The sequence below is a fragment of the Verrucosispora sp. WMMD1129 genome (assembly GCF_029581255.1).
Classification (GTDB): Bacteria; Actinomycetota; Actinomycetes; order Mycobacteriales; family Micromonosporaceae; genus Micromonospora; species Micromonospora sediminimaris.
In genome coordinates, this window is record NZ_CP120741.1 from 2,232,334 (window position 1) to 2,289,230 (window position 56,897).

General features: G+C 71.5%; 53 protein-coding genes (2 of these 53 only partly in view). 26 read left to right on the forward strand and 27 right to left on the reverse strand.

Annotated features, from left to right (window positions below):
* The 5 genes from O7624_RS10220 to O7624_RS10240 form a co-directional block, all read left to right on the forward strand.
* Positions 1-3, forward strand: partial view of a glycosyltransferase gene (locus O7624_RS10220; RefSeq protein ID WP_282239821.1) — the final stretch only. Its footprint begins 960 nt before the window's first position; only the last 3 of its 963 coding nucleotides appear in the window; its start codon lies beyond the left edge, outside the window; it ends in the stop codon at positions 1-3.
* Positions 3-1,067: a glycosyltransferase gene (locus tag O7624_RS10225; protein WP_282239822.1), complete on the forward strand. Its 1,065-nt coding sequence runs from the start codon at positions 3-5 to the stop codon at positions 1,065-1,067. Before O7624_RS10220 ends, O7624_RS10225 begins: the two co-directional genes overlap by 1 nt.
* Entirely contained in the window at positions 1,064-2,413 is a 1,350-nt protein-coding gene (locus O7624_RS10230) for an oligosaccharide flippase family protein (RefSeq protein WP_282239823.1), read from the forward strand. Before O7624_RS10225 ends, O7624_RS10230 begins: the two co-directional genes overlap by 4 nt.
* Before the next feature lies 1 nt (position 2,414).
* Positions 2,415-3,758 (forward strand): O-antigen ligase family protein, encoded by a 1,344-nt coding sequence (locus O7624_RS10235; RefSeq protein WP_282239824.1) that lies wholly within the window; start codon positions 2,415-2,417, stop codon positions 3,756-3,758.
* 71 nt (positions 3,759-3,829) lie between these two features.
* Positions 3,830-5,941: an acyltransferase family protein gene (locus tag O7624_RS10240; protein WP_282239825.1), complete on the forward strand. Its 2,112-nt coding sequence runs from the start codon at positions 3,830-3,832 to the stop codon at positions 5,939-5,941.
* Between the two features lie 12 nt (positions 5,942-5,953).
* On the opposite strand, the gene O7624_RS10245 is transcribed toward O7624_RS10240, so the two are convergent.
* Positions 5,954-7,858 (reverse strand): trypsin-like peptidase domain-containing protein, encoded by a 1,905-nt coding sequence (locus tag O7624_RS10245; protein WP_282239826.1) that lies wholly within the window; start codon positions 7,856-7,858, stop codon positions 5,954-5,956.
* A 191-nt stretch (positions 7,859-8,049) separates the two neighbouring features.
* Here O7624_RS10245 and O7624_RS10250 point away from each other — a divergent pair, with 191 nt between their 5' ends.
* Genes O7624_RS10250 through hutH form a run of 6 tightly spaced genes read left to right on the forward strand, consistent with a single transcriptional unit; the run spans position 8,050 to position 15,858 of the window.
* Complete coding sequence (locus O7624_RS10250) at positions 8,050-8,880, forward strand: MurR/RpiR family transcriptional regulator (RefSeq protein WP_210941389.1); 831 nt, start codon at positions 8,050-8,052, stop codon at positions 8,878-8,880.
* Between the two features lie 12 nt (positions 8,881-8,892).
* Entirely contained in the window at positions 8,893-10,560 is a 1,668-nt protein-coding gene (gene hutU, locus O7624_RS10255; protein ID WP_282239827.1) for a urocanate hydratase, read from the forward strand.
* A gap of 9 nt (positions 10,561-10,569) precedes the next feature.
* Positions 10,570-11,787 carry an allantoate amidohydrolase gene (locus O7624_RS10260; protein ID WP_282239828.1) on the forward strand — a complete coding sequence of 406 codons (1,218 nt, stop codon included), beginning with the start codon at positions 10,570-10,572 and terminating at the stop codon, positions 11,785-11,787.
* On the forward strand, positions 11,784-13,145 hold the full coding sequence (locus O7624_RS10265; protein ID WP_282239829.1) for a formimidoylglutamate deiminase: 1,362 nt from the start codon (positions 11,784-11,786) through the stop codon (positions 13,143-13,145). Before O7624_RS10260 ends, O7624_RS10265 begins: the two co-directional genes overlap by 4 nt.
* Positions 13,142-14,326, forward strand: coding sequence for an imidazolonepropionase (gene hutI / locus O7624_RS10270; RefSeq protein WP_282239830.1), 1,185 nt, complete (start codon positions 13,142-13,144; stop codon positions 14,324-14,326). Before O7624_RS10265 ends, hutI begins: the two co-directional genes overlap by 4 nt.
* On the forward strand, positions 14,323-15,858 hold the full coding sequence (gene hutH / locus O7624_RS10275) for a histidine ammonia-lyase (RefSeq protein WP_282239831.1): 1,536 nt from the start codon (positions 14,323-14,325) through the stop codon (positions 15,856-15,858). Before hutI ends, hutH begins: the two co-directional genes overlap by 4 nt.
* Positions 15,859-15,886: 28 nt before the next feature.
* Here the strand turns inward: hutH and rdgB are convergent, their stop codons facing one another.
* The 11 genes from rdgB to O7624_RS10330 all read right to left on the reverse strand — a co-directional run bounded on the left by rdgB (position 15,887) and on the right by O7624_RS10330 (position 25,073).
* On the reverse strand, positions 15,887-16,504 hold the full coding sequence (gene rdgB, locus O7624_RS10280; protein ID WP_282239832.1) for an RdgB/HAM1 family non-canonical purine NTP pyrophosphatase: 618 nt from the start codon (positions 16,502-16,504) through the stop codon (positions 15,887-15,889).
* On the reverse strand, positions 16,501-17,229 hold the full coding sequence (gene rph, locus O7624_RS10285; protein ID WP_093401913.1) for a ribonuclease PH: 729 nt from the start codon (positions 17,227-17,229) through the stop codon (positions 16,501-16,503). The genes rdgB and rph overlap by 4 nt, the downstream gene beginning before the upstream one ends.
* 72 nt (positions 17,230-17,301) lie before the next feature.
* Entirely contained in the window at positions 17,302-18,417 is a 1,116-nt protein-coding gene (locus O7624_RS10290) for a glycosyltransferase (RefSeq protein WP_282240598.1), read from the reverse strand.
* An 80-nt stretch (positions 18,418-18,497) separates the two neighbouring features.
* Positions 18,498-19,643, reverse strand: a complete 1,146-nt coding sequence (locus O7624_RS10295; protein WP_282239833.1) for a glycosyltransferase family 1 protein — start codon at positions 19,641-19,643, stop codon at positions 18,498-18,500.
* An 89-nt stretch (positions 19,644-19,732) separates the two neighbouring features.
* Positions 19,733-20,479 (reverse strand): MBL fold metallo-hydrolase, encoded by a 747-nt coding sequence (locus O7624_RS10300; RefSeq protein WP_093401915.1) that lies wholly within the window; start codon positions 20,477-20,479, stop codon positions 19,733-19,735.
* Positions 20,480-20,748: 269 nt separating this feature from the next.
* The gene (locus tag O7624_RS10305; protein ID WP_093401916.1) at positions 20,749-21,714 is read right to left on the reverse strand and encodes a pyridoxal-phosphate dependent enzyme; all 966 of its coding nucleotides are present in this window, start codon (positions 21,712-21,714) and stop codon (positions 20,749-20,751) included.
* A 10-nt stretch (positions 21,715-21,724) separates the two neighbouring features.
* Positions 21,725-22,084 (reverse strand): MoaD family protein, encoded by a 360-nt coding sequence (locus O7624_RS10310; RefSeq protein WP_282239834.1) that lies wholly within the window; start codon positions 22,082-22,084, stop codon positions 21,725-21,727.
* A gap of 70 nt (positions 22,085-22,154) precedes the next feature.
* Positions 22,155-22,643, reverse strand: a complete 489-nt coding sequence (locus tag O7624_RS10315; RefSeq protein WP_093401918.1) for a M67 family metallopeptidase — start codon at positions 22,641-22,643, stop codon at positions 22,155-22,157.
* 54 nt (positions 22,644-22,697) lie between these two features.
* Positions 22,698-23,192 carry a DUF2017 domain-containing protein gene (locus O7624_RS10320; protein WP_210940216.1) on the reverse strand — a complete coding sequence of 165 codons (495 nt, stop codon included), beginning with the start codon at positions 23,190-23,192 and terminating at the stop codon, positions 22,698-22,700.
* A 2-nt stretch (positions 23,193-23,194) separates the two neighbouring features.
* Positions 23,195-23,485, reverse strand: coding sequence for an ATP-dependent Clp protease adapter ClpS (gene clpS / locus O7624_RS10325; RefSeq protein WP_093401920.1), 291 nt, complete (start codon positions 23,483-23,485; stop codon positions 23,195-23,197).
* 157 nt (positions 23,486-23,642) lie between these two features.
* Positions 23,643-25,073 (reverse strand): hypothetical protein, encoded by a 1,431-nt coding sequence (locus O7624_RS10330; RefSeq protein WP_282239835.1) that lies wholly within the window; start codon positions 25,071-25,073, stop codon positions 23,643-23,645.
* A 286-nt stretch (positions 25,074-25,359) separates the two neighbouring features.
* Between O7624_RS10330 and O7624_RS10335 the strand changes: the two genes are divergently transcribed.
* The 4 genes from O7624_RS10335 to O7624_RS10350 all read left to right on the forward strand — a co-directional run bounded on the left by O7624_RS10335 (position 25,360) and on the right by O7624_RS10350 (position 31,238).
* Positions 25,360-28,035, forward strand: a complete 2,676-nt coding sequence (locus tag O7624_RS10335) for a LuxR family transcriptional regulator (protein ID WP_282239836.1) — start codon at positions 25,360-25,362, stop codon at positions 28,033-28,035.
* Between the two features lie 16 nt (positions 28,036-28,051).
* Entirely contained in the window at positions 28,052-29,338 is a 1,287-nt protein-coding gene (locus tag O7624_RS10340; protein WP_282239837.1) for a nicotinate phosphoribosyltransferase, read from the forward strand.
* 14 nt (positions 29,339-29,352) lie between these two features.
* Entirely contained in the window at positions 29,353-29,934 is a 582-nt protein-coding gene (locus tag O7624_RS10345) for an isochorismatase family protein (RefSeq protein ID WP_093402052.1), read from the forward strand.
* A gap of 71 nt (positions 29,935-30,005) precedes the next feature.
* Positions 30,006-31,238 carry an MFS transporter gene (locus O7624_RS10350; RefSeq protein WP_282240599.1) on the forward strand — a complete coding sequence of 411 codons (1,233 nt, stop codon included), beginning with the start codon at positions 30,006-30,008 and terminating at the stop codon, positions 31,236-31,238.
* Between the two features lie 538 nt (positions 31,239-31,776).
* On the opposite strand, the gene ctaD is transcribed toward O7624_RS10350, so the two are convergent.
* Positions 31,777-33,534, reverse strand: a complete 1,758-nt coding sequence (gene ctaD, locus O7624_RS10355; protein WP_093401924.1) for a cytochrome c oxidase subunit I — start codon at positions 33,532-33,534, stop codon at positions 31,777-31,779.
* A gap of 118 nt (positions 33,535-33,652) precedes the next feature.
* Entirely contained in the window at positions 33,653-34,759 is a 1,107-nt protein-coding gene (locus O7624_RS10360) for an FAD-dependent monooxygenase (protein ID WP_282239838.1), read from the reverse strand.
* 351 nt (positions 34,760-35,110) lie between these two features.
* Between O7624_RS10360 and O7624_RS10365 the strand changes: the two genes are divergently transcribed.
* A complete protein-coding gene (locus O7624_RS10365; protein ID WP_282239839.1) occupies positions 35,111-36,235 on the forward strand; it encodes a cellulose binding domain-containing protein in 1,125 nt (374 codons plus the stop codon).
* Between the two features lie 148 nt (positions 36,236-36,383).
* Positions 36,384-36,911: a GNAT family N-acetyltransferase gene (locus O7624_RS10370; RefSeq protein WP_282239840.1), complete on the forward strand. Its 528-nt coding sequence runs from the start codon at positions 36,384-36,386 to the stop codon at positions 36,909-36,911.
* Positions 36,912-37,055: 144 nt separating this feature from the next.
* Here the strand turns inward: O7624_RS10370 and O7624_RS10375 are convergent, their stop codons facing one another.
* Entirely contained in the window at positions 37,056-37,841 is a 786-nt protein-coding gene (locus O7624_RS10375) for an aldo/keto reductase (protein WP_093401927.1), read from the reverse strand.
* A gap of 101 nt (positions 37,842-37,942) precedes the next feature.
* Between O7624_RS10375 and O7624_RS10380 the strand changes: the two genes are divergently transcribed.
* Together O7624_RS10380 and O7624_RS10385 are read left to right on the forward strand one after the other, a co-directional pair.
* Complete coding sequence (locus O7624_RS10380) at positions 37,943-38,989, forward strand: DNA polymerase ligase N-terminal domain-containing protein (RefSeq protein ID WP_282239841.1); 1,047 nt, start codon at positions 37,943-37,945, stop codon at positions 38,987-38,989.
* A 16-nt stretch (positions 38,990-39,005) separates the two neighbouring features.
* On the forward strand, positions 39,006-40,199 hold the full coding sequence (locus O7624_RS10385) for a threonine synthase (RefSeq protein WP_282239842.1): 1,194 nt from the start codon (positions 39,006-39,008) through the stop codon (positions 40,197-40,199).
* A 42-nt stretch (positions 40,200-40,241) separates the two neighbouring features.
* Here the strand turns inward: O7624_RS10385 and O7624_RS10390 are convergent, their stop codons facing one another.
* From O7624_RS10390 to O7624_RS10410, 5 genes are all read right to left on the reverse strand, one after another.
* On the reverse strand, positions 40,242-42,038 hold the full coding sequence (locus O7624_RS10390; protein WP_282240600.1) for a glycoside hydrolase family 15 protein: 1,797 nt from the start codon (positions 42,036-42,038) through the stop codon (positions 40,242-40,244).
* A gap of 89 nt (positions 42,039-42,127) precedes the next feature.
* Positions 42,128-42,532 carry a cupin domain-containing protein gene (locus O7624_RS10395; protein WP_170863296.1) on the reverse strand — a complete coding sequence of 135 codons (405 nt, stop codon included), beginning with the start codon at positions 42,530-42,532 and terminating at the stop codon, positions 42,128-42,130.
* Positions 42,533-42,767: 235 nt separating this feature from the next.
* Complete coding sequence (locus tag O7624_RS10400; RefSeq protein WP_093401931.1) at positions 42,768-43,175, reverse strand: hypothetical protein; 408 nt, start codon at positions 43,173-43,175, stop codon at positions 42,768-42,770.
* Between the two features lie 199 nt (positions 43,176-43,374).
* Positions 43,375-43,896, reverse strand: coding sequence for a septum formation initiator (locus tag O7624_RS10405; protein ID WP_282239843.1), 522 nt, complete (start codon positions 43,894-43,896; stop codon positions 43,375-43,377).
* Between the two features lie 59 nt (positions 43,897-43,955).
* Positions 43,956-45,404 carry an NF041680 family putative transposase gene (locus O7624_RS10410; protein WP_282236745.1) on the reverse strand — a complete coding sequence of 483 codons (1,449 nt, stop codon included), beginning with the start codon at positions 45,402-45,404 and terminating at the stop codon, positions 43,956-43,958.
* A 169-nt stretch (positions 45,405-45,573) separates the two neighbouring features.
* Here O7624_RS10410 and O7624_RS10415 point away from each other — a divergent pair, with 169 nt between their 5' ends.
* From O7624_RS10415 to O7624_RS10425, 3 genes are all read left to right on the forward strand, one after another.
* On the forward strand, positions 45,574-46,266 hold the full coding sequence (locus O7624_RS10415; RefSeq protein ID WP_282239844.1) for a response regulator transcription factor: 693 nt from the start codon (positions 45,574-45,576) through the stop codon (positions 46,264-46,266).
* Positions 46,263-47,531 carry a HAMP domain-containing sensor histidine kinase gene (locus O7624_RS10420; protein ID WP_282239845.1) on the forward strand — a complete coding sequence of 423 codons (1,269 nt, stop codon included), beginning with the start codon at positions 46,263-46,265 and terminating at the stop codon, positions 47,529-47,531. The genes O7624_RS10415 and O7624_RS10420 overlap by 4 nt, the downstream gene beginning before the upstream one ends.
* Positions 47,532-47,667: 136 nt before the next feature.
* On the forward strand, positions 47,668-48,219 hold the full coding sequence (locus O7624_RS10425; protein ID WP_282239846.1) for a PepSY domain-containing protein: 552 nt from the start codon (positions 47,668-47,670) through the stop codon (positions 48,217-48,219).
* A gap of 71 nt (positions 48,220-48,290) precedes the next feature.
* Here the strand turns inward: O7624_RS10425 and O7624_RS10430 are convergent, their stop codons facing one another.
* A complete protein-coding gene (locus tag O7624_RS10430; RefSeq protein ID WP_282239847.1) occupies positions 48,291-49,178 on the reverse strand; it encodes a sulfotransferase domain-containing protein in 888 nt (295 codons plus the stop codon).
* A gap of 94 nt (positions 49,179-49,272) precedes the next feature.
* Here O7624_RS10430 and O7624_RS10435 point away from each other — a divergent pair, with 94 nt between their 5' ends.
* A complete protein-coding gene (locus O7624_RS10435) occupies positions 49,273-50,280 on the forward strand; it encodes a beta family protein (protein ID WP_282239848.1) in 1,008 nt (335 codons plus the stop codon).
* Here O7624_RS10435 and O7624_RS10440 read toward each other — a convergent pair.
* The 5 genes from O7624_RS10440 to O7624_RS10460 form a co-directional block, all read right to left on the reverse strand.
* On the reverse strand, positions 50,264-50,545 hold the full coding sequence (locus tag O7624_RS10440; protein ID WP_093401937.1) for an adhesin: 282 nt from the start codon (positions 50,543-50,545) through the stop codon (positions 50,264-50,266). The two genes, O7624_RS10435 and O7624_RS10440, sit on opposite strands and share 17 nt — an antisense overlap.
* 173 nt (positions 50,546-50,718) lie before the next feature.
* Positions 50,719-51,057: a hypothetical protein gene (locus O7624_RS10445; protein WP_282239849.1), complete on the reverse strand. Its 339-nt coding sequence runs from the start codon at positions 51,055-51,057 to the stop codon at positions 50,719-50,721.
* Between the two features lie 91 nt (positions 51,058-51,148).
* The gene (locus tag O7624_RS10450; RefSeq protein ID WP_282239850.1) at positions 51,149-51,496 is read right to left on the reverse strand and encodes a DUF1330 domain-containing protein; all 348 of its coding nucleotides are present in this window, start codon (positions 51,494-51,496) and stop codon (positions 51,149-51,151) included.
* Between the two features lie 169 nt (positions 51,497-51,665).
* Positions 51,666-52,205, reverse strand: coding sequence for a hypothetical protein (locus tag O7624_RS10455; RefSeq protein WP_282239851.1), 540 nt, complete (start codon positions 52,203-52,205; stop codon positions 51,666-51,668).
* A gap of 145 nt (positions 52,206-52,350) precedes the next feature.
* Positions 52,351-52,947: a pentapeptide repeat-containing protein gene (locus O7624_RS10460; RefSeq protein WP_282239852.1), complete on the reverse strand. Its 597-nt coding sequence runs from the start codon at positions 52,945-52,947 to the stop codon at positions 52,351-52,353.
* Between the two features lie 72 nt (positions 52,948-53,019).
* Here O7624_RS10460 and O7624_RS10465 point away from each other — a divergent pair, with 72 nt between their 5' ends.
* The 3 genes from O7624_RS10465 (at position 53,020) to O7624_RS10475 (ending at position 56,493) form a co-directional block, all read left to right on the forward strand.
* Positions 53,020-54,252 (forward strand): serine hydrolase domain-containing protein, encoded by a 1,233-nt coding sequence (locus tag O7624_RS10465; protein ID WP_093401941.1) that lies wholly within the window; start codon positions 53,020-53,022, stop codon positions 54,250-54,252.
* A 46-nt stretch (positions 54,253-54,298) separates the two neighbouring features.
* A complete protein-coding gene (locus tag O7624_RS10470) occupies positions 54,299-54,943 on the forward strand; it encodes an NAD(P)H-binding protein (RefSeq protein ID WP_093401942.1) in 645 nt (214 codons plus the stop codon).
* 188 nt (positions 54,944-55,131) lie between these two features.
* On the forward strand, positions 55,132-56,493 hold the full coding sequence (locus O7624_RS10475) for a M20/M25/M40 family metallo-hydrolase (protein WP_282239853.1): 1,362 nt from the start codon (positions 55,132-55,134) through the stop codon (positions 56,491-56,493).
* A 40-nt stretch (positions 56,494-56,533) separates the two neighbouring features.
* On the opposite strand, the gene O7624_RS10480 is transcribed toward O7624_RS10475, so the two are convergent.
* Positions 56,534-56,897: the 3' portion of a PPOX class F420-dependent oxidoreductase gene (locus O7624_RS10480; RefSeq protein ID WP_282239854.1), read on the reverse strand. Its footprint extends 101 nt past the window's final position; the window shows 364 of its 465 coding nt (coding positions 102-465); the start codon falls outside the window, past its right edge; it ends in the stop codon at positions 56,534-56,536.

The window sequence follows — 56,897 nt, forward strand, 5'->3', positions numbered from 1 at the left end:
TGATGCGTCTACACTTCGTTCTCCCCCAGGTGGAACCGCTGTACGGCATGGAACTCGCAGCGGCGCTGCTGATGCGCAACCTGCTCGCCGAGGGCGTCGAGGTCTCGGCGACGGTCGTGTCCGGGTCGGTTCCCCCGGCGTTGCAGGATCTGGCAGTCGACACGCTCGGCCTGGGCACCCGGATCACCCGCCTGGTGGAGGCGGTTCCGCCGCTACGGCGCCGACTCAGGGGTCTTCCACCGGACGTGCAGATCGTGGCGAGCGGGCTCTGGGGAAGCGTTCCGGTCGGTGCGGCCCTGGCCGGCTCGGGTCGCACCTACGTCGCCTGGGAGCACTCACTGCTCCCGGAACGGCTGCGCATCGACGGCCGCGTCCGTACGCTGTCCCGCCTGGTCCGAATCCGGGGCGTGCGGCCCCGACTCGTCGTCGCCGTCTCCGAGGGGGTGGCACGGACCGTCCGGCAACTCGCCCCCGGGCAGCCGGTGACGACGATCGCCAACCCGGTACCGACCCGGCCGTTCGTCGCGCCCCGCGCCGTTGCGCATCCGGCCCGGACGAGGCTGCTCACCACGGCCGCGTTCCGTCCGTACAAGAACCATTCCTGCGCACTCGACGCGTTGGCGCTGCTGCCCGCGACGTACCACCTGACTCTCGCCGGCGACGGGGAGGAGCGTCAGCTCCTGCACGACAAGGCACGCGACCTGGGGCTGTCGGATCGGGTGACGTTCCTGGGCCGGGTGCCCGGGGTGGCGAGGCTCCTTGCCGAAGCTGACGTGCTGGTGCACCCGTCCCGCGCCGAGACGTTCGGATTCAGCCTGGTGGAGGCCGCCGAGGCCGGGCTACCCGTTGCTGCCCTGCCGGTGCCGGCACTGGACGAGATGATCCCGACGTTCGTGCCGGGCATCCTGGCGACGGACACCACGCCACCGGCGCTCGCCGCCGCGATCGTGCGCTTGACCGGGGACGAACGTCCCACCGTCGCCGACTTCGAGAAGGCCTGGCACGCGCGGAACACGACCCTGGACCCGGCCGAGGTGAGCAGGCGGTGGGTGGTGGCGTTGTCATGACGCCCGTTCCCGGTGGAACGGGACGCCCCGCGCCCGGCCACCCCGATCCGCAGCCGCGCCCACCTGACGCCCGGCGCGGCGACGGATTCCTGCGCAAGTCCGGCACGTTCTTCACCGGGACCCTGCTGCGTACCCTCGCCCAAGGCGCTCTCTTCGTGCTGCTGGCGCGGGAGATGGCCCTTGACACGTATGGGCTGTTCGTCGGCGCCACGGCGCTCATCGCGGTGGTGTCCCCGTTCGCCTCGGCCGGCGCGCCCAGCCTCATCATGCAGAACCACGCGGATTCACCGGCCGAATGGGACCGACACCTGGTACGTGGCCTGTTCGTGTCCACGGTGTTCGGCTGCGCCGCCACTGTGCTGGTGACCGCTGCGGGTCTCGCCATCTGGGGCACCGACGTCGGTCTCGTCGATCTGCTCTGCCTCGCCTCCGCGGACTTGATCGCCTGGCGTCTCATCGAGGCCGTGGCCGCATCGATCCAGGTCCGTGGTCGAATTCTGCTCGCCGCGCTGGTTCCTGCCCTGCTGCACCTGTGCCGGCTGGCCGCAGCGGTGGTGCTGGCCGCGTCGCCGGGACCGATCGCGCTGCACGACTGGGCGGTGGCGTCGGCGGTGATCTCCGCCGTCGTGTGCGTACCCGTCCTCCTGGGCGGACTGCGCGGCGCACAACCAGCGGCGATGAGGTTCGCGGGGTCGCTCGCGCAGGCGCGGACCGGGATGCTGTTCGCCGTCGGACTGTCGGCTCAGTCCGTCTACAACGACAGCGACAAGGTCATGCTGTCCCGTCTGAGTACCCCGGAGAACGCCGCCATCTACGCGGCGGCCTACCGGGTCGTCGACCTCGCGTACACGCCGGCCCGGTCGATGAGCGCCATCGCCTACCCCAGGTTCTTCCAGGCCGGGCGGAACGGCCCACGGGAGACCCTACGGATGGCCCGCCGGCTGCTGCCGCGTTTCCTGGTGTTCAGCGTGCCGATGAGCCTGCTGCTGGTCGCCTTCGCCTGGTTGATGCCGCTGGTGTTCGGCCCCGATTTCGCGGCAGCCATTCCGGCGTTGCAGTGGCTAAGCGCGCTGCTCGTGCTGAAGTCACTGCATTACCTCGCCGCCGACGCGCTGTCGGGTGCTCGGATGCAGGGCCGGCGGACGGTGTGCCAGATCGGCATCGGCGTGGTCAACGCCCTGCTGAACCTCTGGCTCATCCCGGCCTACGGATGGCAGGGCGCTATCGTCTCAAGCCTGGTGTGCGACGCGCTGCTCGCCATACTGCTCTGGGGATGCCTCGCCGTCTCAGTCCGCCGCGACCCGGCCGGCACATCCGCTTCGGCACGTCCCATGGAAAGGGTCTGAGGTGACCACACTCTTCGGTGTCCTGCTGAGCCTGGGCGGCCTCGCGGCGGCCGGATGGCTGATCCACGGCCGGCGATCGGTCGCGGCCGCATTCGGCAGCGGTAGGTACGCCGTCGCGCTGATCGGATTCGCGGTACTGGCGAACGCAGCGCCCGTCATCGCCGGCGACCACTCGTCCGCACTCATCGGTGTGCTGGTCTTCGCTCTCGTCGGCTGGCTACTCGTCGCCGGTCGCGGCCGCCTCACGGGCCCACCGGGAATCTGGCGCCGGGTCTGCCTGGCACTGGCCGCTGCAGTGCTCGTCTGGTGTGTCGGCGTCGACGCATTCACCGGCGACGGTGTGTACGGCTCACGGCTGCCCGCGTACGCCGCCGCGGCGCTCCTGCTGCTCGCGGTATGGCTGGCCGCAGGCGCCGCCCGGGTGAGCCTCGGGGCCACGGCGTACACCGGGTTGGCCGTGCTGTCGCTGCTGACGATCCCGACCGTTCTCTACGAACGGTCCTGGCGGGCCTGCACCTCCGGACAGCTCGAGAAGTGCTCCTTGGCGGGGGGACTTTTCAAGAGCTTCTACGAGTCCGAGAACTACATCGCGTTGATCACCTCGTTCACGCTGGTCGCCATCGTCTGCGCGCTGCGGGGCGCGGAACGGCTGGCCACCGCCGCGTTCTGCGTTCTGGTCATCGTTGCCACCGGCTCCCGTACCAGCTATCTGGCCCTCGTTGCGGTGGGGGTATGGGTGGTCGGGGCCCTGCTGATCGAGCGGCGACGGCAGTACTCGCAAATCCACCTCGCGCTCTGCGCGGGGCTCGTCGCCGCAGCCGCAGCCACCGCTGCCTACCTGACCTGGAGCGCGTCCCGGACGACGCTGAGCAACCGTGGCAACATCTGGATACACGCCCGGGAACACATCGCAGGGACGGAGATCACCGGTGTCGGTGTCTCGAAGTGGTACCTGCTGCGGGACCTCGGTGAGGCGCCGCACCACTTCTTCCATTCGGGCTATGTCCTGGCCATCTTCTCCGGTGGATTCGTGGCGCTGGCACTGTGGGGGCTCGTTCTCGTCACTCTGCTGCGGGCCCCCATCGTCGACGGCCGGGTGCTTTCCGCCAAGGCACCAGTGGCGCTCTTCGTGATCTACTCCTTCACCGAGGTCGTCTGGAACCCGCTCTCCGTCGACGGTCTAACCTGGATCTTCGCCCTGATGGTGCTGACCACGTCAGCACTGACCCCGACCGACGCGAACGGCCGAGCAATGGAGAGTGCCGACCGACCGGACGCGCTGGCCGGGCTGCGCCGGCTGATCGGACAGGGCACCCGTCGGGGTGCCGTGGGAACGCCAGACTGAGTGCAAGGACCGCCGAGAACACCGAGCGCGGTCCGCGCGTGCGCGGATCCGCTGGCATGAGGAAGGACCCGATGTCGTCAGGCCCCCTCGCGACGCCGGTTCATGATGCCGCCCCTGAAGAGTCGGGGAGACACCGCTCGGGCTTCCGCCCGGACATTCAGGGACTACGCGCCTTCGCGGTCGTGGTGGTGATCCTCGAACATGTGCTGCGCTGGCCTGCGGGCGGATTCGTCGGCGTTGACGTCTTCTTTGTCATCTCCGGCTTCCTGATCACCGGTCTGCTGATGAAAGAACACGACCGGACCGGGCGCATCTCCTTCGCGAACTTCTACCGGCGGCGTATCCGGCGCATCCTGCCCCTCGCGGTACTGGTGCTAGTGACCACGTACCTGGCATCCACGCTGCTGTTTCTCGGTGAGCGGGTCCGCTCGACAGCCTGGGACGCCCTGTGCGCGGCGCTCTTTGCAGCCAACTGGCGGTTCGCGTCCGTCGGCACCGACTACTGGGAGACCGATGGACCGGTCTCGCCGCTGCGGCATTACTGGTCGTTGGCCGTGGAGGAGCAATTCTATCTGGTATGGCCGGTTCTACTCGTGTTGATCCTGGGTTACGCGGCTCGACGCGGCCGGTACCGGACCGCAACCCGGTGGGTGGTGGGCGTAGCTCTGGCCATGATCGTTCTCGGCTCGATCGGGTTCGCACTCTGGGAGGTCGAGCACCGACCGGCGGTCGCGTACTTCTCGACTGTGTCCCGCGCTTGGGAACTGGGAATCGGCGCGCTACTGGCGGTGGCCACACCGCTGCTGGCCCGCATACCGGCCGTGGTTCGTCCCGCCTATCAGTGGTCGGGGCTGGTCGGCTTGATGGTGTCGGTCTTTGCCATCACCGCAGAGACCCCGTTTCCCGTACCGGGCGCGTTCCTCGCAGTGATCTCGGCCGCCCTGGTGATCGCTGGCGGCGTAGGTGGACAACGTCTGATGGCCCCGCTGACGAACCGCGTCGTGCGCTACGTCGGGGACATTTCCTACTCCCTATACCTGTGGCACTTCCCGCTACTGATCCTGATCGGCGCGGCGCTCCCCGGCACCGAGACCGCCGCGGTGGTGCTCACGCTCGGCGGTACCGCACTGCTCTCAGTGCTCTCCTACCACCTGGTCGAGAATCCGATCCGCCGGTCGTCGTGGTTGGAGCGGCAGCGCATCGGAAGCACCCGTCACCGGAGCGGCCCGGCGCTGGCTCTGCGGAGTGCCGGGCTGGGGGCCCTGGCCGTAACAATAGCCGTGGTCACCACGGTCAGCGTCCGTACGCCGTCGTCACCGGCACCGGCCGACGCGTGGGTGGTCACTTCCCGGTCCGAACTGGCGGCGCAGGTCCGGGTGGCGCTGGACGCACGCGAGTGGCCGGTGCTGACACCTCCGCTGGGTGAGCTAGGGACGGTCAGCTTCGCCTCGGGGGACGGGCGAGGGTGCCGACCGGCGGTCGCGGACGGCAACGACTGCGCCGTGACGACTCCACGTCCTCGACGACTGGCCGTCGTTGTCGGAGATTCAATCGGCACCGCCTGGCTGCCGCTGGTGCGATCCGCTCTGGAGCCGGCCGGCTGGGCGGTGCAGGACCTGACCTACGCCGGCTGCCCGTTTCTCGCCTCGGACACCGCCTCCCCGATCGAGAGCATCACCCGATCGTGCCCAGGTCACCGACGGACGGTACGCACCATCATCGAGAACCGGCGACCCGATCTGGTCATCGTGAGCAACGCCTACCGGCAACGGTTCATCAGGACCGGCGGCAGCCCGTCCCCGGTGGAATGGGAGCAGGCCGCCCGTACGGCCAGAGAGCAATGGCTCGCGGCCGCCGGAAAGGTCGTGGCCCTGCAACCGCCCCCTCTCGGCCCGGATCCCAAGACCTGCATCACCCGGCTCTCCAGCCCGCGCGACTGCATCTCGACGCTCTCCGCGGAGCACCACGAATACGCCGAGGTCGACCGGAGGGCCTGGGTCGGCGGAAACTCGTGGCACGTATCGACAAGCGACTGGTTCTGCGCCGCCGGACGGTGTCCGGTCTTCGTGGGCGGGGTCATCGTCCGGCGCGACGGAAACCACATCACCGCCGAGTACGCCCGCAAGCTCACCCCGCTGCTCAGCGAGGCTCTGGCACCGGTGCTGACCGGCGCGACGGACTAGAAGCCCTAGGGATCACCGGGTATTTTGACGCAGCCGCAGCCAGACCAACGCTGCGACGCCGCCGATCAGGGCGACGCCTGCGGCGATGAGCAGCGGCACCGCCCAGCCAGGACGGGACGGCTCATCACCACCCGCAGCGACGGCAGCTTCCCGGTAGGCCTCCGCCAAAGCGTTTGTGGGTGACTCGGCGGCGACCTCTGCGAATCGTGCGGCCGCCCTCGAATCCTCACCGTCGAAATAGGCGTCCAGCCCTTCCCGGTAGAGCTGGTCCGGCCCACCGAGGGTGTTCCCGACCCCGGCGGCGCTGAGCAGTCCGTTGACCCGCGACACCGGCACCACCAGGCGGTTCGGCCGGTCGGGCTGGAGCACGTCGTTGTCGAGGATGCCGACCACCTGCCCCTGTGGGTCGACGACGATCCCGCCGCGGGAGGAGACCCCGACGTCATCACTGATGCGGTAGGTGGAGGACTCCAAATCCACTTCGGTCACCTGCACCTGCTTGGACTCGACACTGTAGGTGGCGGACCGGTAGTCGGTGTCAGCGGTGGCGTACCCGAGGGCGTGCAACGCCGTCCCTGCGGCGATCGTCGCCGAGGCATTCACCTCGACAGCGGGGAGGTTCCCCTGGTCGAGCTTGACCAGCGCCAGGTTGCCCTCCTCGAGAGTGAGCGCCCGCACGACGCTGCCGGAGATCGCGGCCCCACTGGTCAGGTCACCCGTAGCCACATTCAGCTGCCCGTACAGGCTGGCCTCTGGTTCGGTACCGGGCTCGGAGCCGGTGAACACCGTGGTCGCCATTCGGGTGCGGACGTAGTTGTCGACGTCTGCGGTCTTGACGTCGCCATTGGCGACCTGGACCTTCGCCAGCTCACCGAGTGCATGCTCGACCAGGATGTCCGGGGTCGGCTGGACGCACTGGGCGTTGGTGACGACGTGCCCATCGTGATTGACCACGACGCCGGTGCAGCGGCGGCTGAAGGTGAACGGATCAGGATGCAGGAGTTCGTTTCGCTGCTTACCGCGCACATAACCGGTGACGATGGCCTCCAGGAACACAATCGACGGCGCGGCGGTGGCGAGCGCCCGCTCCTCGTCGCTTCGGGGCGGAGCCACCGCCCACGGCTTCAGACCGGGAGCGAGCGGGGAAGCCGTCGGTGCCGGGACTGGCGGCGCTTCGGGTCCGCTCGCCGAGATGGCCCAGACGCCCGCTCCTCCACCGATGGCGGCCACCAGAAGCAGCGCGGCGATCGCGGCCCAGAGGCCGGTCTGGCGCTTGGGTGGGGCGGAGGGTTGGATCCGGCGTACCGGAGCAGTGAACGGATCGTGCTGCGGCGTGTCGTCGAAGGGCGTTCCGAAGCCGGGCGATGCCGGGGCACCCGAGACCGGACCGGGAGCGCCACTGACGGGCTGCGACGTGCCAGAGACCGGACCGAAAGCACCGAGGATCGGCTGCGGCCTATCTAGGCCTGGCTGTGGTGAGCCGGAGACGGGCTGCGGTGAGCCGGAGGTGGGCTGCGGCGCACCCGACACCGGGTCGGGTGGGGAGGAGACCGACTGGGGCGCGCCGGACACCGGCTGCGGCAAGCCGGAGAGGTTCGGCGGGGTGGCCGGCACCGGTTGGTACTCCACGCCGAGGGCCCGGAAGAGACGCTCCGCGCCTGGTCCGGCCTCTGCCGGGTAGGCCACCCAGGGGGCGGCGGCCGAGAAGTCCGCGTAGACGAAGGGCATGCCGCCGGTCTGGGCGAGATTGTTGGTGATCGCCGCGAACGCCTCGCGCCAGCCTGCGGTGGCGGCCACGGTGGCGTCCAGCACGGCCACCGTGACGAAGCGACCCTGCCCGTCCACGGCCGCCCACGCCTTACCGACCGGTGACCCGCCCAGCAGGTGGGTGTACCGGTAGGGGCCGTCCGGCTGCATGGCAACTCCTCTACTCGACCGCGGTGCGGATCCTATCCACCTGCCGCACCCCTATCTGCCCGCTGGTCGCCCCACTTCCGAGGGTGGTCTCGAAACCGCAGACCAGATGCCGTCCACATTGGAATAGGCAGATCAGCTTGCCGAATGAAAGTTTTCATGCATAGAGTCACGGGGTGAATGATGGAGTTGCCATGGCGTCGGCGGAGCGGGTCGTCGGCCTGTTCGACGGGGTCCGGCTCACCCCGACGCAGCGACGCATCGCGCACTGTCTGGTGCAGCACGCTCCGGCCATCGGCTACCTCTCCGCCGCCGAGGTCGCCGAGTTGGCCGGGGTCAGCCAGCCGTCGGTCACCCGGTTCGCGGTGGCGCTGGGCCACGACGGCTACCCGGCCCTGCGTCGCCGGCTGCGCGAGCTGACCGCCGCCGCGCCCGGTCCGGCCCCCGCCGGCAACGAACTTCAACAGGCGGTACGCGCCGAGATCGGCAACCTGGACCGGCTGGCCGGTCAGTTGGCCGACCGGGAGCGGATCGCCGAGACCGGACGCCTGCTGGCGGCCAGCCGGCCGCTGCCGGTGCTCGGCCTGCGCTCCGCCGCGCCGCTTGCCGCGTACTTCGCGTACTTCGCCGCCAAGGTGCATCCGGACGTGCGGGTGCTCGACGACGGCGGCAGCCTGCTCACCGACCGCCTCGAACAGGCCGCCGAGGCGGGCGCGCGGGCACTGCTGGCGTTCGTGCTGCCGCGCTACCCCCGGGAGACCCTGGACGCGCTGCGCGAGGCCCGCGCGGCGGGGCTGACGGTCGTCGCGATCACCGACTCACCGGTGAGTCCGGCGACCGAGCACGCCGACGTGGTGCTCTCCGCCGCGGTCGGCGCGCAACTCGTGTTCGACCTGCACACCGCTCCGATGACCCTGGCCATGGTGCTGCTCCAGGCGATCTGCGACGCCGCCCCGGCCGAGACCCAGCGGCGGCTGGAGGCGTTCGAAGCCTCGGCGGCCCGTCGACAGTTGTTCCTCGGTTAGGAGGAGTCCGCCATGACCCACGCCGACCAGACAGCCCCCGGACCCGTCCGGTCCCCACGCGGCCCGGAGCGCAGCGCCCGAGGGTGGCCGCAGGAGGCCGCCCTGCGGATGTTGATGAACAACCTCGATCCCGAGGTCGCCGAGCGCCCCGACGACCTGGTCGTGTACGGCGGCACCGGCAAGGCCGCCCGGGACTGGCCGTCGTACCACGCCCTGGTGCGGACGCTGACCGAGCTGCGTGACGACGAGACGATGCTGGTGCAGTCGGGTCGCCCGGTCGGCGTGCTGCGTACCCACGAGTGGGCGCCCCGGGTGCTGCTGGCCAACTCGAACCTGGTCGGCGACTGGGCGACCTGGCCGGAGTTCCGCCGCCTTGAGCAGCTCGGCCTGACCATGTACGGGCAGATGACCGCCGGCTCGTGGATCTACATCGGCACCCAGGGCATCCTCCAGGGCACCTACGAGACGTTCGCCGCCGTCGCCGCCAAGAAGTTCGACGGCAGCCTCGCCGGCACGTTGACGCTCACCGCCGGCTGCGGCGGCATGGGCGGGGCCCAGCCGCTCGCGGTCACCATGAACGGCGGTGCCTGCCTGATCGTGGACGTGGACCGCAGCCGGCTGGCCCGCCGGGCGCACGACCGCTACCTGGACGAGATCGCCGACGACCTGGACGACGCGGTGCGGCGGGTGCTCGCCGCCAAACGGGAGCGCCGGGCGTTGAGCGTCGGTGTCGTCGGCAACGCGGCCACCGTCTTCCCGGAGCTGCTGCGCCGGGGCGTACCGGTCGACATCGTCACCGACCAGACGAGCGCCCACGATCCGCTGTCGTACCTGCCGGAGGGGGTCGAGTTGGCCGACGCCCGGGAGTACGCGACGGCCAAGCCGGCCGAGTTCACCGACCGGGCGCGGGCGTCGATGGCCCGGCACGTCGAGGCGATGGTGGGGTTCCTCGACGCGGGCGCGGAGGTCTTCGACTACGGCAACTCGATCCGGGGCGAGGCCCGGCTCGGTGGGTACGAGCGCGCCTTCGACTTCCCGGGCTTCGTGCCGGCGTACATCCGGCCGTTGTTCTGTGAGGGCAAGGGGCCGTTCCGGTGGGCGGCGCTCTCCGGTGACCCGGCCGACATCGCCGCCACCGACCGGGCGATCCTGGACCTGTTCCCGGAGAACGAGTCCCTCGCGCGGTGGATCCGCCTGGCCGGCGAACGGGTCGCCTTCCAGGGGCTGCCCGCGCGCATCTGCTGGCTCGGTTACGGCGAGCGGGACCGCGCGGGCGTACGGTTCAACGAGATGGTCGCCTCGGGTGAGCTGAGCGCGCCGGTGGTGATCGGCCGCGACCACCTGGACTGCGGCAGCGTGGCCAGCCCGTACCGGGAGACCGAGGCGATGGCCGACGGCTCGGACGCGATCGCCGACTGGCCGCTGCTCAACGCGCTTGTCAACACCGCAAGCGGGGCCTCCTGGGTCTCCATCCACCACGGCGGCGGGGTCGGCATCGGCCGGTCGATCCACGCCGGTCAGGTCTGCGTGGCCGACGGCAGCGCGCTGGCCGGGCAGAAGATCGAGCGGGTGCTGACCAACGATCCGGCGATGGGTGTCATCCGGCACGTCGACGCCGGCTACGAAGACGCCCGCGAGGTGGCCACCCGAACTGGCGTCCGTGTCCCGATGGCGGAGTGAGGAAGGCCCTTGTTGACACACACGGTGCAGGACGGACCGCTGCTCGACAGGTTCCGCGAGCTGTGGGGACAGATCGCCCCGATCGGGCGGGACGCGCACAGCGGCGGCTACCTGCGGTACGCGCTGACCGAGCCGGAGCTGCGGCTGCGGGAGTGGTTCCGGGCGCAGGCCGACGAGCGGTCCATGCCGGTGACCGAGGACGGCAACGGCAACCTGTTCGCCTGGTGGGGTGATCCGGAGGCCGGGGACGCGATCCTGACCGGCAGCCACTTCGACTCGGTGCCGCACGGCGGGGCGTACGACGGTCCGCTCGGCATCGTGAGCGCTTTCCTCGCGGTCGACGAGCTGCGTGCCGGGGGCGTCCCGCCCGTCCGGCCGCTGGCGGTGGCGGCGTTCGTGGAGGAGGAGGGTGCCCGGTTCGGCGTACCGTGCCTGGGTTCCCGGCTGCTCACCGGCGCGCTGGACGCCGAGCGGGCGGCCGGGCTGCGCGACGCCGGCGGGGTGAGCTTCGCCGAGGCGCTGGGTGACGGGCCGGTGGGTGCCCGGCCGGAGCTGCTCGGCCGTTTCGCGGCCTTCGTGGAGTTGCACGTCGAGCAGGGCCGCGCGCTCGTCGAGCGGGACGCGCCGGTCGCGGTCGCGAGCGCCATCTGGCCGCACGGCCGCTGGCGCTTCGACTTTACCGGCGAGGGCAACCACGCCGGTACGACGCGGATGACCGACCGTCGAGACCCCATGCTCACGTACGCGTTCACGGTGCTCGCCGCGAACAAGGAGGCCCGGCTGCGCGGTGCCCACGCCACAGTCGGTCGGGTGGCGGTGGAGCCGAACGCCACGAACGCGATCCCGTCCCGGGTGACCGGCTGGCTGGACGCCCGCGCGGCCGAGCCGGAGACCCTGGCCGGCATGGTCGAGGCGGTGCACGGCAAGGCCGCCGAGCGGGCCCGGCGCGACGGTACGCAGGTGACGCTGACCGAGGAGTCGGCCACCCCGCTGGTGGCCTTCGACGGTGGGCTGGCCGACCGGTTGGCCGGGCTGCTGGCCGCGCCGGTGCTGCCAACCGGGGCGGGGCACGACGCCGGGGTGCTCGCCGCCCACCTACCCACTGCGATGCTGTTCGTCCGCAACCCGACCGGGGTGTCGCACTCCCCCGCCGAATCAGCCACCGACGCCGACTGCGCCACCGGGGTTTCCGCCCTGGCCAGGGGGCTGGCGGAGTTGCTGCGATGACGTCGACGCGTTGGCTCGCGGAGTACGCCTGGCTGCCCGGGGAGGCCGCGCCGACCCCGGACGTGCTGATCGAGACGGTGCACGACCGGATCACCGGCGTCACACCGCTCGCGCCGGACAGCCGGCCCGACGCCGGGGTGGACGTGCTGGCCGACGCGGTGCGGCTGCCGGGGCTGACCCTGCCGGGGCTGGCCAATGCGCACTCCCACGCGTTCCACCGGGCGCTGCGCGGACGCACGCACGCCGGGCGGGGCGACTTCTGGAGCTGGCGCGACCAGATGTACGCCGTCGCCACCCACCTCGACCCCGACTCCTACCTGGCGCTGGCCCGGGCGGTCTACGCCGAGCTGGCGCTGACCGGGGTGACCTGCGTGGGTGAGTTCCACTACCTGCATCACGGGCCGGGCGGCAGCCCGTACGCCGACCCGAACGCGATGGGCGCGGCGCTGGTCGAGGCGGCGGCCCAGGCGGGGATCCGGCTGACCCTGCTGGACACCTGCTACCTGACCGCCTCGGTGGACGGTAGGCCGCTGACCGGGCCGCAGCAGCGGTTCGGCGACGGCGACGCGTTGCGCTGGGCGGAGCGGGTCGACGCGTTCAACCCGGACGGTGGGCACGCGCGTCTCGGCGCCGCGATCCACTCGGTACGGGCGGTGCCGGCCGATCAGCTCGCCACCGTCGCCGGTTGGGCGCACCGCCGCGACGCGCCACTGCACGTGCACCTGTCGGAGCAGCCGGCCGAGAACGACGCCTGCCGGGCGGTGCACGGGTGCACGCCGACGCGCCTGCTCGCCGATCACGGGGTGCTCGGCCGGGCCACCACGGCGGTCCACGCCACCCATCCGACGAGCGCCGACGTGAGTCTGCTCGGCGACAGTCGTACCGGCGTCTGCCTCTGCCCCACCACCGAACGGGATCTCGCCGACGGTATCGGTCCGGCCCGTCGGATGGCCGACGCCGGCATCCCGCTCAGCCTGGGCAGTGACAGCCACGCCGTCACCGACCTGTTCGAGGAGGCGCGCGCCGTCGAACTGGACGAGCGGCTGCGCACCCGCAAGCGGGGCCACTTCACCGCGGCGGAGCTGTTGACCGCCGCGAGCAGCGCCGGGCACGCCGCGCTGGGCTGGACCGACGCCGGCCGGATCGCCGTCGGCGACCGTGCCGACCTGGTCACGGTGCGGCTGGACAGCGTCCGTACGGCCGGGATGGCCCCGGCGGGCGTCTGGTTCGCGGCGAGCGCGGCCGACGTCGCGCAGGTGGTGGTGGACGGTCAGGTGCTGGTCCGCGACGGCCGACACGTGCGCGTGGACGTACCCCAGGAACTGGCCACGGCGATCACGGAGGTGACCACCCCATGAGCAGCCTGCTGGTGGACGACATCGGTGAGCTGGTGACGAATGTGGCCGGCGCGGGCGGGCCGCTGGGAATCCGGCGACGGGCTGCGGTGCTCGTCGAGGACGGCGAGGTGGCCTGGGTCGGCCCGGCGGCCGACGCACCGGCAGCGGACCGGCGGATAGACGCAGCCGGTGCGGCGGTACTGCCCGGTTTCGTGGACAGCCATGCCCACCTCGTCTTCGCCGGGGACCGGGCCGCCGAGTTCGCCGCCCGGATGGCCGGCGAGCCGTACACCGGCGGCGGTATCCGCACCACTGTCGGCGCCACCCGGGCCGCCTCCGACAACGAACTGCGGGCCACCGTGCGCCGGCTGCACGCGGAGGCGCTACGCCAGGGCACCACCACGATCGAGATCAAGAGCGGGTACGGCCTCACTGTCGCCGACGAGGCCCGCTCGCTGCGGATCGCCACCGAGGTCAGCACGGAGACCACGTTCCTCGGCGCGCACGTGGTCCCGGCCGAGTACGCCGCCCGTCCGGACGACTACGTGTCGCTGGTCTGCGGGCCGATGCTGGCCGCCGCCGCGCCGTACGCCCGCTGGATCGACGTGTTCTGCGAGCGGGGAGCCTTCGACGCCGACCATGCCCGGGCGATCCTCGCCTGCGGGCAGGCCATGGGGCTCGGGGTGCGGGTGCACGCCAATCAGCTCGGCCCCGGCCCGGGCGTGCGGCTCGGGGTGGAGCTGGGGGCCGCCAGCGTGGACCACTGCACCCACCTGACCGACGCCGACGTGGACGCGCTGGCCTCGACCACCACGGACGACGGGCAGTCCGCCACCGTCGCCACCCTGCTGCCGGGTGCCGAGTTCTCCACCCGGTCGCCGTACCCGGACGCCCGTCGCCTGCTCGACGCCGGGGTCACCGTGGCGCTGGCCACCGACTGCAATCCCGGCTCGTCGTACACCTCGTCGATGCCGTTCTGCATCGCCCTGGCCGTACGCGAGATGGGGATGACCCCGGCGGAGGCGGTGTGGGCCGCGACCGTCGGTGGCGCGCGGGCGTTGCGCCGCGACGACATCGGGGTGCTGCGTCCCGGCGCCCGGGCCGATCTGATCATCCTCGACGCACCGTCCCACCTGCACCTGGCCTACCGGCCCGGGGTGCCACTCGTCCGCCAGGTTCTGCACAACGGAGTACCGCGATGACCGTCACCGTCCAGCCCACCGGAATCACCCCCGCCGACGTGCTCGCCGTGGCGCGGGGCGGCGCCAAGGTGGTCCTCGACCCGGCCACCGTCGAGGCGATGGCCACCAGCCGGTCCATCGTGGATGGCATCGAGGCCGCCGGCCGTCCCGTGTACGGCGTGTCGACAGGTTTCGGGGCCCTGGCCAACACGTTCGTCGCCCCCGAGCGCCGAGCCGAGTTGCAGCACGCGCTGATCCGGTCGCACGCCGCCGGGGTCGGCGCGCCGATGCCCCGGGAGGTGGTACGGGCGATGATGCTGCTGCGGGTCCGCTCGCTGGCGCTCGGCCACTCCGGGGTACGGCCGCTGGTCGCCGAGGCCCTGGTGGACCTGCTCAACCACGAGGTCACCCCCTGGGTGCCCGAACACGGCTCGTTGGGTGCCTCCGGTGACCTGGCCCCGCTGGCGCACTGCGCGCTGGTGCTGCTCGGCGAGGGTTGGGTGCTCGGCCCGGACGGCGGGCGGTTGCCTGCCGTCGACGCGTTGCGCCGGGCCGGCCTCGCCCCGGTGGAGCTGGCCGCCAAGGAGGGGCTGGCGTTGATCAACGGCACCGACGGCATGCTCGGCATGCTGCTGCTCGCCATCGACGACGCCGCCCACCTCTTCACCATGGCCGACGTCACCGCCGCGCTGGCGATCGAGGCGATGCTCGGCTCGGAACGGCCGTTCCTACCGGAACTGCACGCCATCCGTCCGCATCCCGGGCAGAGTGTCTCGGCGGCCAACATCCACCGGTTGTTGCAGGACTCGGCGGTGATGGACTCGCACCGCGATGACCTGGCACACGCGGTGCAGGACGCCTACTCGATGCGCTGTGCGCCGCAGGTGGCCGGCGCGGCCCGGGACACCCTGGACTTCGTCCGGACGACCGCCGCCCGGGAACTGGTCTCGGTGGTGGACAACCCGGTGGTGCTGCCCGACGGTCGGGTCGAGTCGACCGGGAACTTCCACGGCGCGCCCCTGGGCTTCGCAGCGGACTTCCTGGCCATCGCCGCCGCCGAGGTGGGCGCGATCGCCGAGCGTCGGGTGGACCGGCTGCTCGACGTCACCCGGTCCCGGGACCTGCCGGCGTTTCTCTCCCCCGACGCCGGGGTCAACTCCGGGCTGATGATCGCGCAGTACACGGCCGCCGGGATCGTCGCCGAGAACCGCCGGCTGGCCGCACCGGCCTCGGTGGACTCGCTGCCCACAAGTGGCATGCAGGAGGACCACGTCTCGATGGGCTGGGCGGCGACCAAGAAGTTGCGTACGGTGCTGGACAACCTGACCAGCCTGCTCGCGGTGGAACTGCTCGCCGCCGTACGCGGATTGCAGTTGCGGGCGCCGCTGGCTCCGTCGCCGGCCGGGCGGGCGGCGATCGCCGCGCTCGGTGAGGCCGCCGGCGAGCCCGGCCCCGACGTCTTCCTCGCTCCGCTGATGGAGGCCGCCCGCGCCGTGCTGGCCGGCCGCGACCTCCGCACCGCGATCGAGCAGGAGGTCGGCACCCTCGGCTGACGCGAAGGCCGACGCCGAGGCGGGCGACTCAGGCGGCCGGCGGGAGCACCTTGGCGACCAGGGCAGCCAGCTCGCGCAGCGCCTTGCCACGGTGGCTGATCGCGTCCTTCTCCTGTGGGGTCAGCTCGGCGTTGGTGCGGTCCTGGCCTTCGCCGAGGAAGATCGGGTCGTAGCCGAACCCGCCGTCGCCGCGCGGGGCGCGCAGCAGCCGACCCGCCTGCCGGCCGTCGACCAGGTGTTCCTTACCTCCGGGCAGCACCAGCGCGACCGTGCAGACGAAGGAGGCGCCCCGGTGCTCGTCCGGCACGTCGCCGATCTGGTCGAGCACGAGTTGGAGGTTGGCCTGGTCGTCACCGTGCCGCCCGGCCCAGCGGGCGCTGAACACGCCGGGCATCCCGTTGAGCGCGTCGACCGCCAGCCCGGAGTCGTCGGCGATCGTCGGCAGCCCGGTACGCCGGCAGCCCTCCCGGGCCTTGATCAGCGCGTTCTCGCCGAAGGTCAGCCCGGTCTCCGGCAGCTCCGGGTACGCATCGACGTCATCGAGCCCGATCAGGGCCACCCGGTGCGCGCCCAGCGCCCCGTCCAGGATGCGCTGCAACTCGATCAGCTTCTTCTGGTTCCGCGTGGCGAGCAGCACCTTGTTCATGGGAGTAGCGCCTTCCGCTGGGCTTCGGCCAGGTCCAGACAGCCGACCACGGCCAGGTCGAGCAGGGCGTCGAGCTGTTCGCGGGCGAAGACGCCGGCCTCGCCGGTGCCCTGCACCTCGACGAAGTCGCCGGTGCCGGTGCAGACCACGTTCATGTCGACCTCGGCGGCCACGTCCTCGTCGTAGCACAGGTCCAGGCGCGGCTCGCCGGCAACGACGCCGACACTCACCGCCGACACCGATCGGTGCATCACCTTCTCCGGCTTCCCGGTCAGTGCCTTGCGGGCGGCGAGCCAGTTCACCGCGTCGTGCAGTGCCACGTAGGCGCCGGTGATCGCGGCGGTCCGGGTGCCGCCGTCGGCCTGCAGGACGTCGCAGTCGAGCACGATCGAGTTCTCGCCGAGCGCCTTGAGGTCGATCGCGGCGCGCAGGCTCCGGCCGATCAGCCGGGAGATCTCGTGGGTACGCCCACCGACCCGGCCCTTGACGCTCTCCCGGTCCGACCGGGTGTTGGTGGCCCGGGGCAGCATCGCGTACTCAGCGGTGACCCAGCCCAGCCCGGAACCACGACGCCAGCGCGGCACCCCCTCGGTGACGCTCGCGGTGCAGAGCACCCGGGTGCCGCCGAATTCCACAAGCACCGAGCCTTCGGGATGGGTGCTCCAACCGCGGGTCAGGGTCACCGGTCGAAGTTGGTCGGGTCGCCGCCCGTCAGGTCGCGCCATGCCTGCACCCTATGTGGTGCGCTGATCGAACCCTCCCCGGGTGTCCGTCGTACCCCGGCCGGGCGGCCGGGATCAGCGATCGACGTCGACGCCGTGCGCGCGGAGCAACCCGGCGACCGCCGCCGGCCAGCCGAACTGCTCCGCCCGGTCCCGGGCGGCGGCCCGCCGCCCGGCCTCGGGACGCGACAACAGCCGGCGGACCGCCCCCGCGATCGCCGCCGGGGTGCCGTCGGCGGCGAGCCCGCCCGAGCCGATCACCTCGGGCAGCGCGCTGGCCGCGTTGACCACCACCGGCGTACCGCAGGCCAGCGCCTCCAGCCCGGCCAGACCGAAGGTCTCCACCGGGCCGGGAGCCAGCACCACGTCGGCGCTGGCCAGCACCGCCGCGAGGGCGCGACGGTCAGGTAGGAACCCGGTGAAGGTGACCGGCAGGCCGGCCGCGCGCTGCCGCAGCGCGGGGCGGCGCGGGCCGTCGCCGACCATCACCAGCACCGCCGGCACACCGGCCCGCCGCAGCTGCGCCAACGCATCGACGGCCAGCTCGGGTCGCTTCTCCACGGACAGCCGCGCGCAGTGCACCAGCAGCACCTCGCCCGGGTCCGCGTACCGGGCCCGGACCGCCGGGTCGGCGCGGCCAGGATGGAAGGTGTCCAGATCGACGCCGAGCGGTACCAGGTCGACGTGCGGCACGCCGATACGGGCGAACTCCTCGGCCGCCCATCGGGTGGTGCAGACGATCCGGTCGTAGCGGCGGGCCGTGTCCGCGTTCAGCCGGTCGGCGAGCCGCCGCCCCAGCGTGGCGGGCACCCCCCAGGCACCCAGCAGGCCGCTGAGCGACTCGTGCGAAACCATCACCGACGGCACGCCGTTCGCCCGGGCCCAGTCGCCGGTCCAACGCAACGTCGAGCGGTCGGACACCTCAAGCCGGTCGGGTGCGAGCGTGGTCAGCAGCCGGGCGAGCCGGCGTCGGGCGGTGAGCAGCCGGTAGCCGCCACTGTGCGGCAGCGGTGGGCCGGCCAGCGTGATCACCCGGCCCCACGGGTGTCGTTGGTCGTCGTCGCGTCGGCCGGGGACCACGAGCACTGGTTCGTGTCCGGCTGCGCGGTAGCCCTCGCCCAGGTGTTGCAGGGCGGTGCGCAGCCCGCCGGAGGTGCCGGTGACGAAGCTGGCCAGCCGGACGATCCGCAGTGGGCCGCCGGACGTACCCGCGACCTGCGTCGCGGTGGTGGTGGTCCAAGACGTGCTGGTGCGGTCCGGGTGGGTGCCGGTCACGACGCCGCCGGCAGGTCCACGGCGGGCGCGCTGGCGCGGGCGGACCGGTAGTGCCCGACGAGTTCGTCGCCGACCGCCGCCCAACTGCGCCCCCGCACCGCAGCCCGGGCCGCGACGCCGTACGCCTGCCGGCGTGCCCCGTCGGCGGCCAGCCCGGCCACCGCTTCGGCGATCGCCATGTCGTCCTCGGGTGGCACCAGTACGCCGGTCTCCCCGGGGGTGACCAGATCGACCGGCCCGCCGCTGGCCGGCGCGACCACCGGCACCCCGCTGGCCAACGCCTCCTGGACGGTCTGGCCGAACGTCTCGTGCGGACCGGTGTGCACGAACAGGTCAAGACTGGCGTAGAGGCGGGCCAGGGCCTCGCCGTGCTGGACGCCGAGGAACCGCACGTTGGGCAGCTCCCGTTCGAGCTGGCGGCGGGCCGGGCCGTCACCGGCGACCACGACCCGGACACCAGGCAGGCGGGCGGTGGCGGCGAGCAGGTCGACCCGCTTCTCCGGGGCGAGTCGCCCGACGTAGCCGACCAGGATCTCGCCGCCGGGCACGAAGGCCCGACGCAGGCGCGGGCAGCGCTTGTCCGGGTGGAACCGCTCGGCGTCGACGCCCCGGCCCCACAGCCAGATCCGCTGCACGCCGTGCGCGGCGAGGTCCTCGGCCGCCCTGGTGGACGGGGCGAGGGTACGGCGGGCCGAATTGTGGATCTCCCGCAGCCGCCGCCAGGCCGCGGCCTCTCCCCAACCGACCCGGTATGCCCGGGCGTAGGCGGCGACGTCGGTCTGGTAGACGGCGACGGTGGGCAGCCCGTGCCGGGCCGCCAGCACCGCCGCCCGGGCCCCGAGAATGAACGGACTGGCCAGGTGGACCACGTCGGGCGCATGCTCCAGCAGCACCCCGGCCAGGCGGTTGTTGGTCGGCACGCCGAGCCGGAAGCCCTGGTAGCGCGGCAGCGGCACGCTCGGGATGCGAACCACCGGGTACGGATACCGGTCGGTGGCGCGGCGCAGCGTCCCCGGCGGGGCGGGTGCGATCACCAACGGCTCGTGGCCGCGGGCGACAAGGTGCTCGGCGGCGCGCACGACCGAGTGTGCGACCCCGTTGACGTCGGGCGGGAACGACTCGGTCACCATGGCGATCCGCATGCCCTCACGGTGGTGGTGGCAGCGAAGGTCCAGGAGACGTCCAATTGACCGCCCGGCGAACAGTGCCGCACGAACCCGCGCCCGGCGGGTCAGACCTCGTAGGTGGCGCCGGGCCGGACCACTTCCAGCGGGCCGGCGTACGCGGCGGAGGCAGCCGCCACGGTGAGCGCCTCGCTGCCCCAGGCGGGGACCAGGTGGGTCAGCAGCAGCCGCCCGACGTTGGCCTTGGCTGCCGCCTCGCCCGCCTCGCCGCCGGTGAGGTGCAGATCCGGCGGGTTGTCGACGCCGTCGAGGTAGCTGGCCTCGCAGAGGAAGACGTCGGCGTTCTGGGCCAGGCGCAGCAGCGCTTCGCAGGGCGCGGTGTCCGAGGAGTAGCAGAGCACTCGGCCGCCGTGCTCAAGGCGTACGCCGTAGGTCTCCACCGGATGCAGCACCCGGTCGACCGTGACGGTGAACGGCCCGATCGGGAAGGTACCGGGTTGCAGCGCGTAGAACTGGTAGACGTCCTCGACGGTGCTGTCCTCCTGCCCGTACGCGGTGGCCAGCCGGTCCGGGGCGCCGGCCGGCGCGTAGACCGGCAACGGCGGGTACGGCCCGTCCGGGGCGTACCGCCGCACCACCACGTAGGTCGCGGCATCGAGGATGTGGTCGCAGTGCAGGTGGGTCAGGAGGATGGCGTCCGGGGCGTGCAGCCCGGCATAGCGTTGCAGGGTGGACAGTGAGCCCGAGCCGAAGTCGACCAGGAGCCGGAAGTCGTCGGCCTCGATCAGATAAGCCGAGCAGGGGGACTCTGGTCCGGGGAAGCTGCCCGCACAGCCCAGGACGGTCAGTCGCATCGAGTTGTCTCGCTGTCACGGTAGGTAGTGATCGTGCCGGCCGCCGCTCCGGCGGTGATCACTACCGACGCGTACGCCACGCTGGGCAGCCTACGCCCGCGCATGCAAGCGCAAGAATGATCTGCTGGAAGTTGTCATCAACGTGACACCGGTTTCGCCCGTCCGATCGACCACCCGTCACCGAAGTGGTCGGCTCGGGCAGACCGACGCGACGAGGGCCACCGGCAGCGCACCGGTGGCCCTCGTCACATACTCGATGGTGCCGCAGGTCAGGCCCAGAGCTGACCGTCAAGCGCCTCCTCCGCGTCGGCGAGCGTCCCGCCGTACGCCCCGGTGCTCAGATACTTCCAGCCGCCGTCACTGACCACGAACGCCACGTCGGCCCGGCGGCCGGCCCGCGCCGCCTCGTGCGCCACGGCGAGCGCCGCGTGCAGGACCGCGCCGGTGGAGAAGCCGACGAACAACCCCTCGACCTCCACCAGCTGTCGGGTACGCAGCACCGCGTCCCGGGTGCCGACGGAGAAGCGACGGTTCAGCACGGTCGCGTCGTAGAGCTCCGGGACGTACCCCTCGTCGATGTTGCGCAGCCCGTAGACCAGCTCGCCGTAGCGCGGCTCGGCGGCGACGATCTGGATGCCCTCGACCTTCTCCCGCAGGTAGCGCCCGGTGCCCATCAGGGTCCCCGTGGTGCCGAGCCCGGCCACGAAGTGGGTGATGGTCGGCAGGTCGTGCAGCAGCTCGGGCCCGGTCGTCTCGTAGTGCGCCCGGGCGTTCGCCTCGTTGCCGTACTGGAAGAGCATCACCCAGTCGGGGTGCTCGGTGGCGATCTGCTTGGCCGTGGCCACCGCCTGGTTGGAGCCGCCCGCCGCCGGCGAGAAGATGATCTCCGCGCCGTACATCCGCAGCAGCTGCACCCGCTCGGTGGAGACGTTCTCGGGCATCACGCAGACCAGGCGGTACCCCCGCAGCTTGGCCACCATGGCCAGGGAGATGCCGGTGTTGCCGCTGGTCGGCTCCAGGATGGTGTCGCCGGGCCGGAGCCGGCCGGCGGCCTCGGCGGCCCGGACCATGAACAGGGCGGCCCGGTCCTTGATGCTGCCGGTGGGGTTCCGGTCCTCAAGCTTCGCCCAGAGCCGCACCGGCGGTGCGCCCTCGGGCACCGTCGGCGACAGTCGGGGCAGCCCCACCAGCGGTGTCCCGCCGCAGGCGTCCAGCAGGCTGTCGTACCGCGTCATCGCGGCCGCCTCAGCTCGCGGTGACGCGCGTCCGGCCGTCGGCCGGCGCGGCCGCGACGTGCTGCGCCATCGCCGCCGCCGCGGCGAAGCCGAACGCGCCACCGGCCACCGCGGGCAGGATGGTCACGCTGTCGCCGTCGTTGAGCTTGGCGTCCAGCGCGCCGAGGAAGCGTACGTCCTCGTCGTTGACGTAGACGTTGACGAAGCGGTGCAGCGCGTCAGCCTCGGTGACCAGCCGGCTGCGCAGCCCGGCGTGCCGGGAGTCCAGGTCGGTGAGCAGGTCGTTGAGCGTGTCGCCGCTGCCCTCGACGACCTTCGCGCCGCCGGTGTAGCTGCGCAGGATGGTGGGGATGCGAACCTCGATGGCCATGGTGTCGTACTCCTCGATCGGGTGGACTGCTCGGTGACGGGGGAAAGGGCGTGCGGGGAGCTGAGGGTGATCAGCGGCCCGAACACTCGTAGTCGACCGTCGCCGGGCTCTGCCCGAACATGTATGACTGCACGGCGTGCGGATCCACCCCGGCGTCGAGGATCCGCACCGGCTCTTCGGTCACCACGCCATCCACGATGCGGAAGGAGCGGATCTCCTCCGTGTCGGGCTCGCGCGTGGAGACGAGCAGATAGTGCGCGCCGGGCTCGCCGGCGAAGGAGATGTCCGTCCGTGACGGGTACGCCTCGGTGGCGGTGTGCGAGTGGTAGATGACCACCGGTTCCTCGTCCCGGTCGTCCATCTCGCGCCACACCCGCAGGTGCTCCATCGAGTCGAACTCGTAGAAGGTCATCGAACGGGCGGCGTTCTCCATGGGGATGTGCCGGGTCGGCGTGTCACTGCCGACGGGACCGGCGACCACACCGCAGGCCTCGTCGGGGTGATCCCGACGGGCGTGGGCGACGATCGCGTCGACGATCGACCGGTCGATGCTCAGCACGTCGCCAAGGGTAGCGCCCGACTGCGGTCAACCGCGAGGCGGTGCCGGTCACAGTCAGTCGATCAAGGCGTTGAGCAGGGACTCCTGGAGATAGCCGAGATATGCGTAGACCGAAAGCTGGAACACTCGGCTGGAACTCGGGTCGTCGGCGACCGCGTCGTCGAGTTCCGCGCCCAGGTCCGTCCCGTCCTTGATCTCCAGCCGTACGCCCATCGCCAGCCGGGCGTCGTTGAGCGCGCGCAACCACGCCTCCGCCGCCTCGGCGTCCAGGCGTACCTCCCCGCCGCTGTCGCCGGGCAGCGCGGCCAGGATCGCGCCGGCCTGGTCGATCTTGGCGGTCTTCAGGTCGCCCTCGGTGTACCGGCGGAACTCCGCAGTGCCCGCCGCGTCCTCCGGGTACGCCTCCGGGAAGAGCCGGCAGACAACTGGGTCAGAGTGGTCGAAACCGTCGGTGAGCAGGCCGACCACCTCGGAGGCGACCTTACGGAGCACACGCACCTCGTCCACCGCGAAGGTGGCGACGTACCGGTCACCGCGGCGGCGGAACATGCTCACGACCGGTCCACCGTCGCCCAGAGACCGTACGCATGCAGCTGCGAGGCGTCGTGCTCCATGCGTTCCCGGGCCCCGCTGGAGACCACCGCCTTGCCCTTGTGGTGCACGTCCAGCATGAGCTGCTCGGCCTTCTCCCGGCTGTACCCGAAAAGCTTCTGGAACACCCAGGTCACGTAGGTCATCAAGTTGACCGGGTCGTCCCACACGATCGTCACCCACGGTCGGTCAGCTGCCGGCACCTCATCGGTGTCCGGGGTCTCGACCGGTGCAACCTGCGGAGCCGCCATGCCCCCCATCGTGCCACCGGATCCGGGGAATCGAGGAACCGGAACGCCGGACCAACCCGGATCACCAGCCACGGCCCCGCCCACGCCCCGACTGGTCCTGTCCCGGCCATGCGCGGATGCCCCACCGGCACCGCCGGTGGGGTGCGTGGCGGCCCGGTCAGGCGAGCAGGATGCCGTGTTCGGCAGCATCGGACAGCACCGTGCCGAGCGAGAGACGGACCGCCTCGAACCGACGGGCGACCTCCCGCGAAAGCTCCAACTCGATCTCCCGCAACGCCCGCTGCGCCCAGGCCCGCGCCGCGCTCGGGTCGTTGTTGCCGGGCGAACGCCAGTGCTGCCAGCAGCCTCCCGACAACGCCACGGCCACTGGCGGAAGCACCGCGGTGCGGGGCGGTGCGGGGTAGGCGGACAGCATGTCGATCGCCGCCGCACCGGTAAGCGAGGTCACGCCCGCCGCACTGGTGACGAGGAACGCCCGCTCCAACTCCTGCCCGGTGGGGTCGTCCAGCACGCTCCAGCGGACCGCCGTGTCGATGCGCCGGCGGATCCCCTGGGGCAACGGCGCGCCGAAGAGCCGACCGGCGGCGTCATCGACGAGTTCGCCGACGTGGTGGTCGCACTGGGCCGTGGCCAGCAGTGACAGCGCCGCCATCTCCCGGTCGAGCAGTTGGGGCAGACCGGCGCAACCGACGCCGAAGACGATCTCCTGCACCAGACGCATGTGCATGTTGGCCAGTTCCAGGGCGAGGTGCTGGCGGATGCTCCGGGCGGCGGTGCGGGCCTGCCGGTCGAGCTGCTCCGACCATTCGCCCGGTTCGGCCAGCACCGGCACCCGGCCGCGTTCACCCGGCAACTCGGGCGGCTCCAGACTGCCCCGCCGGAGTTCCTCGCCGGAGGCCCAGTCCACCAACGCCCGCCGCAGGTCGGCCTCGCCGCCGGTGACCATGGGGAACCAGCCGGCATCGGCCAACCCGGGCACGGCGGCGAGCAGCGCGGCCCGGTGTGCCTCGACGGTGACCGTCACCGGGTCGACCACCGAGTCGCCGGACTCCCCCGACCCCCGCACCGCCGCCGTGCCCTCGCCGGCCGCCCAGCCGTCGGCGCCCGGCGTGACCGCGAAGAAGACCCGGACCGGTGTCCCGGCGAGGTCGGACAGCAGAGTCAGCTCGGCGGCCGTGAACGACTGATCCGCCGCGATCACGAACAGGAGAGCGCCGGCCCGGCCCACCGCGTCACGCAGGACGTCGCAACCGGCCGGGCCCAGCGTGGCGATGTCCGGCGTGTCGACAAGCACGAAGCGTTTCACCAACGGCTGGGGCAGGCTCAGCTCGACCCGGCGTGGCGGCCTGGCCAGCGCCGGCCCGGCTGCCGGCAGGTCGGGCCGGTACGAGTGCGGCGTACGGTAGCCGGGCACGTAGGCGGCCCGGGTGGGCTCGGCGCTGTGCCGTGCCACCAGCCAGCTGCCACTCGGGACGGCGAGTAGTCCGGAGTCGAGTTCCAGCAGCGTGGCGAGCACACCGGTGCGGCCGGCGTCGGCGGGACCGGCCGCGACCACGGCGACCGGTTCGCGGGCACTGGTGCTGGACACGCCGAGCCGCTCCGGGAAGGGCCGGCGACCATGCGGCCCGGCCGCGTCATCGGGCGTACCGAGATGGTGGAGCGGGCCCGGCTTCATCAGGGGGCGGCCTCCGAGGCAGGGCGACCGGTGACCCGGCCGCAGTGAGCATCCGGTGTCGACACTCGGATTCCGGAAGGGTAAAGGCGCGAGCGTCGGGATCGGGGCGATTGCGATACTCAGCGGTAACTCTACAACTACTCAAGTTCGCCCTCGCGCGCTGCCGTGCGGGCCACAGTTCCGTCGATATGCTGCGCGAATGAGTCGGTGGAGCTTCGTGGGCCGGGCTGAGCAACTCGACCGTCTCCGGATGGCGGTGGCTGGCGTCCGTGGCCGAGGGATCCTCTTCACCGGCAGCGCCGGCATCGGCAAGAGCCGGCTGTTGCACGAAGGTGTCGACACGCTGCCCGGTGAGAAGTACGCGGTCTGGCGGATCGCGGCCAGCGCCACCACCTCCGCCATGGCCTTCGGCGGACTGGTCCAGGTGCTCCCGGAGCAGCCGCCGGGTCTGTCCCCGGCCGGCATCCTGCGCTGGGCCGTCGACGTGTTGCAGCAGCAGGCCGCCGGCCGGCGGATCGTCCTCGCGGTCGATGACGCGCACCTGCTCGATCCGCCGTCGGCCGCGCTGGTGCACCTGGTGGCCCGCGCCGAGAACGCCTCGGTGGTCGGCACCCTGCGCGACGGGGAGCAGATCCCGCTGCCGATCCGAGCACTGTGGACGGACGGTCTGGTCGAGCGGGCCGAGCTGGGCCCGATGACGCCGGACGAGACGGCCGCCATGCTCACCGCCATCGTCGGTGGCCAGGTGGACAGCGGCTCCACCGACCGCCTGGGTCGGCTCAGTGCCGGCAATCCGCTGCTGCTGCGCGAGCTGGTGCACGCGGCCACCAACAGCGGCGAACTCGTCGAGAGGTACGGCGTCTGGACCTGGACGGGCCGGCTGGAGCTGGCCCCCAGCCTGACCGAGCTGATCGACATCCGGATCGGTCAGCTCACTCCCGGGGTACGGGCGGTGGTCGAGCTGGTCGCGTTCGGCGAGCCGCTCGGCCTGCGGCTGCTGCACCAGGCCGTGGAACAGCACGACGTGGAGTACGCCGAGGAACGCGGACTGATCACCATGGTGGAGTCCGACCGGCGGCTCGACGTCCGCCTGGCGCACCCGCTCTACGGCGAGGTGGTACGCCGGCAGTGCCCGGTGAGCCGGACCCGTCGGTTGCAGGCGCACCTGGCGGACCTGCTGGAGAAGGTCGGCAAACGGCGACGGGAGGATCTGCTGCGGGTGGCGCGGTGGCGACTGGCCTCCGGCACCGCGCAGGACCCGGCGATGCTGATCGCTGCGGCTGGTGAGGCGTTCGCTCGTTACGACGTACCCCTGGCGACCCGGTTGGCCCGCGCGGCGCTCGACGCCGGTGGTGGGTTCGACGCGGCCGAACTGCTCGCGACCATCCTGATGTTCGCCGACCGGCCGGCCGAGGCGCTCGGCGTGCTCGACGCCGTCGCCACCGACGCCGGCCAGGAGGAACGTCTCAGCCGGTGGCTGACCGTACGCGGCATGGTCAGCTACTGGGGGATGAGTCAGGCGTCCACCGTGGAGGAGATCGCCGCCGAGGGCACGAAGCTGACCGACGCCGCCGCTCAGGCCCGGGTCCGCGCCTTCGAGGCGATCATGCGGCTGCACCGGCTGGACGCGCCGGCCGCGCTACGGCTCGCGCAGGGCGTGCTGGACCGGCCGGCGGCCAGTGTCGCCGCCCGCGAGCTGGCCCGCTGCACGATCGCACATCTGCAAGCCGTGCAGGGACAGCTGTGCCGCAGTGCGACCGCGGTGGACCTGGTACAGGCGAAGGTGGCCAGCTGGCGGGCCGACATGCCGTACCTGCAACTGGCGGTGGAGCTGGCCCGGGGTACCCGACTGGCCCTCTCGGGCGATCTCGCCGGCATCGACGCGCTGGTCGCCGACGAGTTCGCCGACCTCGCCGACGCGGGTGACTTCCGGCTCGGCACCGGCTACCTGGCGATCCTGCGGGCGTACGCGGCGCGGCTGCGCGGGCGCAGTGACGCCGCGTTGCAAGCCGCGCTCAGTGCCTGTGCGGTCCTGGCGACCAGCCGGGTGTACGCGGGACTGGCGCAGTCGGAACGGGCTCAGGCCGCCGCGCTGCGCGGCGACGCCCGGCAGGCCGTCGAGGCGATGGCCGAGGCCGATCGGCTCCACTCGCCGAGTATGGGTGTGCTGTACCCGTGGCTGGAGCAGGCCCGGGCGGCGACGCTGGCGGCCGGCGGTGACCTCTCCGCAGCGGTGGGCCGGCTGCACGGCCTGGTGGACCGGCTGCGTGCCGACGGCTTCGCCGGACACGAGGCACTGGTGCTGCATGACCTGGTGCGGCTGGGCAAAGCCGGGGCGCAGACCGGGCCGAGGTGTTCCGACGGCAGCCGCCGTACCGTCGCGCAGCGCTTGACGGAGCTGTCCGAGCAGGTCGACGGGGAGTTGCCGCCGCTGCTGGCCCGGCATGCCCGGGCGTCTGCCGACGGCCTGCCGGAGGGATTGCTCAACGCGGCCGACGGCTTCGCGGAGCGCGGGCTCGACCTGCTGGCCGCCGAGGCCGCGGCGGGTGCCGTGCACCTGCTGCGTCAGCGCCGCGCGCCCGATGTCGGGCACGCTCGGCAACGGCTCGGCGCGCTGCTCGCCAGGTGTGACATGGTGCACACTCCGGCGCTACAGGCGGCCACGCCGACGCTCACCGACCGGGAGTGGCAGGTGGCTCGGCTCGCGGCGGTCGGCGGCACCAGTCGCGCCATCGCCGAGCAGCTGTTTCTCTCCGCCCGCACGGTGGAGAACCACCTGCAACGCGTGTACACCAAGCTCGGCGTGACCAGCCGGGCGGAGCTGCGGGTGGCCCTCGGCACGATCCCGGGGCACGACGGCACGACAGCGATGTGAACCCTACTCTGAGGGGGTGCACACCTCTCGTCCCGCGCTGCTGACCGATCACTACGAGCTGACCATGGTCAGCGCCGCCCTGCGAGACGGCACGGCTGACCGGCGCTGCGTGTTCGAGGTGTTCAGCCGTCGGCTTCCCGCCGGCCGCCGGTACGGCGTGGTCGCCGGCACCGCACGCCTGGTCGAGCTGATCCGCGAGTTCCGCTTCGACCCGGCCGACATCGAGTTCCTGCGCCGCACCGGCGTGGTGGACGAACCGGGTGCCGAATGGCTGTCCGAGTACCGGTTCACCGGCGAGATCGACGGGTACGCCGAGGGGGAGCTCTTCTTCCCCGGCTCACCGATCCTGACCGTCTCCGGCAGTTTCGCCGAATGCGTGGTGCTAGAGACGCTTGTGCTGTCGGTGCTCAACCACGACTGCGCGGTGGCTGCCGCCGCGGCGCGGATGGTCACCGCCGCCCGCGGCCGGGCCCTGATCGAGATGGGGTCACGGCGGGCGCACGAGGAGGCGGCGGTCGCGGCAGCCCGGGCGGCCTACCTGGCCGGCTTCCGCTTCACCTCCAACCTGGCCGCCGGCCAGCGGTACGGCATACCCACCGCCGGCACCGCCGCGCACGCCTTCACCCTGCTGCACGACGACGAGCGGGCCGCGTTCGCCTCGCAGGTCGCCACGCTGGGCAAGGACACCACGCTGCTTGTCGACACGTACGACATCAGTCAGGGCATCCGTAACGCGATCGAGGTGGCCGGCCCGGAGCTGCGGGCGGTTCGGATCGACTCCGGGGACCTGGCCGTGATCGCCCAGCAGTCGCGGCAACTGCTGGACTCGCTCGGCGCCACCGAAACGAAGATCATCGTCTCGGGTGACCTCGACGAGTACGCCATCGCGGCGTTGGCCGCCGAACCGGTGGACATGTACGGCGCCGGCACCGCCGTGGTGACCGGCTCCGGCGCACCTACCGCCGGGCTGGTCTACAAGCTGGTCGAGGTCGAGGGCCGTCCGGTGGTCAAGCGGTCCGAGCAGAAGGCCACCATCGGCGGACGCAAAGTCGCCGTCCGCCGGCACAAGCCGACCGGCACGGCCACCGAGGAGATCGTCGTACCGCAGGGGGTGCCGGACCATCGCCCCAACGACCGGCTGCTGCAACGCTCGTACGTCGTGGATGGCGAGCCGGTGGCCCTGCCGACGCTCGACGAGTCGCGGGAGCACCTGCGGCAGTGCCTGATCTCGATCCCGTGGGAGGGTCTCAAGCTTTCCGCGGGCGATCCGGCCATCCCGGTCACCGTGGTACCCGCCGAGTGAGAGGAGTGGAGTCGGTGAGCAACGCGCTGATCATCGTGGACGTGCAGAAGGACTTCTGCGAGGGCGGCTCGCTGGCCGTGGCCGGCGGGGCGGGAGTCGCCGCCGGGATCTCCCGGCTGCTGGCCGCCGAGCCGGACCGTTGGGATCACGTCGTGGCGACGAAGGACTACCACATCGACCCGGGCACGCACTTCGCCGACTCACCGGACTACGTGAGCACCTGGCCCCGGCACTGCGTGGTCGGCACCCCCGGCTCCGAGTTCCACCCGGAGCTGGCCACCGACCGGATCGAGGCGATCTTTCACAAGGGCGAGTACGCCGCCGCGTACTCCGGCTTCGAGGGGCGCGCCGACGACGGCGAGGGTCTGGCCGAATGGTTGCGGCAGCGTGGCGTGGAGCGGGTGGACGTGGTCGGTATCGCCACCGACCACTGCGTGCGGGCCACCGCGCTGGACGCCGCCCAGGAGGGTTTCGCCACCACCGTGCTGCTGGACCTGACGGCGGCCGTCGCGCCGGACACCACCGACGTCGCGCTGCGCGCCTTCGAGGGGGCCGGGATCACCACATTCGGTGCCCCTGTGATCAAAGCCGCATGAGCCGTTAATTCGTTGGCAGCCGTAGCTCTGCCGGTCGAGGATGTCCGGCGGAGGTACGGACCGACGTGAACATGAAGCCTTACCGGGAGGCACTCGCCCTGCCCGGTCTGCGGTCGCTGCTGCTCGTCGCGGTGCTGGCGCGGGTTCCGCTGACCGCCACCGGCGTCACGCTGACGTTCTACGTCGTGCAGGACCTCGGGCGCGGCTACGGTGCGGCCGGTCTGGTCGGCGCGGCGATCACCGTCGGCGCGGCGGTCGGTGGCCCGCTGCTCGGCCGGCTGGTGGACCGTCGTGGCCTGCGGCCCGTGCTGGTTCTCACCGCCGTGGCCGAGGCCGTCTTCTGGTCGACCGCACCGATGTTGTCGTACTACCTGCTGCTGCCGGCCGCTTTCCTGGCCGGTCTGCTGGCGCTGCCGATCTTCTCGGTGATCCGGCAGTCCATCGCCGCGCTGGTGCCGCCGGAGAAGCGCCGACCGGCGTACGCGCTGGACTCCATGTCGGTGGAGCTGTCGTTCATGATCGGTCCGGCCCTGGCCACGGTGGGGGTCACCACCATCTCGGCCCGCCTCACGCTCTACCTCGTCGGCGTCGGCATCGTCGCCGCCGGAGTGGTGCTGTGGCTGCTCAACCCGCCGGTGCGCAGCGCCGCCGAGGCGTCGACCGGGCCGCAGCCGCGGGTCGCCCGACGGCAGTGGCTCACCTCGCGGCTGGTGGCCGTGTTCGCGGTCAGCGCCGCCGCGACCCTGGTGCTCGGCGGCACCGACGTGGCGGTCATTGCCGTGCTGCGGGAGAACGGCGACGCCGGTTTCACCGGTGCGGTGCTCTCCGTCTGGGCGGTGGCCTCGCTGCTGGGCGGGTTCGCCTACGGCGCGGTCCGCCGCTCGTTCTCGCCGGTGGCACTGATGGGCCTGTTGAGCCTCTGCACCATTCCCGTCGGACTGGGCGGTTCCCACTGGTGGCTGCTCTGCCTGGCGTTGATCCCGGCGGGGGCGCTCTGCGCGCCGACCATCGCGGCCACCTCCGACACCGTCAGTCGGCTCGCCCCGGCCGGCGTCCGCGGTGAGGCGATGGGCCTGCACGGCTCGGCTGTCACCGTCGGCATCGCCGTGGGTGCCCCGCTTGCCGGCGCGGTCATCGACGCCTCGGCCCCGCTGTGGGGGTTCGCGGTCCCCGGCGCGATCGGTGCCCTGGTAGCCCTCGCGGTGCTGCCGATCGAGCTGCGCCACCGCCGCACGGACAGCGCGGCCACCACCCGGCCCGGCGACGAGCACACCGCGACCACCCTCACCCCGTCCGCCCCCTGACCCCACCCCGACCCAGCGCGATCCCGTTCCTCGCCCCAGCCCCACCGCACTCCCCGCCCCACCGTCCCCGCCTCGGTCCGGATCGCCGCTGCCCGGACCACATCGCCGCTCTCGCCCCAAACGTTGCGTAACCGTCCACGCCACCACACCCTCTCCCCTGCGCTCCCTTTGCTCTGCTTCAACCCACGCAATGGAATACGCTCCGTGTCACACCGGCCGACGCACCCTTTGTCCGGCCGCCACATCCCCGCAGGTCAGCTGCTACTGCGTGGGTTGAAGCAGAGCAAAGGACGGCAGGGGTAAGAGGTCGACCTCGCCAGGACATCACGCATAGTGACTTTGTGGCCGCGGGGCGCTCGTCACCGAAAGTGACACCCGGCGGCGTGGTGCGGATGGGGCCGCGGATCTGACAGCAGCCACCAACCACGGCAGCCAGGCAGGGCCAGCGGCGGGTGGACCGGCAGCGGGGGAGTGGGCAGTACGAGACGGGCGCCGACCCCCGGCATGGGGATCGGCGCCCGGCGTACGACGCGGTGGGTCAGCGGCGGTCGGTGTCGCTGGCCACGTCCTCGGTGTAGCTGGCACCACCGTCGGATTCGCTGGTCAGCGGCTTGGACCCACCCTCGGGCGGGCCGGCGAGGGTCTGTCCGGCAGCCAGCTCGGGGAACTTGTGGTCGAAGGCCGGCCGCTCGGAGCGGATCCGGGGCATCCGGTCGAAGTTGCGCAGCGGCGGCGGCGAGCTGGTCGCCCATTCGAGCGAGTTGCCGTGGCCCCACGGGTCGTCGACCTCGACCACCGGGCCGGCCTTGTACGACTTCCAGCAGTTGTAGAGGAACGGCAGCGTCGAGATACCGGTGATGAACGCGCCGATCGTCGAGATCATGTTCAGCGTGGTGAATCCGTCGTCGGGCAGGTAGTCGGCGTACCGCCGAGGCATGCCCTCGTTGCCCAACCAGTGCTGGATGAGGAACGTGGTGTGGAAACCGATCATCGTGAGCCAGAAGTGAATCTTGGCGAGCCGCTCGTCGAGCATCCGGCCGAACATCTTCGGGAACCAGAAGTAGATCCCGGCGAAGACCGCGAAGACGATCGTGCCGAAGAGCACGTAGTGGAAGTGCGCCACGACGAAGTAGGAGTCGTGCAGGTGGAAGTCCAGCGGCGGGGCGGCCAGCAGCACCCCGGTCAGGCCACCGAAGAGGAAGGTGACCAGGAAGCCGATGGAGAACAGCATCGGTGACTCGAAGCTGATCTGCCCCCGCCACATGGTGCCGATCCAGTTGAAGAACTTCATGCCGGTGGGCACGGCGATCAGATAGCTCAGGAAGCTGAAGAACGGCAGCAGCACCTGACCGGTGGCGAACATGTGGTGCGCCCAGACGCTCATCGACAGACCGGCGATGGCGATGGTGGCGGCGACCAGGCCCTTGTAGCCGAAGATCGGCTTGCGGGAGAAGACCGGGATGATCTCGCTGATGATGCCGAAGAACGGCAGCGCGATGATGTAGACCTCGGGGTGACCGAAGAACCAGAACAGGTGCTGCCACAGCATCGGCCCGCCGGTCTCCGGGCTGTAGACGTGCGCACCCAGCAGCCGGTCGGCGGCCAGCGCGAACAGCGCGGCGGCCAACAGCGGGAAGACCAGGATCACCAGGAGGCTGGTGACCAGCATGTTCCAGGTGAAGATCGGCATCCGGAACATGGTCATGCCCGGCGCGCGCAGGGTCAGGATCGTGGTGATCAGGTTGACCGCGCCGAGGATGGTGCCCAGACCGGAGATGGCCAGACCGACCACCCACATGTTGGCGCCGACGCCCGGGGCGTGCTCGCTGGTGCTCAGCGGCGTGTAGGCGGTCCAGCCGAAGTCCGCTGCTCCACCGGGGGTGAGGAAGCCGGCGGTGGCCATGGTGCCGCCGAACAGGTACAGCCAGTAGGCGAAGCTGTTCAGCCGCGGAAAGGAGACGTCGGGCGCACCGATCTGGATGGGCACGACGTAGTTGCCGAAGGCGAACACGATGGGCGTCGCGAAGAACAGCAGCATGATCGTGCCGTGCATCGTGAACAGCTGGTTGTACTGCTCCGGCGACAGGAACTGCAGCCCGGGCCGGGCCAGCTCGGCCCGCATGATCAGGGCCATCAGGCCACCGATCATGAAGAACACGAACGCGGTGACCATGTACATGATCCCGATCTGCTTCGCGTCCGTGGTCCGCAGCAGCCGCGCGATGGCCGACCCCTTGACCGGCTCCCGGACCGGCCAGGGCCGGGTCACGACCGGCTTGGGTGCGACGGTGGTCACGAGTGGCCTCCGGTTCTGGGTTGTCCCGCTCGGCACGCGCTGACTCGGCGGGCCGTCATCCGCAAGGAGGATAGTCCCCGGCAGGTGACAGCACCGCGTGGGGTCGCCCAGGGGTGGATCACAGCGGGCCGAGAAGCAGCCGGTAGTGCTCCCCGAAGATGCGGTCGCCGCGTCCGCGCAGCAGCGGGTCGCGGAGCGCCGGCGGCACGTCGCGGGTGCGGTTGCGGTCCCGGGTCCGGTCCTGCACCCATCGGGTACGCGGGCGACGGCGGCTCTCGTACGCGGTAAGTGCCGCCTCGACGCTGCCCGCCGCGTGCAGCGACTCGGCGAGCACCACGGCGTCCTCCAGGGCCATCGCGGCACCCTGGGACAGGGTCGGCGCGGTGGCGTGGGCGGCGTCGCCGACCAGCACCACCCGCCCCCGGAACCAACGCCCGAGCTCGACCTCGTCGGTGGTGGTGGCGTGCACCCCGTCGAGCGCGTCGAGCACCTCCGGCACCGGTCCGCCGTACTCGCCGAAAAGCTCGCGCAACCGGCCCAGCGGGTCGGCCGGCAGGTCGGTGCCGGCCTCGTCGGCGTAGCAGTGCAACCGGCCGGCACCGATCGGTACCACGAGGAAGCCGCAGCGCTGCCCGAGCAGGGCGGTCCACTCGTCGACCGGCGGACCGTCACGTACGACTCCGCGGTAGACCACCTGCCCGGCGGGGCGGGGCGGTCCGCCGAGCGCGGCCAGCGCCCGGATCGAGGAACGCGGCCCGTCGGCACCGATCACCAGGTCGTACTCGACCTGGGTGCCGTCGACGAAGGTGACGCCGACGGCGGACGGCAGCAGGTCGATGGTGCGCACCTCCGCGCCGTGCCGGACCGCGCCGCCGGCACCGCTGAGCAACACGCGGTGCAGGTCGGAGCGGGCCAGCGCCCGGCACTCGCCAACCTCGGCCCAGAGCGCGTCGAGGTCGACCTCGCACAGCGGCGCACCTGTCGAGTCGAGGAAGCGTTGCCGGTGGATGACTTTTCCGTACGGGCGGACCGGGTCGTCGAGGTCCAGCCGGCGCAGCGCGCGGGCCGCGTTGCCGGGCAGGTAGAGCCCGGCGTCGGTGAGGTCGTGCGGCGGCGCCTTGTCGGTGAGGTCCGGCCGAAAGCCCGCCAGGCGCAGCGCCCGGGCCACGGCCAGCCCGGCGATGCCCGCGCCGACGACGAGGATGCGCAGGGGGGAGCCACGCATGGGGGTGTACGCCTCCGGAGGGGTTCGGCACGCGTTGAAGGCAAGAGACTACTCGGCGCAATCGGCACACACCAGAGGCAACCGGCCCACCTCCGACACCCCTCGGCATCCCCGGATCCGCCCGTCGGCGTCGGCCACCAGCCGCCCGGAGTCGACGGATGCCCGACCGTGGCGTACGTGACACATGTAGCAATTGACATCAATCACCCGCACCGGTTGCGCCCTTTGTTTCAAGGATGTAAATGTGACGATGAGCATGGGAGCGCTCCCGTAACTATCGACGGCGCGATCCCCACCGCTCCGTCCGCATCCGTCCCGGCGTCCGGGTGACGCCGCAGCGCTAGGAGCATCATGAGACGTACCTTGCGGGCCGTCGTGGCCGTCGGGCTGGCCGCCGCCGGCTCGATCGTCGCCGTGGCCCTCGGCGGGACCGCCTCCGCCGACACCCAGATCTGCGAGCAGTACGGCTCGACAGTGATCCAGAACCGGTACGTGGTGCAGAACAACCGCTGGGGCACCACCGCCCAGCAGTGCATCAACGTCACCAACAACGGCTTCGAGATCATCACTCAGAACGGCAGCAGCCCGACCAACGGCGCGCCGACGGCGTACCCGTCGGTCTTCCTCGGCTGCCACTACACCAACTGCTCCCCCGGCACCAACCTGCCGATCCAGGTCAGCCAGATCAGCAGCGCGACCAGCAGCATCAACTACCGGTACGTGAGCAACGGGACCTACAACGCCTCGTACGACATCTGGCTCGACCCGTCGCCCAAGCGGGACGGCGTGAACCAGATGGAGATCATGATCTGGTTCAACCGGCAGGGCCCGATCCAGCCGATCGGCTCCCCGGTCGGCAACGCCAACATCGACGGGCGCAACTGGGAGGTCTGGCGGGGCAGCAACGGCTCCAACAACGTCATCTCGTACGTCGCCCCGTCGGCCATCAGCAGCGCGAACCTCAACCTGCTGGCGTTCATCAACGACACCCGCAACCGGGGCGCAATCACCAACTCCTGGTACCTGACCAGCATCCAGGCCGGTTTCGAGCCCTGGCAGGGCGGTGTCGGGCTGGCCGTGACGAACTTCTCGGCCGCGGTCAACGGTGGCGGCAACAACAACCCGCCGCCCACCACCACCCCGCCGCCCTCGGGCAGCGGCGCCTGCGCGGTGAAGTACACGGCCAACTCGTGGAACAACGGCTTCACCGCCGACGTGCAGATCACCAACACCGGCTCCAGCACGATCAACGGCTGGACGCTTGCCTACTCGCTGCCGTCCGGGCAGCAGGTGACCAACTCCTGGAACGCCACGGTGAGCCAGAGCGGCTCGTCGGTGACCGCCCGCAACGTCGGCCACAACGGCACCATCTCCCCCGGTGGCACGGCCAGCTTCGGCTACCAGGGCACGCTCAACGGGTCCTACTCCAACCCCACCGCCTTCACCCTCAACGGCGCCACCTGCTCCCGCTCCTGACGAGCGATTGCTGGGGGTGCGGCGTAGGCCGCACCCCCAGCACCGACCAGGCCGTCTGCCGGCACCGGCCGATGCCCACCCGGGGTTGCTCCGCGCTGTCGGGAACTCGCAGACTTGGCAGCCACGACGATGGGGGGGCCGAGCTGCCGTGGACGTACGCCTGGAAGGCGACGGGATAGTCCTGCGCCCGTGGTCCGAGGGCGACCTGGACCAGTTGGTCAAGCTCTTCGACGACGCCGAGATGGCGTACCGCCTGCCGGTGGCGGCCCCGTTCGACCGGGTCGCCGCCGAGGCGTACCTGAACACCGCCCGGCGCGCCGAACAGGCCGGTGCCCGGATCTACCTCGCCGTCACCAGCGGCGACGACCTGGCCCGCGGCGAGGTGATGCTCAACCTGGCAGCCGGCACCATCGGCTACGCGATCGGCCCGGCCTATCGCGGTCAACGCCTGGCCAGCCGGGCTCTTCGACTGATGACCGGATACGCCCACCGGGTGGTCGGCCTGCCGACGGTGTACCTGGAGATCGAACCGGACAATACCGGTAGCGTGGCCGTGGCCCGGTCCGGCGGTTACCGGCCGACCGACGACGAACCGGTTTTCGTCGAGGACAAGCGCCGCCGCTACCCGCTGCACCGCTGGGCGCACACCGAACCGGCACCGCCGGCCGTCACCTGACGACGACGACCGACGGTCGGCGACACCGCGCACGGCATGCGGCATCTCGGGCTCTCCCGAAGTGGTGAGAGCCCGAGATGCCGCAAATGGCGGCGGCGCCCGGCTCGCGCCCCGCATCCGGATCGCGGCGTCACCCGGCTCGGGTCAGGAGCCGAGGGCGTCGATGTCGCGCATCTCCTCGGCGGTCAGCGAGAAGCCGAAGATGTCCGCGTTGGCGCGGATCCGCTCCGGCGTCACCGACTTGGGGATCGCCACGATCTCGTGGTCGAGGTGCCAGCGCAGCACCACCTGGGCGGGCGAGACGTTGTGTGCGCCGGCGATCCGGGTCAGCACCGGGTCGGACAGATCGGTGGTCTTGAACGGGCTGTAGCCCTCCAGCACCACCCCACGGTCCCGGTGCTCGGCGTGCCGCTGCCGGTCGTAGAGCCGCGGTCCCCACTTGATCTGGTTGACCGCCGGGTTCTCCTCGGTCGCCTGGATCAGCTCGTCGATCTGGGCGGTGCTGAAGTTGCTGACCCCGACCGCCCGGGCCAGCTTCGCGTCGCGGGCGGCGAGCATCTCCCGCCAGACCGGGATCAGGTCACCGGGGTTGTTCGGCGGCCAGTGGACCAGCCACAGGTCCACGTAGTCGACGTCGAGGGCACGCAGGCTCTCCTCGATCGTCTCCCGTTCCCGGCCGACCCGCTCGGGTGGGAGCTTGGTGGTGATGAAGACGTCCTCCCGGCGCAGCCCGCTCTCCCGGATCGCCCGGCCGACCTCCTCCTCGTTGCCGTACATGGTGGCGGTGTCGATGTGCCGGTAGCCGGCGTCGAGCGCGGCGAGGACGGCCTTGTAGCCCTCTTCGCCGGTCGCCTGCCAGGTGCCGAAGCCGAGCAGCGGTATCCGGACGTCACCGGGGAGAACTGCGGTGGGGTGGTCACTGTGGTTCATGTCGACCGTTCTACCCCCGATGACGCTGGGCATGCCCGAGATCGGGCGCGTCGAGTCCCGCCGCCGGGCGCGTCGGCGCGATTTGCCGGAGAATGCGGGACGTGGCTGACCGGCTGGAGGAGTACCGGCGCAAGCGGGACGCCGCGCGTACCCCCGAGCCGGTCCCGGCTGAGCGTCCCCGGCGGTCCCGGGCCGGCGACCGCGCCCGGTTCGTCATCCAGCAGCACCACGCCCGCAGCCTGCACTGGGATCTGCGGCTGGAGCGCGACGGAGTGCTCGTCTCCTGGGCGGTGCCGCGTGGGCTGCCCCGTGATCAGGGGCGCAACCACCTCGCCGTGCACACCGAGGACCACCCCATGGAGTATCTCGACTTCTCCGGTGAGATCCCGGCCGGCGAGTACGGCGGCGGCCGAATGCTGATCCACGACCGAGGCACCTACCGCTGCGAGAAGTGGCAGGACCGCGAGGTGGTGGTCGAGCTGCGCGGGAAGCGGACCACCGGACGGTACGTGCTCTTCGCCACCGGCGGGCGCGACGGCCGGGACTGGATGGTGCGACGCACCGACCCGCCACCGCCGGGCTGGAGCGCCATGCCCGACCTGGTCGCGCCGATGCGTCCCACGCCCGCCGGCCGGCTCCCCACCGATCAGGCCGCCTGGGGGTACGAGCTGCGCTGGGACGGGACACGCGCGGTGGCGTACGTCTCCGGCGGGCGGCTGCGGCTGCTCTCCGACGCCGGTGAGGAGGTCACCGGTAAATATCCGTGGTTGCGGCCGATGGCCGAGGCGCTGGCACCGACGGAGGTCGTGCTGGACGGCGTGCTGGTCCGCATCGATAGCGCCGGGAAGGTCCGGCCGGCGCGGGGTGGGCGCAGCACCGTCGATGCCCAGTACCTGCTTGTCGACCTGCTCTGGTTGGAGGGGGTGAGCAGCCTGGAGTTGCCGTACCCGCAGCGACGGGAGTTGCTCGACTCGCTGGCGTTGGCCGGGCCGCACTGGCAGACTCCGCCCTGGTTTCCCGGCGCCGGTGCCGAAACCATGCGTGCGGCGCGCGAACAGGGCCTGCCCGGGGTGGTGGCGAAGCGGCTGGACTCCGCCTACGAGCCTGGTCGCCGCAGCCGCGCGTGGCGCAGCGTGGACGCGAGCTGAGACGGCGAGGAGTGGCGTGTATCTGACCCACCTCGAATGCCCGCGCTGCGGCCGGGAACACGACGCTGGCGTACCGCAGAACCTCTGCGAATGCGGCTCGCCACTGCTGGCGCGCTACGACCTCGCGGCGGCGGCGCGGGTGATCGAGCCGGAGCGGTTCGGGTTGCGCGCGGCCGATCTGTGGCGTTACCGGGAGCTGTTGCCGGTGGCCGACCCACGGCACGTCACCACCCTCGGCGAGGGATGGACGCCGATGCTGCGCGCGCCGGCGTACGGCGCGGACATCGGCGTCGACGACCTGCTGGTCAAGGACGAGGGACTGACCCCGACCGGCTCGTTCAAGGCGCGCGGCGCCGCCGTCGGCGTGAGTCGGGCCCGGGAACTGGGCATCCGGCGGATCGCCATGCCGACAAACGGCAACGCGGGCGCGGCATGGGCCACCTACGCGACCCGGGCGGGGCTGGGCGCCACCATCGTGATGCCGCTGTCCGCGCCGACCATCTGCCGTCGGGAATGCGTGGCCGCCGGTGCCGACCTGCGCCTGGTCGACGGCCTGATCGGCGACGCCGGGCGCCAGGTGGCCGCGCTGGTCGCGGCCTCCGAGGGCAGCGTCTTCGACGCCGGCACGCTGCGCGAGCCGTACCGCCTCGAAGGCAAGAAGACGATGGGGTACGAGATCGTCGAGCAGCTGGGCTGGCAGGTCCCCGACGTCATCATCTATCCGACCGGCGGTGGCGTGGGGCTGATCGGCATCCACAAGGCTCTCGGCGAGCTGCGGGAGTTGGGCTGGGTCGAGGACAAGCTGCCCCGTCTGGTGGCGGTGCAGGCCACCGGCTGCGCGCCGATCGTGCGGGCGTTCGCCGCCGGGGACGACCGGGCACAACCGTGGGAGGACGCCCACACGGTGGCGTTCGGCATCACCGTTCCGGCACCGCTGGGCGACGAGTTGATTCTCGCCGCGCTGCGCGCCACCGCCGGCACCGCGATCGCGGTGGACGACACCGAGATCCTGACCGACCTGCGGGACTTCGCCGCCCGGGAGGGCCTGCTGCTCTGCCCCGAGGGGGCCGCCTGCCTGACCGCCGCGCGTCGGTTGCGGGCCGGTGGTTGGATCCGGGCGGGTGAACGCGTGGTCGTGCTGAACACCGGTGCTGGCGTGAAGTATCCGGAGACGATCGACGTCTCCGGCGTACCGGTGCTGCCCCGTTGACGTGCGCTGGCGCACCGGCGTCGATGCGGAACGCGGCAGGCGTCACTCGCCGGTGGGGTCGGTCAGCCGCCATGCGGCGTTGACCTGACCGATGTGGGACAACGCCTGCGGCGTGTTGCCCAGGTGCGCCCCCGTGGCCGGATCGATCTGCTCGCTGAACAGCCCCACGTCGTTGGCGTACCCGGTGACCTGCTCGAACAGCCGGGCGGCCCGTTCCCGTTCGCCCGCCAGCACCAGGCACTCCACCAGCCAGAACGAGCAGAGCACGAAGCCGGCCGGGTCGTCGTCCCAGCGGCGGATCAGCCCGTCGGCACCGCCGAGTTCCCGTTCGACCGCTTCGATTGTGGCCCACATCCGTGGGTCGGCGGCCGGCAGGAACCCCACCACCGGCAGGTACAGGGCCGCCGCGTCCAGCTCCGGCGACCCGAACGCGGAGGTGAAGACGCCCCGGCGCTCGTCGAAACCCTCGCGGAGCACGGTGGCCCGGATCTCGTCCCGGATGCCGGCCCAACGCCGCACGTCCGCCTGCTCCCCCAACTGCGGGGCCAGCCGCACCGCCCGGTCCATCGCCACCCAGCAGAGCACCTTGGACGACAGGTAGTGCCGCTCCCGGTCGCGCGGTTCCCAGATTCCCCGGTCGGGCAGTCGCCAGGTGGTCGCCACCTGCTCGGTGAGGCCGAGCACCATGTCGCGCAGCTCGGCGGGGAGCTGATCACCGAGGTAGTCGTGCAACCGCCACACCGCCGAGATGACCTCACCCGGCACGTCGAGCTGCCGCTGACGCCAGGCGTCGTTGCCGGCGCGCACCGGCCGGCTTCCAGCGTATCCGCGCACGTGTGGGCAGTCGTGCTCGGAGACGTCGCGTTCCCCTTCCAGCCCGAACAGCACGGGCACCGGATCGGAGCCGATCCGGCCGATCGAGCGGGCGGCCCACTCGAACAGGCGGGACGACTCCGTCGGGCAGGCTGCCACCCACAGCGCCCGCATCGTCATGGCGAAGTCCCGCAGCCAGCAGAAGCGGTAGTCGTAGTTGCGGTCGGTGCCGAACTCTTCCGGCAGCGAGGTGGTCGGCGCCGCGGCGACCGCGCCGCTGCGGGCGTACGTGAGGCCGGTGAGGACCGTGGCGCTGTGCCGCACCACCTCGGGATAGCACCCCTCGTACCGGTGGCTCTCGCGGAATGCCTCCCAGGCCAGCACCGTGTCCGCCAGGGTGGAGATCGCATCCAGCCGGGCCGGCGGTTCGCCGTACGCCGGCGCGTAGGCCAGATCGAAACCGATCACCTGCCCCGCGTCGACGGCGAACGTCTGCCGCACCCGGTCCTGTTCGGCGCGTAGGGGCAGCCCGGTACCCCGCAGCACCAACGCCACCGGCCCGGCCACGGCCGTCACCGAGCCGTCGGGCAACTCCCTCAGGTACGGGGTGAGCAGGCCGTACTCCGGTCGCGGGCGGTAGTCCAAGGTCATCGGCACTCGGCCGGACAGTCCCTCGACGACGCGCAGCAGCACGGCCGGGGAGCGCATGCCGAACTCGTGGGCGCGGGCACCCACCTCGGCGGCGAGGGCGTCGGTGACCGCCACGCTGCCCTCCGCGGTGTGGTGCACGGTGCGCAGCACCAGCGTGTCCGGCTGGTACGAGCGCTGCACCCGGTGCCCGGCCTGTCCCACGGCCACCGGTGCCAGTTGCCAGTGACCGCCGTTCGGGTCGAGCAGCCGACCGAAGACCGAGGGCGAGTCGAACCGGTTCGGGCACCACCAGTCGATCGAGCCGGCCCGGCTGACCAACGCGCCCGAACGGCAGTCGGAGAGGTACCCGTAGTCGGAGATCGCCGGCTGCTCCATGCCGGTCGGCGTACCCGGGATTCCGGGCCTCATCACGCTGTCTCGCCGGTCTCCGCCGCCCAGGGCGGAGACCGGCGAGGGCGGCGGACTCAGGAGGTGGGCGGTTCGTCCTTCCCGGCGGCCTCGGCGGCGTCAGCCTCCTCCTTGGTGCGGTGCACGGCCTGGTCGGCGTGCTCCGGCGGCCCGTAGACGGTGTAGAGCACCAGCGGGTTGGGCCCGGTGTTGACGAAGTTGTGGCGGGTGCCGGCCGGTACGACCACCAGGTCACCCTGTACCACCTCGCGCTTCTCCCCGGCCACTCGCGCCTCACCGGTGCCGCTGACGAAGGTCAGGATCTGGTCGATGTCCTCATGGACCTCCTCACCGATCTCGCCGCCCGGCGGGATCGTCATGATCACCAATTGGGTGTGGTTCCCGGTCCACAGCACCCGCCGGAAGTCCGGGCTCTTCTCGGCGACGGTAGCGATAGTGAAGTGCTCCATGCCCCGACACATACCCCATTGCGGACCGGTCCACGCCGCGCTTCGCAAATGGTGGAATTGGCCACCGCCCCGCGGTTTGGACTGGCGCAGATCGGGGATCGACACCAGCGACCGGTGCGACCCCGGTCATGCCAGGTCCCCGCTGACGTACCGCCGTACGGCTGCGGCGGTGGGAGACGGCCGAGCGCGGCGCGGTTTCGACCCTCGGGTCAACGGCGCCGCGCGCTCGTGTGCGGCGGGCGGTTGCTCAGGAGAGCACGGCCAGGTGGAAGGGACGGTCGGCGGCCGACCCGACACCGTCGAAGGTGGTCACGAAGACGGCGTTCGGAATGCCGGTACGACCCGCGACCGCGATCTGCCCGGCCGGAGCAAGGCCGGTGCTCCCCGGTAGTCCGACGGTGCCGACCAGGCTGGCGCCGGTCACGTCCTGGTCGAAGACCACCTGGTACATCCCGGTCCGCAACCGGTTGGCCGCCGCCGCGCCCAGCCCTCGGACCAGGTGACCGTCGGCGTCGACCACGGCGAAGAGGACTCTCGCGGTCGATGGCATGCCGCCGCCGGCGCAGGTGGTGTGTTCGGCCTCGGCGTGAGCCGTGGCCTCGTCCCCCGGCACCGGCTGCGGTGCGCCTCTGCTCCTGGCTCTCGCGCTGGACATCGGACTCCTTCCCGAACCGGCCGAGCGGCCCTGGCGTGTTGAGTTGGTTGCGGCGCCTAAAGGGGGATCAGCGCCGATCAGCCCCCTTTGTGCCTCGAACGTATGTCGCGTTCCCTGTCGGCAGCCAGGCGAATGACTGTCCGATACGGGACATTTGATCTGTTGATCATGCCATTGACCTGCGGTGATACCTGAACGCTCAGTCGTCGTCGAGGTCGACGGTGGGCACCCCGCCCGCGCATCGCACGGACAGCTCGTACTCGCCGCTCGGCCCGACGAACGTGACGTCTGCGTCGTCGTCCGGGCCACGATCGACGTCGTCGACCCGGTAACCCGGTCGGGCGCTCCAGGAAACCAGGTAGACCCCGCCCGGCACGCACTCGGCAACCGCGCTGCCGCCCACCGTGGAGAAGCCGCGCCGGTTGCCCGGCTCCGTGCCCGGGTCGGCCGGCGACACCGGGCTCGACGGCGACCCGTCCGGGCCGGCGTCGGTCGGCCCGGTGCCGGGCGACGGGGTACCCGTCGGCGCGCCACCGGGGGATCCGGGACCGGCCGGGACCGGATCGGCGAGCGCGCGGGCGATCTCCTCCTGGCTGCGGACCCCACCGGGCGTCCCGGTGAGACTCTCACCCACCAATCGGATCGCGGCGAGCCCGATCAGGGTGGCGACGACCGCGGTGGCCAGCCATCCGGCCACGGCGAGGAAGGTTCGACGGCCCATCACCCGACTATCCCCGATCACCGGTTGGGGCTACCTTCGGGCAACGCTAAGCTTGATCTTTAACCTGTGCGGCGTGGGCGGGGACTGCTCGAGGTCTTCGGTTTCTTCCTTGCGTTCGCGCTGATGTGCACGTCGTGTCGTTGAGCGGGTTGCTTGTTCGGTCGGCCTGGTGGTCGCCCTGGACCTGGTCGGGAGGGTTTCGGTGCGCTGGCCAGGCAGGCGGTCTTCGCGCGGAGGTGCCGGAACCCTCGTCGGACGCGGGCGGGTGAGAGGCGTTCGGGCGGTGTCGGTTTCTCCCAGGGGCGGCGCAGGTCACTGGTGAGGCCGCGTGCCAGGCGCAGCTGCGCGTAGACGGCCAGAATGAGCCAGGTCCACCGGTCGGCGGCTTGTGGGGTGCGGATCTTCGGGCAGGTCCAGCCAAGGGTCTGTTTGAGCAGCCGGAAGGTGTGCTCGATGTCGAAGCGGCGCAGGAACGCCTGCCAGAGCCGGTCAACGTCGGCGGGTGTGGCATCGGTCTCGGACCACCACAGCCACACCGGCTTCGGGATCGCGCCGCTAGGCAGGTGATTCACCTCCAGCCGGATCACGGTGCCTTCGATGAGTGGCAGGTCGCCGGTCTGGTCGATCCAGGCGTTGCGGTGCGTCAGCCGGGGATGTAGCCGGTCCCAGCTGCGGGCGGTGGCAGCGCCGTAGAGGCGAGTGTCGGTCACCGTGGTCACCTCGGGCGCGCCCCAGCTCGCGGGGTCACCGAAGATGAACTCGCTGCCGTGGCGGGGTGGTCGACCGTTCGTGCCCGGCCGTCGGGGCGGGGCCGCGTGGCGCAGCACTCGATCGGAGCGCATCCGGCCCAGCACCTGCACCGGCAGGTCGCGCAGCAGGTATGCCAATCGGGGCGTGTCGTAGCCGGCGTCGGCGACGACCAGGATGTGGGGATCACCGGTGCGCCACTGCCCAGCGGCGATGAGTCGCTGCACGAGGTGGCGGAGTTGCCCGGCGGTGACGGTGGCGGCATCATCGCCCGGCGCGAGCCGCTGAGCATCCAGCGGCGCGGTCCAGGAACTGCGACCGGGCTCCAACGCCGTGACGAACGAGTACGGCCAGCCAGGAATCATCACGTGCTGGTCCTTGCCGCGGCCGTAGGTGTGGCACAGGATCCGCTCCGCGGAGGTATGCGCGTCGGGCCGCAGCCAGCAGGTGATGTCGACCGCCAGGACAAGCCGGCCGTCGGCCGCGCGAGGCAGCGGAAGCGCCGCCAAGCTCCTGCGCAGCCGCTCGACATCCACCCGACCTCGGGCCAGCGCCGCGTACAGCGACCCATGGCCACGACGATGCTCGCCCACCAGCGACAGCTCCACCAGCGAATGCACCGGCCCGTCGCCGCACAACACCGCGTCGGCCAACTCGAACATCGCATCCGCCCGAGCGGTCAGACAGGCATGGAACTCCCGCCGAAACGCCGCCAGCTCCCCGAACGCACCAGCAGAACCAGCATCATGCACACTGACCACCAAGACAGCCCCTGGTATTGATCCTCTTCCCTCGACAAGAAGATGATCGACCAGGGGCTGTCACCATGATCAGCCGGGGTCACCGACCAGCCGCCAAAGGTTAAAGATCAAGCTAAGGGACGGTTAACGTAACCGGCCCACGCCGACCGCCGGGGATACCCTGCCTGCTGTGGCCCGCCTGCTGCTGATCGAGGACGACCTGACCATCCGTGCCCCGCTGGTGCGGGCGCTGCGCGAGCGGGGACACGCCGTGGCCGCCGCCTCTACCGCGATGACCGGGCTGCGCGACGCCCTTGACGACCGCCCCGATCTGGTCGTACTCGACCTCGGGCTGCCCGACCTGGACGGCCGCGAGCTGCTGCGGATGCTGCGGGCTGTCAGCGTCGTCCCGGTCATCGTGGCCACCGCCCGCGACGACGAGCGGGAGATCGTCCAGGTGCTCGACGCGGGGGCCGACGACTACGTGGTCAAGCCGTTCACCGCCGCCCAACTCGACGCGCGGGTACGCGCGGTGCTACGTCGCGGACCAGGTGGACCGACGGAGGATCCGACGGTGGTGGTCGGTGGGCTGCGCATCGACCCCCGCTCCCGGCAGGTCAGCATCGACGGCACGCCGGTCGAGCTGACCCCGCGCGAGTTCGACCTGTTGCGGCACCTGGCCAGCCGGGTCGGTGAGGTGGTGACCAAGCGGGAGTTGCTGACCGAGGTGTGGCAGATCCCGTACGGCGGGGCGGACAAGACCGTTGACGTGCATCTGTCCTGGCTGCGCCGCAAGCTCGGCGAGAGTGCCCAGCAGCCGCGCTACCTGTACACGGTACGCGGAGTCGGGGTGCGGCTGGTCGCTCCGGAGGTCGGCGGGTGAGGGCGCGCCTGGCGCTGCTGGTGGCCGCGGTAAGCGTCCTCATCGTGATCGCTTTCCTGGTGCCGCTGGCGTTGCTGCTGCGCACCGCCGCCGAGGACCGGGCCACGGTACGGGCCACCGCCGACGCGCAGAGCCTCGCTCCCGTGGTGGGCGCCGCCGACGCGGAGACCGTACGGCTGACCGTCGAACAGCTCGCCGCCGAGTCGGCCCGGCCGGTCAGCGTGTTCCTGCCGGACGGCACGGTGCTCGGCTCGAACGCCACCCGTACCCCGGCGGTGGAGTTGGCCGAGCGCGGGCAGAGCCTCACCGCCGAGACGGCCGACGGCCGGGAGGTGGTCATCGCGGTGCAGGGCCGCACGGACGGCACCACCGTGATCCGCACCGTGGTGCCGCGGGCGGAGATGACCGCCGGCGTGGGTCGTGCCTGGCTGGTGCTCGCCCTGCTCGGAGCACTGCTGGTGCTGATCGCCCTGGCCGTCGCCGACCGGTTGGCCCGCACGCTGGTCCGCCCGATCAGCGAGCTCTCGGAGGTCTCGCACCGGTTGGCCAACGCCGAGCTGGACGCGCGGGTGAGCCCGTCGGGGCCGGTCGAGTTACGCGAGGTGGGTGGCGCCCTCAACCACCTCGCCGGCCGGATTCAGGAGTTGCTGGTGCACGAGCGGGAACAGGTGGCCGATCTGTCGCACCGGCTGCGTACGCCGCTGACCGCCCTGCGGCTGGAGGCCGAGTCGCTGCGCGACCCGCAGGACGCCGCCCGGGTGATCGACGCGGTGGACGGCCTTGAGCGGGCGGTCACCGGTCTGATCCGGCAGGCCCGCTGGCGTACGCCCACCGATGGCACGGTGATCGCCGACGCCGCGACCACCGTGGCGGACCGGGTCGCCTTCTGGTCGGTGCTGGCGGAAGAGACCGGCCGCGCGGTCGATCTCGACCTGGCACCCGGCCCGGTTCCGGTCGCCGTCGCCGCCGACGAGCTGGCCGCCGCGCTGGACGCCCTGCTCGGCAACGTCTTCGCGCACACCCCGGACGGCACCCCCTTCGCCGTCCGGCTCCGTGCCGTCGGCGACCAGGTGGTCCTGACGGTCACCGACGAAGGCCCCGGCATCACGGCCGACCTGGTACGCCGAGGGGCGAGCCAGGCCGGCTCGACCGGACTCGGGCTCGACATCGCCCGCCGGGCGGCCCAGGCCAGCGGCGGCCGACTGACCCTGGGTGAACGCACCGGCGGCGGCGCAGAAGTGGAACTCTGGCTCGGCCGCGCGTAACCCCGCCGCGCCCCGATCTGGGCGCTGTCACTTCCGTGCGCAGGGCCGGTCTTAACCGGGGCTTAGGGTTCGGACAGCGCGCTGCTATCGCGGCACGGCCGATCCTCAATGCAACAACCGAGGAGAGGTGTAGACGATGAAGCGCAACCCCCTGATCCTGGCGTCGGTCGGCGGCGCGGCGGCGGTGCTCGCGGCGGCCGGGGTGTTCCTCGGCGTCGCGGCGGCGGACGACAGTCCGGCGCGGCAGACGACCCTGACCGCCGCGACCGGCGCCCCGACGACCGCGGCTGTTCCCGCCGACCCCACCGACCCCGCGACCGCCGACCCGAGCGGCACCACCACTGCCGGCCCGAGCAGCGCCGCAACCAGCGTTCCGGCGCAGACCCAGTCGGCGACCGAGGGTGACGCGGTAAGCCGGGAGCGGGCCGGTGAGATCGCTCTGGCACAGGCCGGTGGTGGACAGATCACCGAGACCGACCGGGACGAGGAGAACGGCCGGGCCGTCTGGGAGGTCGAGATCGCCAACGGCGGCACCGAGCACGAGGTCGACGTCGACCGGCAGTCCGGTGAGGTCGTCAAGGCCGAGCAGGAGCCGGTGGACGACGACCGGGACGACGATGACGACCAGGACGACGATGACGACGATGACGACGATGACGACGACGATGACGACCGGGACGACGACTGACCCGGTCGGCGGGCCGTAGCCGGCTCGATCAGCGCCCCGGAGCGGCACCCGCCGCACCGGGGCGCCGGCGTTCACGCCTCGGCACGGTGGAGCCAGGCCAGCAGGTCCGGCGGCGCCAGGGCCGCGACCCGGGAGCGGTAGTGGGCGCGCGCCGCTGCGTCCAGCAGTTCGTCGCCCTGACCGGACCGACCGCTGCGGAAGAAGGCGCTGCGTTCCTTCAGCACGCCGGCGGCGTCGGGCGCGAGCCGGTCGGCGCGGTCCCGCATCCGGTCGAAGGTGGCCGCTTCCACCAGGTGCGGTCCGGGCGGTTCGAGGTCCAGGCGTTCGGCCAGGTGTCGCATCTGCCCGGTCAGGTCGGCCCGAAGGTCGTCGTAGTGGACGAGGTGCACGTTCGGCTGGTGCCGGCGGGCCCAGGCGTCGCGTAGATGCCACATGAAACCCGGCAGCGAATCCAGTTCGGCGCGTGGATCCGGATTCGCGTCGATCCAGCGTACGAGCGCCTGCTCGACCGACGGACGAGGGCTCTCCGGCTCCGGTGTCGCGGGCTGGCCGGTCAGCTCGGCGAGCCGGGCGCGATCCAGATTGGCACTCTGGTGGTGCAGCGAGACCGCCGCGTCGAGCGGATGGCGGGCCACCACCACGTAGTGCACCCGGGGATCAATCGGCACCCCGTCGAGCGGAGTGTGGGTCTTGATGAAGCGGCGGTGCCGCTGGGCGGCCAGCCGCGCGTACACCCGCTCCGGCGGCTCGACCAGCCAGTCGAGCCAGGGTGACAGCTCGGTCAGCGGCGCCGGCAGTTCCGGCGTACGCAGCACCAGCAGAGCGCAGATCATCTGCATCCAGGTCGTCCCACTCTTGGAGCGGGTGCTGATCACGATGTCTCCTGGACGAAAGGGAAAGCTCAGCCAGCGGGCGCTGTCCTCGTCGGTGGACCGGTACCGGGTCGGTGCGTCAGACACCACGCGAGGATAGTCAGGGAGTTGACACCTGCCCGCCGATTTCCCGCTGCTCCGCTCTGGGTGGTGGGTAATCGTCTGGCTACATTGAATTATGATGCCCGCCCCCGGAGGACGGGCGGAGGAGCCGGTCTACCGTCCTGTCCTCGCCGCACGGCGCGGGGAGCTGGAGGCGCTCGGCCACCTCGACGACGCCCTCGCCCCGCTGCTCAGCCCGATCCTGCAACTGTCCGAAGTCGACAAAACCGTCATCGGCCCGCTGACCCGACTGCCCCCCGGGCTGCTTCCCGCCGTCGACATCGGCGCCCTACCCGACACCACGGCATCCGCGTTGGCCTGCCGGGGCGTACCGCTGGTGCCGGTGATCGGCCTGACGGACGGTGAGCGGCGGTTGGCGGCGCTCGGTGCCACGGCTCGCGCGCAGACCCAACGGGGCGTGGTACGCCTGCGGCTACGTCAGGATCGGGCCGGCCCCGACGCCACCACCACGGCCGTGGAACGGATCGGCAGACACGCACGGCTGGCCCCTGAGCAGTGTGATCTGGTGCTCGACTGTGGTGACGTGTGCTGCCCGGCCGACGTCCGGCTGGCCGAGCCCCGGGTCCGGCGGATGCTGGACTGGACCCGCCGGCACGCCTGGCGTTCGGTGAGCGTGGTGGCCGGCGGCATGCCGCCGGCCCTGTCCCGACTGCCCATCGACGAGCCGGTACGGGTGGATCGCTGGGACTGGCTGCTCTGGCAGCGGCTGGCCGACCTGGGTGTCACCTTCGGCGACTACGGCGTGGCCTCGGCGGCCGCTGCCCAGCCGGCCGTCGACCGGCACCTCACGGTCCCCTACACCGGCGACCGCGCCTGGTTGATCCACCGCTGGTCGCGCCGCCGCGGGCAGGGCGACCAGCGGATCGCCGACCTGTGTCGCACGCTGGTGTCGGGCCCGCACTGGCCGGCCACGGGCGCGAGCTTCTCCTGGGGCGATCAGGAGATCGCGCGCCGAGCGAGGCGGGGTGCCGGGGCCGGCTCGGCCACCAACTGGATGGCGTGGAGCACCTCACACCATCTGGCCCACGTACTGAACGCGCTGGCCCGAGCTACTCCTTCTCGGTGAACCCGAACTGCACGACACCCTCGTCGTCGACGGTCGCGTCGACCGAGGCATCACCGAGCAGGTCGGCCGCATCGGAATCGAGGAAGATCCGGGCACCCTGGTTGTCGACCACGTGGTCGCCCTCGATCGGCGCGGGCACCAACTCGACGGTGAGCGAGCCGGCGGTGGTGTCCGCGGCGATGCGTACGCCGCCGCCCTCGGAGACGTCCTGCTGCGCGGCGAGATCACGGATCACCAGGACGGCATTGTCGGTCATCGTGAGCATGGTGGGACTCCTCGTGGGTTTCTGGCTCCCAGGCGGTGCCACCCACCGCCACATCGGGGCAGCTCAAGGCCCCTCCAGGCCCCAACGTTGCCCGCTGTCGAGGCGTCCGTCAAATAGAGCGATGTCAGCGCGACACAAGGCATGACGGCCGGTTGTACGGGTATTGGAGTGGGTTACGGCTCCTCACGCCGCTCAGGCCGGGGCGGCCGGGGCGGCAGCGGGGCAGCGGGATCACCGCGCTCGATCAACGCGGCGATGTCGGCGTCGTGCAGACCGCGTAGCGCGAGCACCCGGGTGCCCCACCGATGCAGTCGGCACGGGTGCGGGCTGGCGTCGTTGCGGCAGACCGTGCCGCCCGACCAGCGTCGTGGCGCGTGCACCACGACAGCCCGCACGGCGAACTGGGCATCCTCGGCGGTCACGTACGGCGGCAGCGGGATCTCCCGCAACCCCACCCTGGACCGCTCACCGGTGGGCGGAGCGGGACGGACGGTACTGCTGCTGCTGTTCATCGGCCTGGCCTCCACACAGGACGGTCGAACACGGACAGCAGGACGTTACGACCCGGTGGACCCGGGGTGACGGACAAACTGTCCCGTGGGCTCAGCCGGTCGCCGTCTGCGCCCGCAGCGCCGCCGCGGTCCGGCCGGGGTCATAGCCCGGTCCCACCCCGTCGAAGATGATCGCCGAGGCGTCGATGTGACGGGTACGCAGCGGCAGGATCTCCTGGTAGGCCGGCGAGTCGTACCAGGCGTGAGCCTGCCGCCGGTCGGGAAACTCGAGGATGACCACGCTGCCCGGCCACTCACCCTCGCGTACGTCCACCTCCGGACCGTGCACCACGAACCGGCCGCCGTACGGCTCCAGCGTGGCCTGGATCCGCTCCAGGTAGGTCAGAATATCCTCGTTGACCTGCGGGTTCCGCAGGTGCGCCAACGCGAAAGCGGGCATCGTTCGTCCTCCCCTGGTCGTCGTCGTAGGCCGGCCAGATGGCGGTCATGACCGACCACAGCCGCGCCTTCGCCCGTGGCCGTTCTCGCCTCGGTCGTCGGGACGGTCGCCGACCAGGCTACTGCGGAAGCGGACCGCCGGCCGGGCAACGACCGGCCGGCGGCCCCGCTCAGCCGAGCGCCGCGGTGAGCCGGGCGATCTGTGCGGCCTCCGTGAGCGTGCTGCCCTGACCGCGGACGTACCGCACAGTGCAGAAGAGCGTCACCCGATAGCCGCCCACGATCGCCGCGACGGTGGTGCCATCGCAGTCCGGACCGCCGGAGAGCCGCATCGTCACGAGTTCCCGGGCCTCGGCTGCCGCGTCCGTGAGGTTGCTGCCGAAGCTGTTGGTGTACGACCCCGGGCAGTAGATCTGCACGTCGAACCCGCCCACCAGGGAGTCGATGAGCGAGCCCCGGCAGCTCACGCCGTAGGTGAGGTAGAGCTGATAGAGACGCAGCGCCTCCAGGTTCGCGTCGGTGAGCGTACGGCCGAAGCCGTGGATGTATCCCGCGTCGCCACAGCGGAGGGTGACCCGAAAGCCCCCCACGATCGCCTGAGACGACGAGGTCGAGCAACTGGCGGCCGCCGTTGCCGGCCCCACCGGTACCACCACCGCGACCACGGTCAGCACTGCCGCGACGAGCGCGGCCTGAACGGTACGGATCATCGGACGCCAATCCTCCATGAGTCGGAGTCGATGTACGGACGGCCAGGCGATACTGGCTGCATCAACAATTAGAGGCATCGACAGCCGAGACACCGAGACTGATTCGCATAGACGACAGAGAATTTCATGTCTTCGCCACGACGGCTCAGCCCCGGATATCGAAGCCCAGCGCCCGGGCCAGGGTCGCCGCCTGCATCACGTCGATGACCGCCCCGACGCGGTGCACCACCGTGGGATCCAACCCGGCCAGATCACTGCCGCGCAGGTCCGCACCGGAGAGCCGGGTGCCGCGCCACTGCACGTCGGACAGGTCGCACCCGGTCAGCTCAGCGCCCGTCAGGTCGGCCCCGGACAGGTCGGTCTCCCGCATCCGTACGCCGGTGAAGCGCGCGCCGCGCAGGTCGCCACCGGCGAGGGTGAGGAACGACCAGTCGCCTCCGGTCACCGTCAACGGCCGCAGGTCACAGCGGTCGAAGGTGCTGCCCAGCAGCTTGCAGCCGGTGAACTCCGCCTCGAAGAGGTTGCACCGGACGAAGGCGCACCGGGTGAAGGCCGAGTCGGTGTGCCGGGAGACGTTGAACGCCACGTCGCCGAAGGTGCAGCCCTCGAAGATCGCGCCCCGACTGGTCGCCTCGGTGAGATCCACCCGGTGGAAGGTGCAGTTGACGAAGTGCCGGTCGGCCAGGTCCTCGGCGTACCAGTCCTCGTCGTGGAAGGTGACGTCCTCGGTCGGCTCCGGCATGTCCCGCAGGCTAACCAGTGACCCCGACAACATGCCTTCCCGCCGCGCGTACCGGCCGGTAGGTTCGCTGAGGTGAGCATGGCACCCAGCATCGAGCCGGAGCAGGTCGGATTCGACCCGACGCGGCTGGCCCGGATCGACGAACACTTCGCCGGCTACGTCGACGCCGGCCGGCTCGCCGGCTGGCAGGCGGTGGTCACCCGGCGCGGCGAGATCGCGCACAGTTCGACGTACGGGCTGCGGGACCGCGAGGCGGGTACGCCGGTGCAGCCGGACACCCTCTGGCGGATCTACTCGATGACCAAGCCGATCACCTCGGTCGCGGCGATGATGCTGTGGGAGGAGGGCCGCTTCGAGCTGACCGACGAGATCGGGCGCTGGCTGCCCGAGTTCGCCGACATGCGGGTCTACTCGAAGGGTTCGACGCTCAAGCCGTACACCGTGCCGGCGATCGAGCCGATCCGGATCTGGCACCTGCTCACCCACACCGCCGGGTTGACCTACGGCTTCATGCAGACGTCGGTGGTCGACGGGTTGTACCGGGCCGCCGGCTACGACCTCTACCCACCGGCCGAGGTCGACCTGGCCGACGCCTGCCGGGTCTTCGGTGAGCTGCCGCTGCTGTTCCAGCCCGGTACCGCCTGGGGCTACTCGGTCGCCACCGACGTGCTCGGCCGGCTGATCGAGGTGGTCTCCGGGCAGAGCCTGGACACCTTCCTGACCGAACGGATCCTGCGTCCGCTGGGCATGGGCGACACCCGTTGGCACGTCGACGGCGCCGACGCCGAGCGGCTGGCCGCCCTGTACGTGCCGGATCCGGCGTCCGGTCGCGCGGTGCGGCACGACGCGCTGGGCGCGCTGGCGTACGAGAAGCCGGTGCTGCTCTCCGGCGGCGGTGGGCTGATCTCGTCGGCCGCCGACTACCACCGCTTCACCCAGCTGCTGCTGCGCGGCGGCGAGCTGGACGGCACCCGTCTGCTCGGCCCCCGCACGGTGCGCTTCATGGCTCGCAACCACCTGCCCGGCGGGCAGGACCTGGGCACGCTGTCCACCGGCGGGTTCGCCGAGACCAACCTGGACGGCATCGGGTTCGGCCTCGGCTTCGCGGTCGTCGACGACCCGGTGCCGAGCCGGGTGCCGAGCAGCGTCGGCGAGTACTACTGGGGCGGCGTGGCCAGCACCGCGTTCTGGGTCGACCCGGTCGAGGAGATCACCGCCATGTTCTTCACCCAGCTGATGCCGTCGAGCACCTGGCCCATCCGGCCGCAGCTACGCCAGCTGGTCTACTCGGCACTTGTCGACTGAGCCGTTCCGCCGACACCCACCCGACCGAATCCCTAGCCTGGGAGGCGTGGTCAACATCGTCGTGTTCGGTGCGGCCGGCACCGCGGGTTCCCGGATCGTCAGGGAGGCGTTCAACCGAGGGCACCGGGTGGTGGCTGCGGTACGCCGCCCCGAGGCGGACGCGTCGTACCTGCCGGCCGGGGTTCGGGTCGTCACCGGTGACGCGACGAGTGAGCGGAGTGTGCGGGAACTGGCGCCGGAGGCGGACGCGCTTGTGGTGGCGATCGGCGGCGGCGACCGTACGCTGTGGCCCGACGCGGCGCGGACCCTGCTCGCCGCGTTGCGCGGAATGCCGGCGGCGCCTCGGGTGATCCACATCGGCGGCGGCGCCACCCTGCTCAACCCGGCGGGTGGCCGGCTGCTGGACGACCCGGACTTTCCCGACGAGTACCGCGACTCCGCGTTGGGGCAGGCGGAGGCCCTGGACCTCTACCGCTCCTCGGCCGACGGGGTGACCTGGACATACGTCAGCCCGCCACCGCTTGAATTCCACCCGGGCGAGCGCACCGGCCGATACCGCACCGGCACCGACCAGCCGGTGACCGACGCGCAGGGCCGCAGCGTGCTCAGCTACGAGGACCTGGCGGTCGCGGTGGTCGACGAGATCGAGAACGGGCGCTTCCGGAACATGCGCTTCACCGCCGCCTACTGATCTCTGATCTTGAGCGCCGGCTGCTCGCCGGATAGATTCGAGTCTCTGTGACCCGGGCGTCACACCCCTGACGCGCGGGTCGGACCTCGAATCAGGAGGGCGCCGTCTTGGCCTCGCTCGACGACACCGTGACAACCCCGCACGAATCGTCCCGCACCACCGGATCAGGTTCGCTCAACCGGCGACGGATGTTGACCGTCGCACTCGGTGGCGCCGCCGCCGTGACGCTGCCCGCCCCCGCCTGGGCGTCCGCCGACCGGCGTCCGGGCGCGCACCGGCCCCCGACCCTCACCCCCCACGACCGGATCGTCGTCGCGCAGCTGTCGGCAGAGCGTGCCCTGCAACACCTGAAGGTGCTCTCCGAGGACATCGGCCCACGCATCGGCGGCACCGACTCGGAGCGCCGGGCGGCGCACTACATCGCCGGCCAGCTCGACCGGCTGCGCTACGACACCACGTTGCAACCCTTCCCGGTCGCCGACAAGTTCCTCGCCCAGCTCAGCTCGCCGGCCGGGCTACCTCGGGACCTGAACTGGCAGGTCGGCGCGAGCGGACAGGCCGCGTTGGACACCAGGATCACCGCGCCCGTGGTCGATGTCGGCGCGGGTACGCCCGGCGACTACCCGGCCGACGTCAGTGGCCGGATCGTACTTGTGGACTATGTCGCGGCCCAGCGCGAACAGCTCGCCGCCACCGCCGTGGCGGCCGGGGCGGCAGCCGTGGTCTTCCTGCCGGCCGACCTGGTGGCACCCCGTCGCGCGTCGGCGTTCTCCCCCACCCTGCCCGGCTCCGCCGCCGCGCCGCTGCCGATCCCGGTCGTCGGGGTGGCTCAGGCGCAGAAGCACCGGCTACGTGCGTTGCTGGCGGCCGGGCCACTCACCCTGACCGTCGCCACCACCGCCCACCGGGGGTTGACCTCGCACAACGTGTTGGCGGAGCGGTGCGGTCGGGCGGGCCGCAACGGGCCGGTCGTCATGGTCAGCGCCCACTACGACTCGGTCATCGGCGCGCCGGGCGCCAACGACGACGGCTCGGGCACCGTGCTCTGCCTGGAACTGGCCCGGGTGTTGAAGGCGGTGCCGATCAACGCCACGGTGCGGTTCGCCCTGTGGGGCTCGGAGGAGCAGGGGTTGATCGGTTCGCGCTACTACGTGGCTCAACTGCCCCAGCCCGAGCGGGACCGGATCCTCGCCGTCTACCAGAACGACATGGTCGCCACCAGCTGGGACCCGGCGACCCGGTACTGGTTGTTGTCGTTCACCGGCGAGAGCAACCGGGCCACCGACGAGGTCTCCGCCGCCGCCCGGCGGCTCGGCTACGAGCCGCGGATCTCACCGGTGACCCAGCGCGGCGCCAGCGACCACCAGTCTTTCCAGGAGGTCGGCATCGCCAGCGCGAACTTCTCCTGGCGTGGCGAGGAGTCACCGGCGTTGCTGGAGCCGCCGTACCACAGCCCCGAGGACACCATCGCCAAGAACATCAGCCTGGAACGGCTCCAGGTCTCGATGGAACTGATCGGCTGCGCCGCGTACGCGACGGCTCGGCGCTGAACCCCGGCGGGGCGCGGCACTTCGCCGCGCCCCGCCCGGGTCAGTCGGCCAGTCGAGCCGGAAAGCCGCCGGTCGCCACCGGCCCCCACCCGGTGATGGTGATCCTGATCAACGACTTGCCCTGCCGTCGCATCGCCGCCCGGTACTCGTCCCAGTCCGGGTGCTCGCCGGAGATGCTGCGGAAGTACTCCACCAACGGTTCGAGGGCTTCGGGCAGGTCCAGCACCTCGGCGGTGCCGTCGACCTGCACCCACGGGCCGTTCCAGTCGTCGGAGAGCACACAGGCCGACACGCGGGGGTCGCGGCGGATGTTGGCGACCTTCGCGCGCTCCGGATAGCTGGAGATCACCAGCCGGCCCTCGGTGTCCAACCCGGCGGCGACCGGCGAGGACTGCGGCCGGCCG

Excerpts from the sequence above, each read along its gene's own strand:
- O7624_RS10475 (WP_282239853.1), top strand. The coding sequence starts at position 55,132 with ATGTTGACCGTCGCACTCGGTGGCGCCGCCGCCGTGACGCTGCCCGCC.
- hutI (WP_282239830.1), top strand. The coding sequence starts at position 13,142 with ATGAGCAGCCTGCTGGTGGACGACATCGGTGAGCTGGTGACGAATGTG.
- O7624_RS10265 (WP_282239829.1), top strand. The coding sequence starts at position 11,784 with ATGACGTCGACGCGTTGGCTCGCGGAGTACGCCTGGCTGCCCGGGGAG.
- O7624_RS10240 (WP_282239825.1), top strand. The coding sequence starts at position 3,830 with ATGTCGTCAGGCCCCCTCGCGACGCCGGTTCATGATGCCGCCCCTGAA.
- O7624_RS10405 (WP_282239843.1), bottom strand. The coding sequence starts at position 43,896 with ATGGGCCGTCGAACCTTCCTCGCCGTGGCCGGATGGCTGGCCACCGCG.
- O7624_RS10250 (WP_210941389.1), top strand. The coding sequence starts at position 8,050 with ATGGCGTCGGCGGAGCGGGTCGTCGGCCTGTTCGACGGGGTCCGGCTC.
- rph (WP_093401913.1), bottom strand. The coding sequence starts at position 17,229 with ATGGCGCGACCTGACGGGCGGCGACCCGACCAACTTCGACCGGTGACC.
- O7624_RS10445 (WP_282239849.1), bottom strand. The coding sequence starts at position 51,057 with ATGAACAGCAGCAGCAGTACCGTCCGTCCCGCTCCGCCCACCGGTGAG.
- O7624_RS10455 (WP_282239851.1), bottom strand. The coding sequence starts at position 52,205 with ATGATCCGTACCGTTCAGGCCGCGCTCGTCGCGGCAGTGCTGACCGTG.
- hutH (WP_282239831.1), top strand. The coding sequence starts at position 14,323 with ATGACCGTCACCGTCCAGCCCACCGGAATCACCCCCGCCGACGTGCTC.
- O7624_RS10360 (WP_282239838.1), bottom strand. The coding sequence starts at position 34,759 with ATGCGTGGCTCCCCCCTGCGCATCCTCGTCGTCGGCGCGGGCATCGCC.
- O7624_RS10450 (WP_282239850.1), bottom strand. The coding sequence starts at position 51,496 with ATGCCCGCTTTCGCGTTGGCGCACCTGCGGAACCCGCAGGTCAACGAG.
- O7624_RS10395 (WP_170863296.1), bottom strand. The coding sequence starts at position 42,532 with ATGTGTCGGGGCATGGAGCACTTCACTATCGCTACCGTCGCCGAGAAG.
- O7624_RS10245 (WP_282239826.1), bottom strand. The coding sequence starts at position 7,858 with ATGCAGCCGGACGGCCCCTACCGGTACACCCACCTGCTGGGCGGGTCA.
- O7624_RS10225 (WP_282239822.1), top strand. The coding sequence starts at position 3 with ATGCGTCTACACTTCGTTCTCCCCCAGGTGGAACCGCTGTACGGCATG.
- rdgB (WP_282239832.1), bottom strand. The coding sequence starts at position 16,504 with ATGAACAAGGTGCTGCTCGCCACGCGGAACCAGAAGAAGCTGATCGAG.
- O7624_RS10365 (WP_282239839.1), top strand. The coding sequence starts at position 35,111 with ATGAGACGTACCTTGCGGGCCGTCGTGGCCGTCGGGCTGGCCGCCGCC.
- O7624_RS10375 (WP_093401927.1), bottom strand. The coding sequence starts at position 37,841 with ATGAACCACAGTGACCACCCCACCGCAGTTCTCCCCGGTGACGTCCGG.
- O7624_RS10425 (WP_282239846.1), top strand. The coding sequence starts at position 47,668 with ATGAAGCGCAACCCCCTGATCCTGGCGTCGGTCGGCGGCGCGGCGGCG.
- O7624_RS10295 (WP_282239833.1), bottom strand. The coding sequence starts at position 19,643 with ATGCGGATCGCCATGGTGACCGAGTCGTTCCCGCCCGACGTCAACGGG.
- O7624_RS10310 (WP_282239834.1), bottom strand. The coding sequence starts at position 22,084 with ATGGCCATCGAGGTTCGCATCCCCACCATCCTGCGCAGCTACACCGGC.
- O7624_RS10320 (WP_210940216.1), bottom strand. The coding sequence starts at position 23,192 with ATGTTCCGCCGCCGCGGTGACCGGTACGTCGCCACCTTCGCGGTGGAC.
- hutU (WP_282239827.1), top strand. The coding sequence starts at position 8,893 with ATGACCCACGCCGACCAGACAGCCCCCGGACCCGTCCGGTCCCCACGC.
- O7624_RS10300 (WP_093401915.1), bottom strand. The coding sequence starts at position 20,479 with ATGCGACTGACCGTCCTGGGCTGTGCGGGCAGCTTCCCCGGACCAGAG.
- O7624_RS10440 (WP_093401937.1), bottom strand. The coding sequence starts at position 50,545 with ATGCTCACGATGACCGACAATGCCGTCCTGGTGATCCGTGATCTCGCC.
- O7624_RS10335 (WP_282239836.1), top strand. The coding sequence starts at position 25,360 with ATGAGTCGGTGGAGCTTCGTGGGCCGGGCTGAGCAACTCGACCGTCTC.
- O7624_RS10230 (WP_282239823.1), top strand. The coding sequence starts at position 1,064 with ATGACGCCCGTTCCCGGTGGAACGGGACGCCCCGCGCCCGGCCACCCC.
- O7624_RS10435 (WP_282239848.1), top strand. The coding sequence starts at position 49,273 with ATGCCCGCCCCCGGAGGACGGGCGGAGGAGCCGGTCTACCGTCCTGTC.
- O7624_RS10390 (WP_282240600.1), bottom strand. The coding sequence starts at position 42,038 with ATGGAGCAGCCGGCGATCTCCGACTACGGGTACCTCTCCGACTGCCGT.
- O7624_RS10305 (WP_093401916.1), bottom strand. The coding sequence starts at position 21,714 with ATGACGCGGTACGACAGCCTGCTGGACGCCTGCGGCGGGACACCGCTG.
- O7624_RS10460 (WP_282239852.1), bottom strand. The coding sequence starts at position 52,947 with ATGCCGGAGCCGACCGAGGACGTCACCTTCCACGACGAGGACTGGTAC.
- O7624_RS10350 (WP_282240599.1), top strand. The coding sequence starts at position 30,006 with ATGAAGCCTTACCGGGAGGCACTCGCCCTGCCCGGTCTGCGGTCGCTG.
- O7624_RS10400 (WP_093401931.1), bottom strand. The coding sequence starts at position 43,175 with ATGTCCAGCGCGAGAGCCAGGAGCAGAGGCGCACCGCAGCCGGTGCCG.
- clpS (WP_093401920.1), bottom strand. The coding sequence starts at position 23,485 with ATGGCGGCTCCGCAGGTTGCACCGGTCGAGACCCCGGACACCGATGAG.